General features: G+C 37.6%; 33 protein-coding genes, 1 tRNA gene and 2 pseudogenes (1 of these 36 running past the window's edge). 30 read left to right on the forward strand and 6 right to left on the reverse strand.

Annotation, left to right across the window (positions count from 1 at the left end; genetic code table 11):
* Positions 1-626: 626 nt before the first annotated feature.
* Positions 627-699, reverse strand: a tRNA-Lys gene (locus H7U22_RS02135).
* A 191-nt stretch (positions 700-890) separates the two neighbouring features.
* Here H7U22_RS02135 and H7U22_RS02140 point away from each other — a divergent pair.
* The 3 genes from H7U22_RS02140 (at position 891) to H7U22_RS02150 (ending at position 4,186) form a co-directional block, all read left to right on the forward strand.
* Positions 891-2,009 carry a formylglycine-generating enzyme family protein gene (locus H7U22_RS02140; RefSeq protein ID WP_187069703.1) on the forward strand — a complete coding sequence of 373 codons (1,119 nt, stop codon included), beginning with the start codon at positions 891-893 and terminating at the stop codon, positions 2,007-2,009.
* 118 nt (positions 2,010-2,127) lie between these two features.
* Complete coding sequence (locus tag H7U22_RS02145; RefSeq protein ID WP_187069704.1) at positions 2,128-3,414, forward strand: sugar MFS transporter; 1,287 nt, start codon at positions 2,128-2,130, stop codon at positions 3,412-3,414.
* 277 nt (positions 3,415-3,691) lie between these two features.
* Positions 3,692-4,186, forward strand: coding sequence for a D-glycero-alpha-D-manno-heptose-1,7-bisphosphate 7-phosphatase (locus H7U22_RS02150; RefSeq protein WP_187069705.1), 495 nt, complete (start codon positions 3,692-3,694; stop codon positions 4,184-4,186).
* 50 nt (positions 4,187-4,236) lie between these two features.
* Here the strand turns inward: H7U22_RS02150 and H7U22_RS02155 are convergent, their stop codons facing one another.
* Genes H7U22_RS02155 through H7U22_RS02170 form a run of 4 tightly spaced genes read right to left on the reverse strand, consistent with a single transcriptional unit; the run spans position 4,237 to position 7,049 of the window.
* Positions 4,237-5,058 carry an amidohydrolase family protein gene (locus H7U22_RS02155; protein WP_187069706.1) on the reverse strand — a complete coding sequence of 274 codons (822 nt, stop codon included), beginning with the start codon at positions 5,056-5,058 and terminating at the stop codon, positions 4,237-4,239.
* 5 nt (positions 5,059-5,063) lie between these two features.
* Positions 5,064-5,396, reverse strand: a complete 333-nt coding sequence (locus tag H7U22_RS02160) for an L-rhamnose mutarotase (RefSeq protein ID WP_187069707.1) — start codon at positions 5,394-5,396, stop codon at positions 5,064-5,066.
* Positions 5,396-6,250 carry a fumarylacetoacetate hydrolase family protein gene (locus H7U22_RS02165; protein ID WP_187069708.1) on the reverse strand — a complete coding sequence of 285 codons (855 nt, stop codon included), beginning with the start codon at positions 6,248-6,250 and terminating at the stop codon, positions 5,396-5,398. Before H7U22_RS02165 ends, H7U22_RS02160 begins: the two co-directional genes overlap by 1 nt.
* Positions 6,251-6,284: 34 nt before the next feature.
* The gene (locus tag H7U22_RS02170; RefSeq protein WP_187069709.1) at positions 6,285-7,049 is read right to left on the reverse strand and encodes an SDR family NAD(P)-dependent oxidoreductase; all 765 of its coding nucleotides are present in this window, start codon (positions 7,047-7,049) and stop codon (positions 6,285-6,287) included.
* Between the two features lie 428 nt (positions 7,050-7,477).
* On the opposite strand from H7U22_RS02170, the gene H7U22_RS02175 reads away from it, so the two are divergent.
* From H7U22_RS02175 to H7U22_RS02205, 7 genes are all read left to right on the forward strand, one after another.
* Positions 7,478-10,216 (forward strand): alpha-d-galacturonidase, encoded by a 2,739-nt coding sequence (locus tag H7U22_RS02175; RefSeq protein ID WP_187069710.1) that lies wholly within the window; start codon positions 7,478-7,480, stop codon positions 10,214-10,216.
* Positions 10,216-11,769, forward strand: a complete 1,554-nt coding sequence (locus tag H7U22_RS02180; RefSeq protein ID WP_187069711.1) for an MGH1-like glycoside hydrolase domain-containing protein — start codon at positions 10,216-10,218, stop codon at positions 11,767-11,769. Before H7U22_RS02175 ends, H7U22_RS02180 begins: the two co-directional genes overlap by 1 nt.
* Before the next feature lie 24 nt (positions 11,770-11,793).
* Positions 11,794-13,389, forward strand: a complete 1,596-nt coding sequence (locus H7U22_RS02185; RefSeq protein ID WP_187069712.1) for a glycoside hydrolase family 28 protein — start codon at positions 11,794-11,796, stop codon at positions 13,387-13,389.
* Between the two features lie 23 nt (positions 13,390-13,412).
* Positions 13,413-16,229, forward strand: coding sequence for a glycoside hydrolase family 95 protein (locus H7U22_RS02190; RefSeq protein WP_187069974.1), 2,817 nt, complete (start codon positions 13,413-13,415; stop codon positions 16,227-16,229).
* Positions 16,226-19,738: a malectin domain-containing carbohydrate-binding protein gene (locus H7U22_RS02195; protein WP_187069713.1), complete on the forward strand. Its 3,513-nt coding sequence runs from the start codon at positions 16,226-16,228 to the stop codon at positions 19,736-19,738. Before H7U22_RS02190 ends, H7U22_RS02195 begins: the two co-directional genes overlap by 4 nt.
* Before the next feature lie 98 nt (positions 19,739-19,836).
* Entirely contained in the window at positions 19,837-21,405 is a 1,569-nt protein-coding gene (locus tag H7U22_RS02200) for a sodium:solute symporter (RefSeq protein WP_187069714.1), read from the forward strand.
* Between the two features lie 61 nt (positions 21,406-21,466).
* Positions 21,467-22,399: a dihydrodipicolinate synthase family protein gene (locus H7U22_RS02205; protein ID WP_187069715.1), complete on the forward strand. Its 933-nt coding sequence runs from the start codon at positions 21,467-21,469 to the stop codon at positions 22,397-22,399.
* Positions 22,400-23,776: 1,377 nt separating this feature from the next.
* On the opposite strand, the gene H7U22_RS02210 is transcribed toward H7U22_RS02205, so the two are convergent.
* A complete protein-coding gene (locus H7U22_RS02210; RefSeq protein ID WP_187069716.1) occupies positions 23,777-24,646 on the reverse strand; it encodes an AraC family transcriptional regulator in 870 nt (289 codons plus the stop codon).
* Positions 24,647-24,874: 228 nt separating this feature from the next.
* On the opposite strand from H7U22_RS02210, the gene H7U22_RS02215 reads away from it, so the two are divergent.
* The 20 genes and pseudogenes from H7U22_RS02215 to H7U22_RS02300 form a co-directional block, all read left to right on the forward strand.
* A complete protein-coding gene (locus tag H7U22_RS02215; protein WP_187069717.1) occupies positions 24,875-26,512 on the forward strand; it encodes a fucose isomerase in 1,638 nt (545 codons plus the stop codon).
* Between the two features lie 8 nt (positions 26,513-26,520).
* Positions 26,521-27,192 carry a DUF3826 domain-containing protein gene (locus tag H7U22_RS02220; protein ID WP_248284655.1) on the forward strand — a complete coding sequence of 224 codons (672 nt, stop codon included), beginning with the start codon at positions 26,521-26,523 and terminating at the stop codon, positions 27,190-27,192.
* 34 nt (positions 27,193-27,226) lie between these two features.
* The gene (locus tag H7U22_RS02225) at positions 27,227-30,355 is read left to right on the forward strand and encodes a SusC/RagA family TonB-linked outer membrane protein (protein WP_187069719.1); all 3,129 of its coding nucleotides are present in this window, start codon (positions 27,227-27,229) and stop codon (positions 30,353-30,355) included.
* Between the two features lie 27 nt (positions 30,356-30,382).
* Positions 30,383-32,218 (forward strand): RagB/SusD family nutrient uptake outer membrane protein, encoded by a 1,836-nt coding sequence (locus H7U22_RS02230; RefSeq protein ID WP_187069720.1) that lies wholly within the window; start codon positions 30,383-30,385, stop codon positions 32,216-32,218.
* Positions 32,219-32,247: 29 nt separating this feature from the next.
* Positions 32,248-33,186 (forward strand): hypothetical protein, encoded by a 939-nt coding sequence (locus H7U22_RS02235; RefSeq protein ID WP_187069721.1) that lies wholly within the window; start codon positions 32,248-32,250, stop codon positions 33,184-33,186.
* Positions 33,187-33,734: 548 nt separating this feature from the next.
* Complete coding sequence (locus H7U22_RS02240) at positions 33,735-36,629, forward strand: SusC/RagA family TonB-linked outer membrane protein (RefSeq protein ID WP_187069722.1); 2,895 nt, start codon at positions 33,735-33,737, stop codon at positions 36,627-36,629.
* 150 nt (positions 36,630-36,779) lie between these two features.
* Positions 36,780-37,007: a hypothetical protein gene (locus H7U22_RS02245; RefSeq protein WP_187069723.1), complete on the forward strand. Its 228-nt coding sequence runs from the start codon at positions 36,780-36,782 to the stop codon at positions 37,005-37,007.
* A gap of 11 nt (positions 37,008-37,018) precedes the next feature.
* Positions 37,019-38,872, forward strand: a complete 1,854-nt coding sequence (locus H7U22_RS02250) for a RagB/SusD family nutrient uptake outer membrane protein (RefSeq protein WP_187069724.1) — start codon at positions 37,019-37,021, stop codon at positions 38,870-38,872.
* Between the two features lie 388 nt (positions 38,873-39,260).
* Positions 39,261-40,916, forward strand: a complete 1,656-nt coding sequence (locus tag H7U22_RS02255) for a pectate lyase family protein (protein ID WP_187069725.1) — start codon at positions 39,261-39,263, stop codon at positions 40,914-40,916.
* A gap of 161 nt (positions 40,917-41,077) precedes the next feature.
* On the forward strand, positions 41,078-42,715 hold the full coding sequence (locus H7U22_RS02260; protein WP_187069726.1) for a pectate lyase family protein: 1,638 nt from the start codon (positions 41,078-41,080) through the stop codon (positions 42,713-42,715).
* Positions 42,716-42,925: 210 nt separating this feature from the next.
* Positions 42,926-43,228 carry a GIY-YIG nuclease family protein gene (locus H7U22_RS02265; RefSeq protein ID WP_187069727.1) on the forward strand — a complete coding sequence of 101 codons (303 nt, stop codon included), beginning with the start codon at positions 42,926-42,928 and terminating at the stop codon, positions 43,226-43,228.
* 279 nt (positions 43,229-43,507) lie between these two features.
* Positions 43,508-46,621 (forward strand): DUF6298 domain-containing protein, encoded by a 3,114-nt coding sequence (locus H7U22_RS02270; RefSeq protein ID WP_187069728.1) that lies wholly within the window; start codon positions 43,508-43,510, stop codon positions 46,619-46,621.
* 159 nt (positions 46,622-46,780) lie between these two features.
* Positions 46,781-47,671: pseudogene (locus H7U22_RS02275) on the forward strand (apiosidase-like domain-containing protein); the annotation flags it as partial.
* 39 nt (positions 47,672-47,710) lie between these two features.
* Positions 47,711-48,022 carry a putative collagen-binding domain-containing protein gene (locus tag H7U22_RS22995; protein WP_248284674.1) on the forward strand — a complete coding sequence of 104 codons (312 nt, stop codon included), beginning with the start codon at positions 47,711-47,713 and terminating at the stop codon, positions 48,020-48,022.
* A 424-nt stretch (positions 48,023-48,446) separates the two neighbouring features.
* Positions 48,447-49,379, forward strand: a complete 933-nt coding sequence (locus H7U22_RS02280) for a glycoside hydrolase family 43 protein (protein WP_222621783.1) — start codon at positions 48,447-48,449, stop codon at positions 49,377-49,379.
* A 292-nt stretch (positions 49,380-49,671) separates the two neighbouring features.
* Positions 49,672-50,387, forward strand: a pseudogene (locus H7U22_RS23540) (six-hairpin glycosidase); the annotation flags it as partial.
* A gap of 450 nt (positions 50,388-50,837) precedes the next feature.
* Entirely contained in the window at positions 50,838-51,503 is a 666-nt protein-coding gene (locus tag H7U22_RS23545; protein WP_449581625.1) for a hypothetical protein, read from the forward strand.
* A 103-nt stretch (positions 51,504-51,606) separates the two neighbouring features.
* On the forward strand, positions 51,607-53,361 hold the full coding sequence (locus tag H7U22_RS02290; RefSeq protein WP_248284658.1) for a sialate O-acetylesterase: 1,755 nt from the start codon (positions 51,607-51,609) through the stop codon (positions 53,359-53,361).
* Positions 53,361-56,132, forward strand: coding sequence for a glycoside hydrolase family 2 protein (locus H7U22_RS02295; RefSeq protein ID WP_187069729.1), 2,772 nt, complete (start codon positions 53,361-53,363; stop codon positions 56,130-56,132). The genes H7U22_RS02290 and H7U22_RS02295 overlap by 1 nt, the downstream gene beginning before the upstream one ends.
* Before the next feature lie 450 nt (positions 56,133-56,582).
* Positions 56,583-57,671, forward strand: the 5' end (the start) of a protein-coding gene (locus tag H7U22_RS02300; protein ID WP_187069730.1) for an alpha-L-rhamnosidase. Its footprint extends 1,650 nt past the window's final position; 1,089 of the gene's 2,739 nt are visible here — the first part of the coding sequence; its start codon is at positions 56,583-56,585; its stop codon lies off the right edge, out of view.

Below are 57,671 nucleotides of genomic sequence, written 5' to 3' on the forward strand. Positions count from 1 at the left end.
CCTTATCAAATTAACTCGGCTAAGGGGAACTTTTTAGATTGGCGAAGAGGGGTCAATTTGAAGCGGTTTATCCACTACGCTGTTAAATAAGGCGTTTTTAAAGGATATTGAAAAATATAAGCCAATAGCGGGCATGGAGGACGTTTATGTAAGCTTTATCAACTATTACTATAAAGAAAGAATGTCTGGTAAGAATGACTTAAGAAAGCAGATTTTATCACAAATAGCCGTTCTTAATAAGCGTACAACCAAGTTAAGGGAAATGCTTTTAAATGAAGAACTGGAAGCTGGGGATTACAGGTTAATGAAGTTTGAGAATGAAGAAAAGATAAAAAACCTTGAAAATGACCTCATGGAATTAGCAACCGATCGTACAAACATACCTGAACTCGTAAAAAAAATGGTTGATGTATCGGTGAAAATCGTTTCCAAATACCCAAAACAATCCGTTTCTTTTCAAAGAAAGTTTATAAATGCCATTTATCCGCAAAAATTGGTATTCAATGACGTGACTTATCGAACACCTAAAGCCAATCCTGGATTTGCTCTTATTAGCCTCGTAAACAGTGAGTTGGCTAAAAATAAAAATGGGACAAATCAGATGTTTTCTGACTTGTCCCATAAGGTGATCCCGCTGGGATTCGAACCCAGGACCACTACATTAAAAGTGTAATGCTCTACCAGCTGAGCTACGGAATCGACTTTATTTAAAACGTTATCCGTTTCCTTTAAAGTGGTGCAAATATAGGGTTCTAATGCATTTCTTGCAAATAAAAATTTCTAAAATATGCTACTATATTGATTTATAGGCGAATTAATTATTATTGACTGTTTTTAAGAAGATAATTAATAAATTTAACGCACTAATTTTATCCCAATGATTCCTATTTATGATTAAGAGCCGAAACTTTCTTTACCTTTTTCTTGCTGTATTTATTGTTGCTTGTAGCTCAAATCAAAAAAAAGAAGAAGCTGAGGTAAAGCGAAAGAAAGATTCTTTAGCCTCTTGCGAAATGAATTTACCCAATCGCTATGGTTCAGGTTTAGATACATCGAAAATTACAGCGCATAAAACGAATCATGATGGAATGGTTTATCTAAAAGCTAACGAGTTCCAAATGGGCGCTTCAGATAAAGAAGGTCGTGAGGATGAATACCCACAACATAAAGTAAAGCTATCTTCTTTTTGGATTGATGTAACGGAAGTAACCAACGCAAGTTTTAAAAAATTTGTAAAAGAAACTGGTTATATCACTACTGCAGAACGCAAGCCAGATTGGGAAGAAATGAAAAAACAACTTCCGGCAGGAACAGCAAAGCCAGATGACAGTGTTTTGGTGGCGGCATCTTTGGTTTTTTCTCAATCAAAAAGCATTACTACTTTAAATGATGCATCGCAATGGTGGCGCTGGGTTAAAGGAGCAGATTGGAAACATCCCCACGGGCCAAAAAGCAACATTACAGGGAAAGATAATTATCCGGTAGTGCATGTTTCTTGGGATGATGCAATGGCATATTGTAAGTGGGCTGGAAAAAGATTACCAACCGAAGCAGAATGGGAGTATGCGGCAAGAGGTGGTTTAAACAATGCTTTATATCCTTGGGGCAACGAAGATATAGAAAAAGGGAAGCCAAAATCGAATACCTGGCAGGGGAGTTTTCCCCTTAAAAATACAGATTGGGATGGTTTTAATGGCCTAGCGGCAGTTAAGCAATTTAAACCCAACGGATTTGGCTTGTATGATATGGCCGGAAACGTTTGGGAATGGTGCAACGATTGGTATAGGCCAGATTATTACGCATCCTTAAAAGGCGTTACCGATAATCCACAAGGTCCTGGCGATAGTTATGATCCAATGGAGCCTTCCATTCCTAAAAAGGTGGTTAGAGGCGGTTCTTTTATGTGCAGTGCATCATACTGCAAAGGCTATCGCGTAACTTCCAGAATGAAAACCTCTACCGATACCGGCTTAGAACATACTGGCTTTAGGTGTGTAAGTTCTAACTAAAACCGTGTGTACAAATAAGTTAATTGAAAATTACGCAAACGTTTGAGTTAAAATAATATAAAATATTTGTTTAGTTTGGTGCTATCAATTTAAATCGAACCACCTAAACCAACATTTCATGCCGAACACTTTAACTCAGGGTCAAACCAAAGGGCCTAAACCACTTGTTATTATTTGCGGATTGTTTTTCATTTTTGGCTTTGTAACCTGGGCCAACGGAACACTAATTCCATTCTTTAAATTATCCTTCGGCTTATCAGATATCCAGGCTTTTCTAGTAACCTTTGCATCTTACATTGCCTATTTCTTTTTGTCGCTTCCCGCATCGTGGATTTTAAAGAAAACAGGCTTTAAAAATGGAATTATTTTAGGTTTATTGGTTTTAGGTGCAGGCTCATTATTATTTATTCCAGCGGCGCAAACTAGAACCTTTGGTTTATTCTTAACCGGAATTTTTGTTCAAGGTGCAGCCTTAGCCTTACTTCAAACGGCTTCCAATCCATACTTAACCATTATTGGCCCAATAGAAAGTGCCGCAAAAAGAATTAGTATAGCCGGAATCTGCAATAAATTTGCCGGTATAATTGTTCCTTTCATCATGGGAACACTGTTCTTAAAAAATGCCTCAGTTATAGAAAAGAAAATTGAATTGGCTACAGGTTTGGCAAAAGAGCAATTATTAAATGATGTTTTGGGTCGTGTAAATACACCATATATCGTTCTAGCTATAGTTTTCTGCCTATTTGCACTGGTTATTAAGTTTACCGATTTGCCTGAAGTTAATGTAGAAGAAGATGTTGTAGATGAAACTCTTGGCGCAGTTGTTCCCCACAAAAGCATCTTTCAGTTTCCACATTTGTTTCTCGGCGCATTCTGTATTTTTGTATATGTAGCGGCCGAAGTAATGGCCGGAGATATTATTGGCGTTTATGGCAAGGCCTTAGGCATTAGTCCAGATATTAGCAAGTATTTTACGGCACTCACGCTTTCGAGCATGTTAATCGGCTATATCATCGGTATCATAACCATTCCCAAATTCATTTCACAGCAGTTTGCTCTAAGAATTTGTGCCATTTTAGGGCTCATATTTACCATTGCAGCCTACCTAACTTCAGGCTATACCTCGGTTATTTTCATCGCCTTGCTGGGCTTGGCTAATTCATTAATGTGGCCGGCAATTTTTCCATTGGGCATTAGCCATTTGGGTAAGTTTACTAAAACAGGCTCTGCAATTATGATTATGGGCATTGCAGGAGGCGCAATCTGGCCTTTATTGTACGCTTATGTAAAAGATCATCTTCATTTAGATTTTCAGCTTTCTTATTTCATAACCGTAATGCCGTGTTATTTATACATCTTGTTTTTCGCTATAAAAGGGCATAAAGTTGGCTTGAATTTGAAATAAATTTTGGAAAGCAGTTTCAGTAGTCAATAGGTTAAATTGCTCCCGCTATTCGTTCCAAGCCTTTTACCGAAGAAAAATCGGCATTCAGTCTTTACACTGCTATCGGGTTTATAAAATTCTGAAATACAACTATTTAAGTATGAATATCTATCGCCCTAAAATTGCTAATGATGAAAAAACCACGATTCAAATCATTTTGACATATATTTTTCCTTAATTTGACGAATATCTGGAAACGAACAAAGTTTATCCAACCTCAATTTTTCTTTAATAAAACATGAATAAAGCTATTTTCCTTGATCGTGATGGCGTCCTCAATCACGAAATTTACGATTACATCTGTCGAGTAGAAGATTTTGAAATTTTAGAATATCAAATCCCTGTTTTAAAGAAACTTTATGATGAAGGTTATTTATTAATTGTAATTACAAATCAAGGAGGAATCGCTTTAAAAAGATACACTGAAGAAGAACTCGCAACCATGCATCAAATGCTAAAAGCTTCTTTTGTAGCCAAAGTTGCAGATATTGCAGGCTTTTATTACTGTCCGCATCACCCAACCGTTGGTGGCGAGTGCAAGTGCCGTAAACCAGCTTCAGGAATGCTTTTAGATGCAATTGAAAAGTTTAATATCGATCCTGCACAATCTATTATGATTGGCGATAAACCACGCGATGTAGAAGCCGCCAATGGAGCAGGAGTAAGAGGAATTTTGATAGAACCTGATGAGCAGATTGATTACGATAAAATTAAAGAAGCACTTGCTAAGTAAAATAGGGTTAGTTTAATCAACATAAACCTTTAAATTTTCAGTCTTAACGCTTACAAATTATAACAAGCTTTTGCGTTGCCTCCAAATAATAGGTTTCTTTCTGTTGTAGTAAATCTTTCAGCATATTTGCTTACCAAATTGAACCAAACAGAATAGGGTCTACTTATTAAAACAACTGGCCAATCGCTTCCGTAAAGTATTCGGTTAACGCCGAAGCTTTCGAAAATTATATCGAAGATATTAAACAGTTCTGCTTCTGTCCAATTCTTCCAATCGGCCTCGGCCAACAAACCTGATAATTTGCAATGTACATTCGGATTTTCGGCTAGAATTTTAATGTTGGCTGTCCAATTCTTTATTTCGCCACTTTTAATATTCGGTTTACCACAGTGGTCTAAAATAAATGGTTGATCAGGAACTTGATCAACCATTTTAATTAGATGTGGCAACTGATCGTGATAAACCAGTAAATCGTAAGTATAATTGTGATTTATAAGTTTTTTTAATCCGCCAATAAACTTTTTATCGAGGATGAAATCTTTACTTTCAGCCTGTAAAACATGTCGCCAACCTTTAATTTCTTTAAAGTAGCTCCAATAATTTAAGCGCTCTTCCAAATTGGGATTTCGTAAATCTACCCAACCTACAATACCTTTTATTAAATCGCTTTGTTCGGTTAGTGATAAAAGAAAGTTATTTTCTTCTTCACTTTGATTCGCCTGTACCGCAATGCATCCCGAAATCTGAAGATCATTAAATACCCGCATTAAATTCTTAGGGTTAAAATTCTTTCGGATGGCTTGCATTTCTTCTGTAATCCAATTATCTCTAATTGGGTCGTAATTCCAAAAATGTACGTGCGTATCAATCATAATATTTATTTGAGTTCGAAAATTTGTTCCATGATTTTCCATTTTTCACCTGGCTTACTATTTGGCAATGCCTGTTGAAATTTCCACATCAATTCTTCCCATTCCTGTACTTTTGCATTTGCTAAATCGGCCTTTGATTTGGCCTCAAAGGAGAAGTTTTCATTTACATCCATAATCATAAAGAGCCGATTACCAAGTAAGTAAATTTCCAGTTCTTCCACTCCGGCAGATTTAATGCTTTCTTTAATTTCTGGCCAAACTGCTTGATGATATTGCCTGTAGCTTTCAATCAGTTGATCATCGTTAACCAAATCTAGGGTTAGGCAATATCTTTTCATTAGGCTTCGCTATATGCTTTAACGGTTTGTTTGCTACTTCCTAAGCCATCAATCCCAAGCTCTACAACATCGCCACTTTTTAAATACCAAGGTTCTGGTTTTTGTCCTAAACCAACTCCAGCAGGCGTACCTGTTGTAATTACGTCTCCCGGCAAAAGCGTCATAAACTGACTGATGTAAGAAACCATAAATGGCACATTAAAAATCAGATTCGAAGTATTTCCATCCTGAAGTGTTTTGCCGTTTACCGTAAGCCAAAGGCGAAGATTGTGTACATCGCTAATCTCATCTGGCGTTGCAATAAATGGACCGATAGGAGCGAATGTATCGCAACTTTTGCCCTTTACCCATTGTCCATTTCTTTCCAGCTGGAATTCCCGTTCGCTGTAATCGTTATGCAAAACATAGCCTGCAATGTGTTCCAATGCATTTTCTTCACTCACGTAGTTAGCTTTTTTGCCAATCACAATCGCCAATTCAACTTCCCAATCAGTTTTTTTGCTGTTTTTAGGAATAATTAAATCATCATTAGGGCCAACAATTGCAGATGTTGCTTTAAAAAACAATATGGGTTCTGTCGGGATGGCCGCATTGGTTTCTGCCGCATGATCTTTATAATTTAATCCAACGCAAATTATTTTTGATGGACGGGCGAGTGCTGGACCTAAACGAACACCCTGATCCACTTTTGGTAAGTTTGCGGTTTTAATTTCTTCTGAGAGTTTTTTTAGGGCATCGCCAGCAAAAAAAGCCTCGTCGTAATCGCTCACTAAAGAAGATACATCATAATATTGATCTTCGATTATTACTCCAGGCTTTTCAGATCCTGCTTCACCAAATCGTATTAACTTCATTTTAATGTGTTTTTATCTCTTAATTAATTCTTTATTAGTTGTTTAAAGTGGTAAATCCACCATCAATCGGGTAATCGCATCCTGTAATAAAAGAGGCTTCATCGCTACACAAATATAAGGCTAGAGCGCCAATTTCTTCTGGCTGTGCCATTCGCCCAATAGGTTGTGTTTTAGAAAGCTTCTCAAACATTTCCGGAATGTTATCTGGATAGTTTTTCTGCAGAAATCCATCAACGAATGGCGTATGCACACGGGCTGGAGAAATTGAATTGCACCTGATATTCTCGCCGATGTAATCTTTGGCAACACTCATGGTCATTGCTTTTACGGCTCCTTTAGCTGTGCTGTATGCAAATCGATCTGGCAAACCAATTAACGCCGCAATGGAAGCCATGTTGATAATTACACCACCACCAGACTGACGAATTTTTGGAATAGCAGCATAAAGACAATTGTAAACGCCTTTCACATTTACTCGCATAACTCGATCAAAGTCAGACTCTTCAGTAGTATCAGCCTTGCCAATGTGTGCAATACCAGCATTGTTTACCAAGATATCTATATTTCCAATTTGATCAAAAACTTTTAAAACATCATCGTGATTGGAAACATCACAAGCGTAGCTAAAAGCTACATTTCCATTGCCATTTATTTCTTCTAATGCTGTTGATGCCTGCTCAATTCCCAGTTCAATAATATGAACTTCGGCCCCTTGTTTAGCCAAAATTGTTGCTATAGCTTTTCCAATGCCACTTCCTCCTCCTGTAACTACCGCTTTTTTATTCTTTAATGAAAACATGATATTTGGTTAATGATTTATATTGATTGTGAAATATATCGATTTTATTAGTTCTATACCGATGGAATTTCTAAACAAATGGTAACAATGTAGAGATAACTATTCAATAACATCTTAATACACAAGTCGCAGGTTTACATTTGATTTATGGATTATTCCTTTACAAATAAAAAAGATTTTACCCAATTAAAATTATATGTTCTTAGCTAAATATTATGTGATATTGGCATAGCAGATTATTTGTTCTACCTCACAGAAAGCCATTGTAACGAAATAATTGCACTAATCACCTAAAGATAACATTGTACATTAATTTGGGGAAATGTTACAGAAATGACCAATTTGCATTTGCTATATTTGGAGTTCAATTCTAACTAAATATTGCAATTGGGTCTTTTTTTAAGACTTGATTTTCTTAACCACATTGAATGAGAAGTTTTATAATTTTTGTTTTCTGTTTATTCATACATCCCTCATTTTCTGATGCTTCGGCTAAGTCAGTTAAAAAGGAGCAAAGCATTTATATTTCTTTGGCGCCCAATGTTCGGGTTAAATTCGGTACTGAGAAAATACGAACAGCACTTAATAATATCGGTTTCGATGTTAAGGTTATCCAAGTAGATCGGATTCCAAAAGGAAAGAAAATAGTGGTGGGGTTATTTTCCGATCAGTTTTTCAAAACTGTTTTACCAGATTCTATAAAAAATAGAGCAATTTCTGCGGGAAAAGAGGGTTTTGTAATTTCTTATGGAAGAGATGGAACCTTATATGTTGTTGGTGCTGATGCTTCTGGTGTACTTTATGGTTGCATAGAGTTGGCCGATCGGATTACTGCTGAAGGAAAAGTTCCTACTCATATTTCCTTAACAGATCATCCGGAAATGGTGATGAGGGGAACTTGTATCGGTCTTCAAAAAACAGATTATTTACCTGGTCACGATGTTTATGAATATCCTTACACACCAGAAACCTTCCCGTGGTTATATGATAAGCAGTTGTGGATTAAGTATTTGGATATGATGGTGGAGAACCGTTATAACTCGCTTTACCTTTGGAATGGCCATCCTTTTTCTTCTCTAGTAAAACTGAAAGATTACCCTTATGCAGTTGAAGTAGATGATGCAACCTTTAAAAAGAACGAAGAAATCTTTCGTTTTCTTACTGCTGAGGCAGATAAAAGAGGAATCTGGGTGATTCAGATGTTTTATAATATCATTATTCCAAAGCCTTTTGCTGATAAATTCGGAATGAAAACTCAGGATCGTAACCGTCCGATTGTTCCCATAATTGCTGATTACACCAGAAAATCTATTGCAGCTTTTGTAGAGAAATATCCAAATGTAGGTTTAATGGTTGCGTTGGGCGAAGCCATGGAAGGCGTGGGGCAAGATGACATTGATTGGTTTACAAAAACAATTATTCCTGGCGTTAAGGATGGTTTAAAGGCAGCTGGAATTAAAGAGGAACCACCAATTGTTTTGAGGGCGCATGATACCGATGCACCGGCTGTAATGAAAGCCGCTCTACCTTTTTATAAAAACCTATACACAGAAAATAAATTTAATGGCGAAGCCTTGACCACTTATGAACCTCGTGGTGCTTGGGCAGAATTGAATCGTAAATTAGCTTCAATCGGAACGATGAACATTTCAAACGTTCATATTTTGGCCAATTTGGAGCCTTTCCGTTATGGTTCTGCAGATTTTATTCAAAAATCTGTGCAAGCGATTAATAAAATTTATGGAGCAAAAGGGCTTCATTTATATCCTCAAGCCAGTTATTGGGATTGGCCATATACTGCCGATAAAACTAAAACCCGCGAATTGCAAATAGATCGCGATTGGATTTGGTATAAGGAGTGGGCTCGTTACGCCTGGAATTCTAACCGAGATCGCTCAGCTGAAATTGATTATTGGGGCACAGAACTGGCCAAAAAATACGGAACAGATTTAAACGGTGGCAAGGCAATTTTAAACGCTTATGAAGAATCCGGTGAGATTTCGCCTAAGCTTTTACGACGATACGGAATTACCGATGGCAATAGGCAAACGCTTACGCTTGGAATGTTGATGACGCAATTGATTAACCCTTATCGCTACGGTGTTTTTACTTTAATGTACGAATCTGAAGCGCCTGAGGGTGAAATGATTATAGATTATGCAGAGAAGGAATGGAAGAAACAAGAACATATTGGTGAAACACCTATGCAGATTGCTAAAGAAGTTGTGGAGCATGGAAAAAAGGCCTTAAAATCCATCAATCAAGCCTCAGTTACTAAAGATACCGCAGAGTTTAGAAAACTTAAAAATGATATGTATTGCTACAATGCAATGGCAAATTTCTATGCGGAAAAGGTAAAATCTGCTTTATGGGTTTTGCGATATAAATATTCAAACAATGTGGCCGATTTAGAGCAAGCTTTACCCTTTTTAGAAAGCAGTGTGAAGTACTATACCGATTTGGTAAAACTAACGGAGAACGATTATTTGTACGCAAATAGTATGCAAACCAAACAAAGGAAAATCCCGATGCGTGGCGTAGATAAAACATTCATTCACTGGAAAGAAATGTTGCCTGTTTTTACAAAAGAATTAAGTCACTTTAAACAAAGTATAGATTCGCTTAAAAATGTAAAGGGAGATTTAACCGCCAAAATTATTCCTTATAAAAACGCAGAAGTCAAGGTTTTATCTCCAGACGTTGAAAGTTATGTTTTAGATAAAAATGTTCAGGTATTTTCAGATACATCCGCTCAGATTAAGGAAATAACGGAGCAATTGGTGGGCTTGAAAGGCTTGAAATTATCTAAAGAGAGCCAGATTAAATTGGGTACAGAAATTAAGTTTAGTACAAAAATACCTGTTAAACTTTTGGTTGGTTATTTTAATCAAAAAGATGGCAAAACACTCTTGCCACCTCAATTAGAGATCGATGCAAGCGCTAATAATTACGGTCAATCAGAAATAAAGATTTCTAACGCAGTTGTGGTTAACGGTTTTGCACCTGTAAATGTTCATGCTTACTCTTTCCCTGCAGGAACACATACTTTAAATTTGGGAAAAGGCGCTTGCTTATTGTTGGGTTTTATTGATGATAAACAAGAACTGCGGATTTTTAATGCAGGTTTAGATGGTCGTGGAAAAGATATAGATTGGTTATTTGAATAATGATAAATAAGAAAAAATTTACAGCAATTGCTTTATTCCTGTTTTTGGGAATAAGTGGTTTTGCACAGCAGAAATCGATTTTAGGTACAGAAAAACTACAAAAATATGTAACCTATTTCAACTCTATTGATACGGAAGCCGTAAAGAATTTCGTGCCTAATGCACAAGCTTTCGATTGGTTATCAGACAATGTTCCAATGTTCGAATGCCCGGATACCGTTTTAGAGCAAAACTACTATTATCGTTGGTGGTCGTTTAGAAAGCACTTGGTTAAAACGCCGGAAGGTTTCATTTTTACGGAATTTATTGAGCCTGTAAAACATGCCGGAAAATACAACTCCATAAGTTGTGCATTGGGTCATCATATTTATGAAGGTAGGTGGCTCAAGAATACCAGCTACTTAAAAGATTATATTAAGTTTTGGCTGTATCATGCTGATGTTGGTCAAACCAAGCAACGTTTTCATCAATTTAGCAGCTGGGTAGATGATGCTGTTTATCAGAATTATCTGGTAAAACCTGATCAAGAATTTCTAAAAAGTATCCTTCCTGCGTTAGATGCAGATTATACCAAATGGGAAACCGAAAGGCAGTTAAAAACAGGACTATTCTGGCAGAACGACGTAAAAGATGGAATGGAAGAATCGATAAGTGGTTCAAGAAAAGATCAGAATATGCGCCCAACCATCAACAGCTATATGTATGGAAATGCGAAGGCTTTAACCAATATTGCTACGTTATTAAAAGATGAAAACTTAAAAGCCAAATATCAGGCTAAATCAACCATCCTTAAAAAATTGGTTCAAGATAGTTTATGGAATTCAACTTCATCATTCTTCGAAACTAAGCTTGCTAAAGGTGGCTCTGCAAATGTTAGGGAGGCAATTGGTTTTACGCCCTGGGATTTTAATCTTCCAGATGATCGTGCAAATTACGCCAAAGCTTGGGATCAACTATTGGATACTGCTGGCTTTAAAGCACCTTGGGGATTAACCACTGCAGAAAGAAGAAATCCAACTTTTAGAACCAGGGGAACAGGACACAGTTGTGAATGGGATGGTGCATTATGGCCGTTTGCGAGTTCTCAAACATTAAAGGGATTATCAAATTTGCTGGTTAATTATAAAAATCACGGTAAAATGACTTCAGAAATCTTTTATCGCGAACTGCACCAATATGCATTATCGCATATTAAGAATGGAAAACCGTATCTTGGTGAATATCAGGATGAAAAAACAGGCGAATGGTTAAAAGGCGATAATCCAAGAAGTAGTTTTTATAACCACTCTACTTTCAACGATTTAATTATTAACGATTTAATTGGCGTTAAACCCCGAATTGATAACGTTTTAGAAATTTATCCATTAATTCCCAAAGGAAAATGGGATTGGTTTGCATTAGATAATTTATCTTATCATGATAAAACAATAACTTTGGTTTGGGATAAAACGGGCAAAAAGTATAATAAGGGAAAGGGTTTCCTAATTTATGTTGATGGCAAGCAGATTTATCAAGCGAAAGAACTTAAGCCTGTTCGTATTCCCATGAATTAGTAATTATCAATTTTAAAACCTTCGATGAAATCTCCCAAGTTGCCAAATAGCATTAAAATTTTATTAATCATTTGTATATCAACATTCTTCAGCTCGAAGGTTGATGCGCAATCTTATTTCAATGTGGTTAAATTTGGTGCCAAAAATGACAGTAGTAAATTAGCTACGCAAGCCATAAAAAAAGCGATAGACGCCGCGGTAAAAGAGGGTGGTGGAACGGTTTATTTTCCTGCTGGCAAATACTTAACAGGCCCAATTCATTTAAGAAGCAACATTACCATTTTAATTGATGCAGGAGCAGAACTTCATTTCAGCGATAATTTTGATGATTATTTGCCGATGGTTCAAAGCCGATACGAAGGCGTTGATGTGATGAGTTTTTCGCCACTTTTTTATGCTTACAAGGCCGAAAATATCTCGATTATTGGTCGTGGAATTATTGATGGTCATGGAGAAAAATGGTGGAACTTCGTTGAGGGTTATAAAGAGGATCAACCACGAAGTAAGTGGCAATTAACATTTGATAAACAAAATAAAGACATTCTTTTGCCCGATGATGCAAAGCAGATGCAACGCGGATTTCTTCGTCCTCCGTTTATTCAGCCTATGTTTTGCAAAAATGTGCTGATCCAGGGAATTACTATTCGCAACTCTCCATTTTGGACGGTAAATCCCGAATTTTGTGAAAATGTAACCGTCCATGCCGTCACCATAAATAATCCACCATCACCAAATACGGATGGAATTAATCCAGAATCTTGCAAAAACGTTCACATTTCCGATTGCCACATCAGCGTTGGTGATGATTGCATTACTATAAAATCAGGCAAGGACGAACCCGGAAGAAAGATGGCTGTTCCGGCAGAAAATTATACGATTACAAACTGTACCATGCTTTCCGGGCATGGTGGCGTGGTTATCGGCAGTGAAATGAGTGGCGATGTAAGGAAGATTGTAATTTCTAACTGCGTTTTTGATGGAACGGATAGAGGAATTCGAATTAAAACTGCCCGCGGTAGAGGTGGGGTGGTAGAAGAGATTCGAGTTGATAACATCATCATGAAAAATATTGGCTTGCAGGCCATTGTTCTGGATATGCAATATGCTAAAACCAATGTTGAAAAGGTTTCTGAACGCACTCCAAAGTTCAGAAATATCCACTTTAGCAACATTACTGGTCAGGTTAACCAAGCTGGATATTTAAATGGCCTGGAAGAAATGCCAATTGAGAACATCACCTTTACGGATGTTAATATGGAAGCCAAAACCGGTTTTAATATTTCTTTTTCGAATAAAGTTGAGTTCCATAATGTTCAGGTTAACACCGAAACAGGTCCATCCATTATTGCAACTAGAGTTAATAATTTAACCATTAATGGATTTAAAAGCTACAAGCCACACGCAAATGTGCCCATTGTAGATTTAAAAAACGTGAGCGATTTATTTTTATACAATGCCTTTCCAGTAACAGGAACCTCTATTTATATGAGATTGAGCGGTGCTGGTACAAAAAATATCGCCATCGGCAATAACAATTTCAGAAATGCCCGACTAGGAATCCGCAAGGAAAAAGATGTTTTTGAGAATATCGATGTAATTTCTGGAGATAAAGGTCAATAATTAAACGATTTAAAATGCCCATAATGCTAACCAAAACCACGAAGTATTTTTCTATTTTATTTCTTTTGAGTTTAGGTTGCGCTAATGTTTTCGCACAAAATAATCAGCTTTGGTATAATAAACCTGCCGAAAAATGGACAGATGCACTTCCAGTTGGGAATGGCAGGTTGGGCGCCATGATTTTTGCTGGCCCAAATGTAGATCACATCCAATTTAACGAAGAAACCCTTTGGACTGGAAAACCTAGAGATTACAATAAAAAAGGTGCTTCAGCTTATCTTCCTCAAATTAGAAAATTACTTTTCGAAGGCAAACAGAAAGAAGCCGAGGATTTAGCCCAGCAAGAATTTATGGGGCTTCAAAGTGAAACTGGAGATCGCAGTAAATGGGTTAAGGAAATGCAATCTGGCAAAGGAATGCAAGGTAATCCGGCTTTGGAAGGTTATGATGATAAACTTTGGAAAAACATTCAAGTTCCATCTTACGAAGGTTGGGAAGCTGTTGGTTTGCCCAATTTGGATGGTGCAGTTTGGTTTAGAACTACCTTTGATGTTCCAGAAAACTGGATAGGAAAGGATCTTGTTTTGGATTTAAATAGAATCCGAGATCAGGATTTTACTTATTTAAACGGGCAATTGGTTGGCAACACCGATAACAATGAGCCAAGAAAATATACCATTCCAGCAAAGCTGATTAAGAAAGGGAAAAACGTAATTGCCATTCAGGTACTAAATTATTTCGATAAAGGCGGTTTGGCCGGTTATAAGGATACTAAAAAGAAGATTGGGATTTATCCTGTTGGGTTAGATGTAGAGCAAGGAATTTCTCTGGTTAAGGTTTGGAAGTATAAAATTCAAAACGAAGATCCGCCAGAAGTAGCACAGTATCAGGCAAGTTATCAGCCCTTTGGCGATCTCAATCTTCATTTTAAGCAAGCGAAATTACCCATTACCAATTATAAGCGTTCGTTAGATTTAGGCACTGCGATTTCTAAAACAATGTACAGCTTAGGGGGTGTGGATTATGAGCGGGAATATTTTGCAAGTGAACCCAATCAAGCAATCGTTATTCATTTCTCCGCAAGCAAATTAGGTTCTATTGGTTTTGATGCAGAATTATCCAGCGTTCATCGAAAATCTGAAATTAGAGTTATAAACGATCATACCATTGCGCTAACTGTTCAAGTAAAGGATGGTGCATTAAAAGGTGAAAGTAGATTAACGGCCATTGTTAAAAAGGGAACTATAAAAATCATAAACAATAAGATTAGCATTAATCTTGCTGATGAAGTGACGCTTTATTTAACAGCAGGAACCAATTTTGTAAATGCAAACGATGTTTCGGGTAATCCTACCCTTGCAAATGTTAAGGCTTTGGATGGGTTAAAAGGTAAAAGTTATGCAGATGTTAAGGCAGATCATATAAAGGAATATCAATCTTACTACAATACATTTAGCGTAAATTTTGGATCATCAGAAAATGAAAATTTGCCAACCGATGAGCGTTTAGAGAAATTCGGAACTTCAAATGATCCAGCTTTTGCAGGTTTATATATGCAATATGGAAGATATTTACTGATTTCGAGTTCGAGACCGGGAACACAGCCTGCAAATCTTCAGGGCATTTGGAACGATTTATTGAGTCCGCCTTGGGGGAGCAAGTACACCACCAACATTAATTTAGAAATGAATTATTGGCCGACAGAAATTTTAAACTTATCGGCTTTAAATGATCCACTTTTCAAGAAAATAGAAGGTTTATCCATTTCTGGTAAGGAAACGGCCAAAGAATATTACAATGCAAAAGGTTGGGTTTTACACCATAATACCGATTTATGGAATGGAACTGCGCCTATAAATGCTTCCAATCACGGCATTTGGGTTTCTGGCGCAGGTTGGCTAAGTCAACACCTTTGGGAGCATTATCTATTTACAAAGGACAAGCAATTTTTAGAAACCGAAGCTTATCCATTGATGAAAGAATCGGCTCTGTTTTTTGAAGATTTCTTAGTAAAAGATCCAAAAACAGGTTGGTTGATTAGTACGCCATCAAATTCTCCAGAAAATGGTGGTTTGGTTGCAGGGCCGACGATGGATCATCAAATCATCAGGACGCTTTTTAGAAATTGCATCGAAGCATCGAAAGTGCTTGGAAAAGATGAAGCATTTAGGAAAGACTTAAGCACGAAATTACTACAGATTGCCCCAAACCAAATAGGCAAATACGGGCAATTACAAGAGTGGCTTCAAGATGTAGATGATACCACCAATAAACACAGACACGTTTCGCATTTGTGGGGCGTTTATCCGGGAAATGACATTACTTGGGATGGAGATTCTAAAATGATGAATGCCGCTAAACAATCCTTAATCTACCGCGGAGATGATGCAACAGGATGGAGTTTGGCCTGGAAAATAAACTTTTGGGCACGATTTAAAGACGGTGATCACGCCATGAAATTGGTTAAAATGTTAATTAAACCAGCAGGAAATGGAGCGGGGTGTTATGTTAATTTATTCGATGCACATCCACCGTTTCAGATTGATGGAAACTTTGGCGGTTCGGCAGGAATTGCAGAAATGATTGTTCAAAGTCACCAAGGTTATCTTGATCTTTTGCCAGCTTTACCGAGTGATTTACCTTTTGGAGAAGTTGAAGGTTTATGCGCTAGAGGTGGTTTTGAATTAAATATTAGCTGGGACAAGGGAAAATTAACTGGGCTAGAAATCAAATCCAAAATGGGTGGTATTTGTAAAATTAGATATAAAAACCAAGCGATTAGCATAGATACAAAAGCAGGAAAAGTGTACAGAGTTAGTGGCGAATTAAAAGCATTATGATCAGGTTTTTAAAATTTTATTTGATTCTAATTTTCTTTGCAACATTTAAAAATGTTTCCGCTCAATCGCCATTTAGAAAAGATCTTTCTCTTAATGCAGATTGGGTAACCACTGCTGATGAGAAAAGCATTCGTGCTTTTGATGGTTTCCAAGCCGAAAAGTACAACGCTATTAATTGGAAGAAAGTAAATGTGCCACACAATTGGGATCAATATGAAGGCTATCAACGTAAACTTCATGGCAATAAACATGGTTACGCTTGGTATCGGAAAACTTTTAAAAGCAATGAAATCAAATCAGGAAAGCGCTTTTTTCTTTATTTTGAAGGGGTAGGTTCTTATGCTGCGATTTGGCTCAACGGCAAAAAAGTTGGCTATCATGCAGGCGGAAGAACCACATTTACCTTAGATGTAACCTCGGCGATTAAATTAAACAATCAGCAAAATATTCTAGCAGTACGAGCAGATCACCCAGCAAATATTCAGGATTTACCTTGGGTTGATGGAGGCTGTTCTACCGAAAGGGGTTTTTCTGAAGGTTCTCAACCGATGGGTATTTTTAGACCTGTTCATTTAATTGTTACGAGTGAAACAAGAGTTCAGCCTTTTGGCGTTCACATCTGGAACGATAATAAAATTTCGGCTCAATCAGCTGTGCTGAACATAGAAACTACCTTAAAAAATTATAGTGCTCAAACAAAATTGATCACTGTTTTAACCCAACTTGTAGATCAAAATGGAAAAGCGGTTACTAAATTAAAGCATACAGAAAATGTATCAGCAGGGAAGGAAACTGTTTTTACTCAACAGACAGATAAAATTATCAATCCTAAACTTTGGTCGCTAGAAAACCCTTATCTATATACTTTAAAAACCACGATTTTTGAAAATGGAAGGCAGGTTGATGAAGTAAAAACGCCTTACGGAATCCGTTGGATCAGCTGGCCATCCGATAGCTATCAGATAGGAGATAAAACAAGTCAAAAAGTATTTCTATTAAACGGAAAGCCTGTTTTTATAAATGGCATTGCAGAATACGAGCACTTGATCGGGCAAAGCCATGCTTTTAGCAAGGAGCAAATCCGATCTCGGGTAATGCAGATAAAATCGGCGGGTTTCAATGCCTTTCGCGATGCCCACCAACCTCATAATTTGTTGTACTCTGATTATTGGGATCAGCTTGGAATTCTCTGCTGGACACAAATGGCCGCTCACATTTGGTATGATACACCTGAATTTAGAAAAAACTTTAAATCACTTTTAACGGATTGGGTTAAGGAGCGAAGAAACAGTCCGGCGGTAGTTTTATGGGGATTGGAAAACGAAAGTACCTTGCCAGAAGATTTCGCAAAAGAGTGTACAGAATTGATTAGAAAGCTAGATCCAACGGCTTCATCGCAAAGAAAAGTAACCACCTGTAATGGCGGAAAGGGTACCGATTGGGATGTGCCACAGAATTGGACAGGAACTTATGGTGGTAATCCATTAACCTATGGCGATGATTTAAAGAAGCAAGTTTTAGTTGGCGAATATGGTGCCTGGCGCACACTCGATCTTCATAGTTTAGATTCTGGGGAAAAAGGGTACACGGAAAACAACATGACGGATTTAATGGAAACTAAAGTTCGTTTGGCCGAATCCGTTAAGAATGAAACTGCTGGTCACTTTTTTTGGCTTTACAGCTCTCACGATAATCCTGGAAGAGTTCAAGGTGGCGAAGGTTTAAGAGATTTAGATAGAATTGGGCCGGTAAATTATAAAGGCATGTTTACGCCTTGGGAAGAACCGACCGATGTTTATTATATGTTTAGAGGCAATTATGCACCTAAAGAAACAGAACCAATGGTTTACATCGTTTCGCATACCTGGCCAAACCGTTGGTCAGCTCTCGGAATAAAAGATAGTGTTGTTGTGTATTCAAATTGCGATGAAGTGGAGCTTTTTAATGATGTTGATGGGAAATCGCTCGGTAAAAGAACAAGGAAAGGTGTGGGGAGTCATTTTCAATGGAACAAACCAAATATTGAGTACAATGTGCTATATGCAATAGGTTATGTAAACGGAAAAGCGGTGGCTAAAGATGTTATCGTGTTAAATAGCTTACCTAAAGCGCCCAATTTTGAGCGGTTAGTTAAAAATACTAACGTGATCGAACCGCTGAAAAACTACAACTATTTATACAGATTAAACTGCGGTGGACCAGAATATACAGATCAATATGGAAAAGTTTGGTCTGCAGATCAACAATTAACCTCAAACAAAGAAAATTATGGTTCAAACTCTTGGACGGCAACATTTCCCGGTGTTCCATCTTTTTTTGCAAGTCAGCGGAGAACTTTTTCTCCAATTGATGGAAGTTCAGATTGGAAATTGTTTCAATCTTTTAGGTATGGAAGAGATCAATTAAGCTTTAATTTTCCAGTTCCTGAAGATGGCGAATATTTAGTGGAAATGTATTTTATTGAACCTTGGCTGGGAATTGGTGGAGGTTTAAACGCTGAAAAAATGCGCCTTTTTGATGTCGCGGTGAACAACAAAACTGTAATCAAAGATCTAGACGTTTGGAAGGAAGTTGGCACAAACAAAGTTTTAAAGAAAACGGTAAAGGTTTTCAGCAAAGCTGGTCAACTTGTGGTTTCCTTCCCGCAGATTAAATCGGGGCAAGCCCTTATTTCGGCTATTGCGATTAGCAGTTTAGACAAAAAAATTAAACTTGGCAATCAAAGTAATTCCATCATAAATGCCACACAAAGTGATGAATATAAAGTTACAAGTTGGATGGATCTTGGCGATAAACAATTTCTAAACAGTCAAGAGGAGTTTGCATCCCTACCTCCAAATTTGTATGGCGCAGAATGGATTCAATTGACAGCCAAATATTCAGATATTTCGTTTAAAGTCAATCAAGAAGCAGATGTGTTTGTAGCCTTGAATAAAGATCACATCCAAAATTTAAATGGCTATGAAGACACTAAGACCCATATTTTAAATAGCTTGGGTGAAACATTTCCTGTTTATCGCAAACGATACAAAAAGGGCGAACAAGTCGTTTTGGGCAGTACTATTTTAACAATCGCTGTTATCCCGCCAAGTAATTTAGAACCCGCTTACGATTTAAAAACTATAACCAGTTATAAGGCTACAGATGCCAATTTAAAAGGACAAAATATTGTTAAAGAAGATTTAATGGGTAAGCCGAGAGTCACCTTTAAAGCACCTACAGGAGATGCAATTGAATTTACAATTTCTGTTGGGGTAGCCGATACGTATTCACTCACTGTAAAATATCATAATCCATTGGAACAGAATTTAACTGCAAAATTGGAATTTCTAACGGCAGATGGAACGGTTATGAAAACCGAAAACGCAATCTTTACGCCCACAAAAGAAGGCAAGTGGAACTACCTTAACACCAATACCGGGAGCATGATAAATGCAGGAACTTATAGCGTAAAAATTACAGCAGAAAATTCTAAAGGACTTACAATCGATGCTTTAGATGTTCAATAAGATAAGATGGTATAATATGTAGCCAAAATCTTATATTAATACTGATATTTAGTCATGCATATTTGTTTTAACCAAATTAATACACGAGCCAACAAATAATGAAAGGTCTTCCTATACTCGATCTTGCGATCATCTTCATTTATCTTGTTGGAATGATATTAGTTGGGGTTTATTTTTCTAGAAAGAATAAAAACTCCGAGCAATTTACAAAAGCTTCGGGCCTTATTCCCGGATGGGCGATAGGTTTATCTATTTATGCAACATTTTTAAGCAGCAATACCTTTCTTGGAGTTCCTGGTAAAGCTTTCGGTGGAAATTGGAATGCATTTGTTTTCAGTATTTCTATGCCTTTAGCGGCATGGATTGCTTCGAAATATTTTGTTCCCTTTTATAGAAATACAGGTGAAATTTCTGCCTATACACATTTGGAAAAACGATTTGGTGCATGGGCAAGGGTTTATGCAGTAATTTGTTTTCTGCTCACTCAGCTGGCTAGAATGGGTTCAATCTTTTTTGGAATCGCACTTAGTTTGCAAGCTTTAACAGGATATTCCATGCAGATTATTATGATTGTAATGGGCATTTGTATCATTATTTACACCGTTTTAGGAGGAATTGAAGCGGTAATATGGACAGAGGTTGTGCAAGCTGTGGTAAAAACATTTGGCGCTTTGTTAATCCTTTATCTAATTATTACCAATATGCCTGGAGGAGCATCAAAGGTTATTGAGATTGGAAAATCGGCCCACAAGTTTAGCTTGGGCAGTTTTAAGCCCGATTTCATAAGTTCATCGTTTTGGGTGGTATTGTTATATGGGTTTTTTATCAACCTAAATAACTTTGGGATGGATCAAAACTATATTCAGCGATACCATACTGCTTCATCGAGTAAGGCCGCGTCGAAATCAATTTGGCTCTGTGTTTACCTGTATGTACCTGCTTCCTTGTTGTTTTTTATTATAGGATCTTGTTTATATGCCTACTATGATGTTCACCCAGATTTAGTTCAATCAATCAAACATCAAGTAGCGCTAGAAAGATTGCCAATTCATGCATCTGCAGCAGAAGTTTTTAAGTTGGAAAGTACACTTCAACCAGCAGATTATGGCGATAAGATTATGCCACATTTCATGGTAACGAAAATTCCAATGGGTTTGGTTGGGCTAATTGTTTCCGCAATCTTATCTGCTGCAATGAGTACAATAAGCTCTGGAATGAACGCCTCGGCTACCGTTTTTTCAGTTGATATTTATAAAAGATATATTAAGCCTGATGTTACCGAAAAACAAAATTTGTCGCTTTTGCACATGGCAACAATAGTATTTGGCCTAATGGGGATGATTGCGGGAATTGCAATGATTGGCGTGAAAAGTATTTTGGATGTTTGGTGGGAACTCTCGGGGATTTTTGCAGCAGGCATGCTGGGCTTATTTCTCCTTGGTATAATTAGCAGACAAACAAAAAACCACGAAGCCATAACAGCAACAATAATTGGCATTGCCGTAATAATATGGATGACATTTTCTTCTCTTCTTCCTCCAGAATATGAAGTTTTTAGAAATCCATTACATAAAAATATGATTATCGTGGTAGGCACATTGACCATATTTTTAATAGGAATTTTCCTGACAAAAATTAAAAATAGAAAATTAAAAACAGTGCGTTAAATCCGATCAGGTTTATCTCAGACAGTCATTTAAATAAGAATTTTACCATATCATTTAACAAATGGAAAACTCACAAAAAGGGTTCATCCCGGTTATGCTTACGCCATTTTTAAGCAACGGAAATATAGATTATCCTGCACTTACACAGCTAACAGAGATTTATTTACAAGCTGGATCATCGGGGTTATTTGCAAATTGTCTTTCTAGCGAAATGTTCGAGCTGACAGATAAAGAGCGAATACAGGCAATTAAGCATGTTATAAAAGTTGTAGATGGCGCAGTGCCGGTTGTGGCAACAGGAACCTTTGGCGGTGCGATTTCAAAGCAGGCCGATTTTGTTAAAGAAGTTAGCGATCAAGGCGTTGAGGCAGTGATTGCGATAACCAGTTTGTTGGCCGATGAAAACGAATCTGATGATGTTTTTAACGATCGTGTTTTTGATTTATTGAAGCAGACACACGAAATTCCTATCGGTTTTTACGAATGTCCGGTGCCTTACAAGAGAGTTTTGAAACCACAACAACTCGCTGATTTCGTTTCTACAGGCAGAGTGATATATCATAAGGATACTTCATTAGATTTAGCGCAGATCAAACAAAAATTGAAACTTACAGAGGGTTATGCTTTTGGTTTGTACGATGCTTATATTGTTCACGCTGTGGAATCTTTAAAGGCAGGTTCTTCGGGTTTATCGTGTATTCAAGGTAATTATTTTCCTGAGTTAATCGTTTGGTTATGTGATCATTATAACGATGAAACCTTAAGAGAAGAAGTTCAATCTGTTCAGCAGTTTTTAATTGATAATATGGATGTGATGCATAACGTTTATCCAATTGTTTCTAAATATTTCTTACAAAAAAGAGGATTGAATATTTCTACTTTCACACGGAGAGCAGTTGGTAATTTTACGCCGAATGTGATTAAAGAAGTTGAAAAATTGTTTGAAGATTATTCCGTACTGAGAAGTGATTTAAATATCCAGGTTTTTATCTAGAGCATCATCTTTCAAACCTCGTAGGTTTTTAAAACCTACGAGGTTCCTTGTAGCCGTCCCCTCGACGGAGTGAAGAAATCTTTGAAACTAATGTTCAAAGGTTTCTCCGTTCAGCTGTGCTCCAGTCGAAATGACGGAGAGAAGGAAATCAACTAATATCGTCCTTTCGACCGAAGTGGAGAAATCTTCGCAACTAATGTTAAAAGGTTTTTCCATTCCGCTGTGCTCCAGTCGAAATGACGGATAGAAGGAAATCTTTGCAGCTAATTTTCAAAGGTTTCTCCATTCCGCTATACTCCAGTCGAAATGACGGATAGAAGGAAATCTTTGAAACTAATATCCAAAGGTTTCTCCATTCCGCTGTGCTCCAATCGAAATGACGGATAGAAGGAAATTTTTGAAACTCAAACTTATTCATTGTTCAAAGGTTTCTCCGTTGCGCTGTGCTCCAGTCGAAATGACGGCTAGAAGGAAATCATTGCAACTAATGTTCAAAGGTTTCTCCGTTGCGCTATGCTCCAGTCGAAATGACGGATAGAAGGAAATCTTTGAAATTAACGTTCAAAGGTTTCTCCGTTCCGCTGTGCTCCAGTCGAAATGACGGATAGAAGAAAATCTTTGAAACTAATGTTCAAAGGTTTCTCCGTTTCGCTATGCTCCAGTCGAAAGGACGGATAAAAGGAAATCTTTGAAACTCAAACTTATTCGTTGTTCAAAGGTTTCTCCGTTCCGCTATGCTCCAGTCGAAATGACGGATAGAAGGAAATCTTTGAATTAATGTCCAAAGGTTTCTCCGTTGCGCTATGCTCCAGTCGAAATGACGGAAATGGAGCGGAATAACTAGATCGTCCTTTCGACCGAAGTGGAGAAATCTTTGCAATTAACTTTCAAAGGTTTCTCCGTTGCGCTATGCTCCAGTCGAAATGACGGATAGAAGGAAATCTTTGCAGCTAATTTTCAAAGGTTTCTCCGTTCCGCTGCGCTCCAGTCGAAATGACGGATAGAAGGAAATCTTTGCAACTAATGTCCAAAGGTTTCTCCATTCCGCTGTGCTCCAGTCGAAATGACGGATAGACGGAAATCTTTGAAACTAATGTCAAAGGTTTCTCCGTTCCGCTGTGCTCCAGTCGAAATGACGCATAGAAGGAAATCTTTGAAACTAATGTTCAAAGGTTTCTCCGTTCCGCTGTGCTCCAGTCGAAAGGACGGAGATAGAAGGAAATCTTTGCAATTAACGTTCAAAGGTTTCTCCATTCCGCTGTGCTCCAGTCGAAATGACGGAGAAAAGGAAATCTTTGAAACTAATGTTAAAAGGTTTCTCCATTCCGCTGTGCTCCAGTCGAAATGACGGAAATGGAAAATAATAAGTTTTAATCCTTAATTCAAATACTTCCGCTTGTAATCCAATGGCGTCATTCCGGTAACTTTTTTAAAATGGCGATAAAAGTTAGAAACGTTGTTGAAACCACAATCAAAGCAGATCATCTCCGTTGGAAGTTTATTTTCAATTAAAAACCGACAAGCGTGGCTTACCCTAATTTCGATTAGAAAATCATAAAAAGTCTTCTTCGTCATGAGCTTAAAATACCTACAAAAAGAAGTAACACTCAAATTGCTTAACGAAGCCACTTCATCTAATGTAATGTCTTTTTTATAATTGCTTAAAGTGTAATTACAAATTTTATTAATTCGCAGTGTTTCAGATTCATTAGATTGGTAAAAGGTGTTTTTACTCGTAACAATGGTATTGTATTCATCGGTTTCTGCCAAGGTTTTAAGAATAGATAATAAAATGATAACTCGATCTAAATTGGTCGCATCAACAGCTTTTCGCATTAAATCAACCAGTTTATCTTTAGCCTTTCCTGTAATAACCATTCCACTTTTTGCCTTTTCAAATAACTTGGGAATCAAGTAAGCTTCGGGTAAATTCAATAAATATTTGCCTAAACAATCGGGCAAAAAATGAATCACCATGGCTTCTGTATTAAGATCTGGATTGCCTTGAAAATATTCGTCTTTACAACGCCAAGTATGTGGTAAATTTTCACCGATTAACACCATTTCATCGGGTATAAAATTGCTGATGTTATCGCCTATAAAACGAACCCCTTCACCTTTAATCACATAGTGTAATTCTAACTCTGGGTGGTAGTGCCAAATGTTTCCAAAATCTGGTTTTATATCATGGCGAATGCTAAAGGAGCTTTGAAGCGTAACAGGAACTTTATGGAAATGAGGTTTCATGCTATAGTAGTAAATATTTGGTTATTGCACCTTATTATGTTTGGCAAATCATAATAGATACAACGCTAAAGTTAGGTAGTTTTATGGTAACATCCTATATTAATTTGCTAAAAAGTATCATTAATTAACGTTTTTGATTGTTGAGTTTTGTATAGAGCCTTATAGGCGGTAACCAAAATATAAACTGACAAATTATTTTTCTATAAATTTTTTGTTCATTAATAAATTATGAGACAAGGTAAACAAGGAGAAATTTTAATGGTTTCTAGTGGAGATCTACGGCTATCGGCTAACCAAAATTGCTGGGCTGCTCAACTGGAAATGGAAAAAAAATTGAATACAGCTGTAGAAAAATTCGGCTTCACCGTTAAGCGTGCTCATCCTTACAACTCTACCAAAAAACACGGCTTTATCGATTCGCAAAGAATGGGCATGGATATCTTTAGAAATATTGATCCACAACAACCTATTATTGTTGCAGAAAGCGTTTGGCAATATTCGCACCATGTACTTGCGGGCTTAACTACTCACCGCGGACCAATATTAACCGTAGCCAATTGGAGTGGCCAATGGCCGGGTTTGGTTGGAATGTTAAATCTAAATGGTTGCTTAACAAAAGCTGAAATTGCATACAGTACTCTTTGGAGCGAAAATTTTACGGATGTTTTTTTTACCGATGGTTTGCAAGAATGGTTATCCACTGGAAAAATTAGTTACGATCAAAGTCATGTTAAAAGCTTCTCACTAAACAAAATACCTTCAGCTGATGAAAAGACGGGTAGAACTTTTGCCCGGAACTTAAAAGAGCGTAAAGTGATTATGGGTGTTTTTGATGAAGGTTGCATGGGAATGTACAATGCTATCATTCCTGATGAACTGCTCCATAAAACTGGTTTTTTTAAAGAACGTTTAAGTCAATCTGCGTTATATGCTGGTATGCTTCAAGTTACAGAAGCTGAAGCTCAAAAAGTTTTAGATTGGCTACTAAATAAAGGCATGACTTTTAATTGGGGAGCAGATGAAGAAACTCAGCTTACCAAAAAGCAAACTTTGGAGCAGTGCAAAATGTACATTTCTGCGTTGCGCATTGCTGATGATTTCAGTTGCGATACCATTGGAATCCAATATCAACAAGGTTTAAAAGATTTAACCGTTGCAAGCGATTTAGTAGAAGGCTTATTGAATAATGAAGATCGTCCGCCTGTATTTTCGACGGCAGGTAAAGAGTTATACGCAAAGAAAGCACTTCCACATTTTAACGAAGTTGATGAATGTGCCGGTTTAGATGCATTGGTTACCTATAATTTATGGAATGAATTGGGAATGACCGGAGAAAATACCTTACACGATATCCGTTGGGGCGAAAATTACAAAGGCGAAAATATTGATGGATTTGTATGGCTATTCCTAATTTCTGGCGCTGCACCTCCAGCACATTTTATAAATGATTATGCTGGTGCAAGCAGTGAAAGACAACCACCAATGTATTTCCGCTTGGGCGGTGGCTCTTTAAAGGGAGTAAGCAAACCAGGTTTCATCGTTTGGAGTAGGGTTTATGTAATGGAAAATGAATTACATTGCGATCTTGGCGTAGGTGAGGTTGTTGCTTTACCAATAGCGGAAACGAACAGAAGATGGAATTTAACAACGCCAGAATGGCCTATAATGCATGCCGTTTTAAAAGGAGTAAGTAGAGATCAGATGATGGCAAGACATAAAGCAAACCACATTCAGGTGGTGTACACCAATTACGAGGCAAGCGCACATGAAGCTTGCAGAATTAAAGCTGCTGCTATGGATGAACTTGGCTTAAAAGTACATTTTTGCGGAGATGTTAATCTAATAAAAAAAAGCAATTCAAATTAAATATCAATATGATGAAATTATCAATTTTAGTCCTTCTATTATCATGCTCCTCATTAACTATAACGTTTGCTCAAGATAAAGCCGCAGAAGAAAAGCTGGCATATATTAAGGTAATTACCGAACGTTCTGATAAGATTGTTGCGAAGATTGGATTAACGAATGAGAAGAAAATAGAGAAAGTAAGAAACATCATCAGAGATCAATACAGCAATTTAAACGATATTTATGCTAATCGCGATTTAAAGATTAAAGATCTTAAAGAAAAAAATGCCTCCAATAAAGTAGAAAGAGATTCTGCGCTTGCAAAAGCAAACCGTTTGGTAGAAGCCGATTTGGCTAAACTCCATAAAAAATACATCAGCAAATTAACTGCTCAATTAACTAATGAGCAAGTGGACTTGGTTAAAAACGGCATGACTTACAATATTCTTCCAATTACTTATAAAGCATATCAAGAAGAAATTTTAACCTTAACCGAAGATCAGAAAAAGCAAATTATGGTTTGGCTAATCGAGGCCAGAGAGCATGCTATAGATGCTGAATCATCAGATAAAAAACATGCTTGGTTTGGCAAATACAAAGGAAGAATTAATAATTATTTATCAGCTCAGGGTTACGACTTAAAAAAAGAAGGAATAGAATGGGAAAAGCGAAGAAAAGCCGGGGCACAGGCTAACTAAAAAACACTAATCAGATAAACTAACCAAATAAATTATGAATTTTAAATTTTTACGCTTCTCATGGGCGTTAATGGTCATGCTATTTGCTTTTTTTGCGGTTTCTGCACAACAGAGACAAATAAAAGGTAGAGTAGTAGATAAAAAAGACGGCCAGCCTATCCCTGGTGCCAGTGTTGGCATTCGGGGAAAAACCAACAATGTAGGCACCAATGATAAGGGCGAGTTTGCATTAGTTGCAGATCCATCAACCGATGCGCTTGTATTTACTTATGTGGGTTACGTAAGGCAGGTAATTGTACTGGAAGGTAAAACCACGCTTGAGGTAAACCTTGTAGAAGATTCTAACGGACTCGATGAAGTTATTGTTGTAGGTTATGGAACCAAAAAGAAATCAGAAATTTTAGGTTCGGTTGCCAATATCAAGGCAGAGGAAATCCAAGACTTACCTGTTGCCAATATTGCTGCAGCGCTTAGAAACAGACTTCCGGGCGTGGGCGTAAATACCGTATCAGGTAAACCAGGATCATCCATTACCTTAAACATTCGTAATTCTACCTCTTCGGAGCAATCTCAGTTATACGGAGTTACCTCAGAGCCTTTGTATGTAATTGATGGTATAACGGTTACTAGAGATGAATTTGATAATATCGATATCTCTATGGTAGAAGATATTTCATTTCTAAAAGATGCATCTGCAGCCATATATGGTGCTTCTGGAGCCAAGGGTGTAGTTTTAGTAACTACAAAAAGAGGAAAATTAGGCAAACCTAAAATTAGTTATACAGGTTACGCTGGTTTTCAAGATAATACCAGTGAGGTTAAAATGCTTAGCGCATTTGAGCACGCAACTTTATTAAACGATGCGAACAAAATTAAAAATGCACCTACTTCTTCATTATTTTCAGATGCAGATTTGGAGGTTTTAAAAAATAACCCAAATAAAAGCTGGTTTGAGGAACTTTGGAAAGTTGCTTCAACAAACAGACATAATATTAATATTTCTGGTGGTTCTGATGCCATTACTTTCTTCGCCGGAGGAAATTATTATAACGAAACCGGTAACTATGGAGGTATTACCTATAATAAATATGCTTTTCGTTCTGGTATGAATGCTAAAATTTTGCCAGGTTTAACGGCAGATGTTACTTTAAATACCGATTTTAACAAGAAAAATAGCGATACCTATAAAAATGGTGGCGAGAATGATCAGGCCTTTTTTCAGCAGTTGATTACCACTCCATTATGGGTGCCAATTCAAATTGATGGGAAGCCGGTTAATTATAACGGAAACACAAATCCGCTGGCTGTTATAAATTCGGGAAATAATATTTTCACTAAATCTCAAGGTTTAAATATTAATGCAGCCTTAAACTATACTCCAAGTTTTATTAAAGGCTTAACTGCGAGTGTTCGCTTTGGTAAAAACAACCGCAGCGGTAGTAGTGGCCAATATATTCCACCTTACACTACCTACAACTTTAAAATGACAGGCCAAAACGGGCTTTTGTACACCAATGAATCTACTGCAACAATAACCGCAGTTGGGTTAGCAAATACCCTTTTATTAAAAGGAAACGACTCTGGTTCTAGCTACCAAGCCATTGGTTCATTAAATTATAGTCGCCAATTTGGCAAACACTCTGTAAGTGCTTTGGCGGCTTTCGATCAGTCTGAAAATAACAGCGAATCACTTTCTGTTTATTGGAGAAATCAGGTTTTACCTAATGTTAAGGAATATTGGGGGTTCGATCAATCTACTTTTACAATGCAGGAGAATACCTTTGGTGAGGCTGTTCAAAGATCTTATATTACGCGTTTTAATTATGATTACGACAAAAAATATTTGCTAGAAGCAATCGGTAGGTTTGATGCTTCATCAAATTTTGCGCCTGGTAACCGATGGGGTCTATTCCCAAGTTTGGGTTTAGGCTGGGTAATTAGTCAAGAAACTTTTTTTAAGGAAAATGTAAAATTCGTAAACAACTTAAAGGTTCGTGCCAATTATGGTTTGGTAGGGGAAAGCCGTGTTGATGCAAGGTTATGGCAATCTCGCTATAAAGTTGATCCTAACGGTTATTCATACAATGAAGTGCTTTATGGCGGTATAAATCCATCAATATTGCCAAATCCAGATATCACCTGGGAAAAATCGAGAACAATGAACTTAGGGTTAGATGCAACCTTATTTAACAACAAACTTAACATCACCTACGAGTTTTATCACAGGTATTCTTACGATATGTTTGATAAGGGAAACAATGAAAACTTCCCTATGTATGCTGGTTTCGAAGCTCCAATTGTTAATTATCAAGAAAGAACTGCTTGGGGGCATGAAATTTCGATGGGTTACCGTACTAAATTTGGCAAAGATTGGGGCTTATCTACAGATGTTATGTTTGGGTTTAGCAACAGCCGAATCGACAGAATGTTCTACAATGAATTTCAGCTGTGGGATACAACGTATCCAGATTTAAAATATCAAGTAGGTACAAACCCAAACATTTATAATTCTTCCAACTACGGGCTTATTTCTAAAGGAATGTTAAGAACGCAAGGAGAGGTTGATGCCTTGCTAAATAAATATCCAACCTATACAATCAATGGTTCTGTGCCACAGGTGGGTTGGCTATATTATGAGGATATCAATGGAGATGGTAAAATCACCGAAAAAGATCAAACGATTATGTATAAATCTCTAAATTCTTTTGGGATGGGCTTTAACGTTGGGGTTACTTACAAATCATTTAGTTTAAATACCAATTTTGTTACTCGTTTTGGTGGCAAAGCATTCTTCGATACTAAATCTAAAGCACCGGCAAGTACAACAGTTAACGTACCTGCCTATTGGAAAGATCACTGGACACCAGACAACACAAGCGCAGAGTTTCCGCGTTTTGATGATCCATCTATCGCCGCAGGCTGGAATTCTACATTTTGGGCAAGAAGCGGTACAATGATTAGAATAAACAATATGACGCTTACTTATAAAATGCCTAAGAGTTTTATGAATAAGTTAGGTATAGCAGATTCGAGATTTGTATTAACGGGAAACAATTTGTGGACAATTGTTAATCCATTAGATTATAAAGATCCGTATTCATCAACAATATATGATTATCCAACGCTGAGAACAATTTCAGTAGGTATCAATGTAAGCCTGTAATGGTATTTAACTTAAATCAAGCTAAAAATGAATTTTAAAACTAAATCAGTATTGGTAATCGGAATGATGTCAATGCTCCTTATATTTTTTTCGTCCTGCAAAAAAGACTTCTTCGATTTAGAAGATCGAAACGGAATGGACTCACGCATTTGGGATAACGAAGGTTCTATCCAGTTTCTTTTAAACGATACCTACGATGTTACGATGCCAGATTACCCTTATGAAATAACTGCCGATAATGTAATTTATGCCAGCGATGAAGATAAATTTTCATCTTCGGAAGCTATTATGCGTAAGGCCATTGGTGTAAACGGCATATTAACCTCAAATGACGTAAAGTTTATTGCTACAAAGTATCAAGGCAATAAAGGTGATAATAGATATTTCGATATATCTCGCTGCAACACAGCCTTAAAGGAAATCCCTAATGGAACACTTTCGCAACTTTCAAAAGATAAACTAAGAGGCCAATTCTTTGCGCTAAGAGCTTTTAGCTATTTTCAGTTAACAAGGCTTTATGGTGGTGTACCATTGGTTTTAGAACCTCAAGACCCTGATAATATAAAACTTTCTGGACGTGCAAAAGCTTCAGAATGTTTTCAGGCTATTGTTAACGATTTGGATTCTGCAATGAAGTTACTTAACGGCGTAACTTGGGTAGATGCTACTGAAAGAGGTAAGTTTACTCGCCAAGCAGCAGCGGCACTTAAAGCAAGAGCACTGTTGTATTGGGCAAGTCCACAGTTTAATCCATTAAATAATCCAGCTCACCCATTTGATCAAACCAGATGGCAAAAAGCCTACGATGCAAATAAACAAGCTTATGATATTTGTAAAGCAGCAGGCGCATCACTATTGCCAAACTATTCTGATATCTTCCTTAAAGAAGGAACAGCAAATCCTGAAGCTATTATTGTACGTTCTTATTCAAGTAAATTATCAAAAAGAGGCCAAAATGTAGAGCAGAAAAGTAGACCAACCGAAGAAGGGGGAAATGCATCGGCCTTTACACCAACACTGCAACTTGTAAACGCTTATACAATGAAGGATGGAGTACCTGTTGGTCAGCCGAGTTCACTTACCTACGATCCTGTTATTTTTTGGGTAAATCGCGATCCACGTTTAGATGCTACAATTGCTTACAATGGCAGTACCTGGAAATTAAGTGGATCAGCATCTAGAAAACAATGGAGCTATAATGGAGGAATTACCGAAGCATCTCCACAAGGTTTCTACCTAAAAAAATTCTGCGACCCTGATTTAGCCAAAGGATCTGTTATTAATGCGAATGATTTCGGTGGAAATGGTTTAGACTGGGTAGAATTACGTTTTGCTGAAGTAATTATGAATTATGCAGAATGCGCAAACGAAATTGGAAACCTGCAAGAAGCGAAAGATTTAATTAAATTAATTAGAGTGAGAGCAGGCATACTGCCGGGTACTAAAAACTACGGTTTGGATTTAGCCACTTCTAAAGAGCTTATGCGTGATTTAATTTTGAACGAACGTATGGTAGAATTCTCTTTCGAAGGCAAAAGATCATTCGATTTAAGAAGAACACGTCGTTATCATTTGTTAAGTGGCCAAATGCAAACCGTTCAATGGACCATCAAGTCTACAGCTTTAAAAACAGAGCTGGAAGCGGTTGGTACAAATGGCATTCGTTTTAGAGAAGGCATAAATGTTAATGATCGCACTACTTTTGATAAATACTTTACATTATCTAATGTAAATCTGGGTGCTACTGGTTTTGGTGTATTGGATACTTATTATTTCTATGCTTTACCATCAACCTTTATGAATTCCAGTCCTTTATTAGATCAAACCATCGGATGGGATGGTGGCACCTTTGATCCATTGTAACCACATATTCACTATTAAATAAATTCAAAATGAAAAGAAATTTAAAATATGTAGGCCTATTGTGCATGATGGTATGCCTTTTTATCGCTTGCAAAAAAGAAACAACTAATATATTTAATATGTTTTCTGATTTGACCGTTACCTATTCAGCCAAGAGTCCTTATGCAGTAACCGATTATAAAGATGTAAATGTGGGCGATAGTGTGTATTTGGAGTATACAATAGAATCATCAAAAACAGATATGTATGTTGCCTGTATTTTTGAAACTTCCTCTGCCATACCTACAAAAATTGCATTGGATGATACGCAGAGAAAGAAATATACCGGTGTAGTAAAATTAAAAATGGATACACGCGTTGGTAAAATTTCGTATAGAATATGGGCTTTAGATAAGGGCGGTATTTATTTAGGGGATGGTTATAAAACAATTACTTTGAACGTACTTCCTGACTACAAGTATTGGGCTCAAAGAGAAATCTTTATTCCTGATTCTATCGGCAAAGCTTCAAATTCTTACATTTCCTTAACTGATGGACAGCTTTTTAGTTACGCAAATGGTAAAAGTAATACCGATAAAATTGATTTAGGCATTTATCGAGTACCAGCAACCGGTGCAACCAGTGCCAATGGTTACTTTTATAATGTTTACGCTCTAGATGCTAATCCACTTCCATTTACTGCTTATGATATTAGTACATGGACAAATAAAAGAGCAACTTTAATGGCTGCTCCGAAAACAGGGCAGGCATCAGCATTTTTAAATTTAAGAACCGGAGCTCAGATTTTAACAGCAGGAAAAAGTGCTAAGCCCACAGTGAAAGCCATAACAACTGGATTAATTGCCGGAAGCTTATTTTACTTCTTAACTCCAGAAGGTAAGTATGGTGCATTTTACGTAAACTCTATTTCCAGCAATAATTCATCAAGAGGTGTTTTTATGAATGTTGATGTGAAAATTCAAAATTAAAAATCTTAGCTTGAGTAAAAGAGAATAAGTTAGATTTTAAATTCATAATTACTTAAACGAGGCATTGAAAAATGCCTCGTTTTTTGTTTTAAAAATTCACCTATTTTTTTATTTAAGAATGTTCTATTTATATATGAATTTATTTGTACCTTGTTTCATTGTTTTCAAATTATCAGTTGATTTGCTGTAAAACTATATTGGTTTAGATAATATCGTACAATAGCTAGCCAAAATTATAGAATAAAGCACCGTGATTTGATTGCAATTTTGAATTGTAATATACTTTCTAACCAAAAAAAATTACTGAAATCAAAACTATAGATGAGCCGAAATTTTCGATTCCATATAATGGAGTTTTTCTAAAATGAATTTTTGATTAACAATCTCGCCATTTCAAAAGAAATCAAATAAAAAAACTTAATACTTTTTAGCAGTCAGAATTAGAGGGAAATAATTGCGATTTTAAATATCGAGCAGATTAAAATCTGATTTACTTAATATTTGATTCAACTATTAGAGAGGATTAAAAAACTAACCAAATAATAAATATGAACTTAAAATTTTTACGCAAAATTTCATTGTCTTTGCTGGTCATGTTACTGGTAAGTACAGTACTCTTTGCTCAAGACCGGAAGGTTACGGGTAAGGTTGTAGATCAATCAGACGGAACGGGAATTCCCGGCGTTAACGTAAGCTTAAAAGGAATTCCGAGCAACGTAAGTACCAATGCCGATGGGGTTTTTACCATTCAGGTAAAATCCAATACCGATGTTTTGGTGTTTTCATACATCGGCTATGTTAGGCAGCAGGTTACCGTTGGAACACAATCCAACATCAACGTAAAATTGGTTTCAGACAACAAAAACCTCGATGATGTAGTTATTGTGGGTTATGGTACACAAAAGAAGGGCTCATTAACGGGATCAATCTCTACTATAGAATTGAAAAAAGTTGAAGACATTCCAGCACTGAACTTAACTTCGGCACTAAGAGGAACTGCACCAGGACTAAGTGTTTCTGGCGGTTCGCAACGCCCGGGACAAGGCACAACAATTACCATTAGAAACCCAGTTGCATTTGCTAAAGACGGTGGCCAGGGAACAAATCCTTTATTCGTAATCGATGATATTATTAGAACTCAAGCAGATTTCGACGCGTTGGATATTAACGAGGTTGAAAGTGCTACAGTTTTAAAAGATGCTGAAGCAGCCATTTATGGTGTTCAAGGTGCAAATGGCGTAATTATCGTTCGTACAAAAAGAGGGAAACAAGGTGCTCCGAAAATAAATTTCAGCACATCTTTGGGTACTTCAAACGCTACTATTTTGCCCAAAATGATGAATTCTTCTCAGTTGGGTAATTTTTTAAATGATTATACTCAAGCTTCGGCTTACATACAAACTATTCCGGGTACGCCTGTTAACAATTACTATAATGCGGATGGTTTCTTAGTTACAGGTGCAACAGGAGCTATTGCCTCTACAAGAAACCCAGTTTGGTACACGCCAGATGAATTGGCTTACTTTGCCGATCATAGCCATAATTATTTAGAAGAAGCATTTAATACGGCTTACGTTTTTCGCTCTGCATTAAATGTTAGCGGTGGAAATGATAAAGTAATCTATTTCTTAGGTGGCGATTATGTAAATCAAAACAGTAATTTCAAGGGTATTAATTCTTATAAATATGGTTTAAGAGCAAGTGTAGAAGCTAAGCCCGCTAAAGGATTAACAACATCATTAGCCTTAAATACAAACATTAATTACAGCAGAAGTTATTGGTACAAATTAACCAGCACATCAGAAAGTTTAGATAACGATGCTGCATCCTTACAGAATATTCAGCCTTGGCAGGAATATTTTATTGATGGGAATCCTGTTGTAATAGGTGGGAGTAATACTGGAGGTAACGATAACATCAACTTCTTCCAAATTCAGAATTCTAATAATTATACTGGTGGCTCAAGTACATCAACCAATATTTTGGGTAAAATTACTTACGAAATTCCTGGCATAAAAGGCTTAACCGCTACAGGAACAATGAATAAAAACTTAAATAGCGCTAACAATAAACAATTCGGAACAACCTTTACTTATTATAAATATGCAGGAACAGGTGCAAATGCTCATATTCCTGGAGGAACGCTTTTAGCAACCTATAAAGTAATTAATGGCGACAAAGTACGTTTAACCCCTACATTTGCAAATAGTTATCAGTTAGATGCAGGTTTAAACTACGACCGTTCATTCGGTAAACACAACATCAGCGCCGTAGCACTTTTTGAACAAAGAGAAACGAATAGCGAAGGTGTTGCTGCAGAATCTACAGGTGTAGTTACTGGTGGTTTAGATTATCAAACCTTTACAACTGGTGCGCAAAGTTCTTCACAATCTTCTATGGTTAGCCAATTTGGTTTTCAATCTTTTATCTCGCGTTTAAATTATGATTACGATAACAAATATCTAGTTCAATTAATTTATCGTGCGGATGGAAGCTCGAGATTTGCACCTGGGCGTAACTGGGGTAGTTTTCCAGCAGTATCTGCTGGTTGGGTTGCTTCGAAAGAATCCTTCATAGCAGATAATTTCAAATGGGTTGATCTTTTAAAATTTAGAGTTTCTGTCGGATTAACTGGTACAGATAATACAAGACCTTATCAATATCAAGCAAATTATAACTTAGGTACTGGAACAAGCGGTGGTGCAGTATTTAATGAAGGGGATAGAGGAATCGCCATCAGACCAAACGTGGCCATCCCTAATGAGTTTGTAACATGGGATCATGTTTTAAAAACCAATTACGGCGTGGATATGGCTTTCTTAAAAAATCGCTTATCGTTCTCTGGCGAATACTACTGGAACAAAGGTTACGATTTATTAACCACGCTAAGTTCTTCAGTACCAGCAACAATTGGCGGTACTGTGCCAACAGAAAATTACAGTAGAGTAAATATGTTCGGTTACGAATTTTCACTAGGATGGAGAGATCATATCGGTAAGGATTTTACATACAGCTTTAGTCCTTTTTATACTTGGATGGATAATAAGAACATTAAAATCGATGTATCATCAGGTATCGCCGGAACCGTTCAAGATTTATCTGGTCAATCTAGCGATGCAGGCGTATTGGGCTATAGATCTTTAGGCATCATCAGAACTCAGGCAGATGCCGATGCACTAATTGCGCAACGTGCTGCTGCTGCTGGTGGAGCACAAAATGTTAAAATATTTGGTCAGGCGTTACAACCAGGTATGATTAATTATGAAGATGTAAACGGTGATGGTATCATCTCTACTGATACAAAAGATCAATCTTACATCACTAAAAGACAGAGCAATCACAATAGTTTAGGATTAAATTTTAGTGTTGGCTATAAAGGTTTCAACATGAATGTAATCATGGGCATGTCTTGGGGAGGTTGGACAGCAATTGATGGTTTATAACCTGCAAATCAATCTAGTGCGGCAACTGGCGCATCAATTTACGATAACCGAGCAGTATATTGGGTAGATCATTGGACACCAACCAACACTGGTGCTACTTATCCTAATCCTTTCTTCAGAAGTAATTTTGAAGTTACCTCAGATTTTTGGTTGGTTCGTGCAACGAGTTTTAACGTAACAAGTCTTAACTTAAGCTATACCATCCCAACTACTTGGGTGAATAAAGTTGGTATTGCCAGTGCGAGAGTTTACGCGGTTGCTACAAATCCTATTCAATTTATTAATCCTTTTCCAGATGGTTATAGAGATTTGGCAACTTCTTTATACACGTACCCAACACTTAAAACTTGGTCTTTTGGTTTAAATATTGGATTTTAACATTTATCGACATGAAAAAAATACTTATCATATCAACAGCATGCTTAGCCATATTTTCATTAAGCAACTGTAAAAAAGTTTTAGATAAACAAGATCTCGGAAACTTCACTGCAGATCAGGTTTACAATGATTCTACAACTACAAAATTGAGTATGGATTACCTTTATACTCAAAATCAGCCAAGCTGGTTTGGTAATTCTGGTGGTGCTATTGGTGCTGCTGGTACCTATAATTTAACTGAAGAAACTCAAGGAAGTAATGCTTATGTGCAAGGAACCCTAACTATGGAAAGTGTTGGAGATATTGCAACATCGAATTCATCAGGAAACAATTATGGTAAAATTCGCACCATAAATATGTTTATTAGAGATGTAAATGCAGGTACAATGGCATTGGCTACAAAACGTCGTTTTACCGCTCAGGCATATTTTTGGAGAGCTTATCGCTATTTCGAATTGGTAAAATTATATGGTGGTGTTCCATTAATTACTACACCACTAGATGCAGTAGGTGATGAGGCTAAAGCGGCTGCTTTAAAACCGCGTAATAGCACCACAGAAACTTTTGCTCTAATAAGAAGTGATTTAGATTCTTGCATTAAATATCTCCCGGTTAGATGGCCACAACAATTAGATTATGGAAGAATAACCTCGGGCGCAGCCACTGCTTTTCTTGGTCGTGTTTTGTTAACCTATGCGAGTCCACAGTTTAATCCAAACAACGATATGTCTCGCTGGCAGGATGCTTACAATGCAAATAAAAGTGCCGTAACAATACTTTCAGCAAATAGTTTCGGTTTATATGCTAAATGGGATTATACCATGTGGACAACTGAAGGCGGTAAATCTGATGGTTCGCCACAAAACCCTGAAGCTGTTTTGGTTACAGAATATAACACTCAAACTACAGATAATGGTGCAGCACCAAATTCTTATGATAACTCTGCCCGTCCAAAATATTTAGGCACAACAGGAGGTTCATTCGCTCCAACTTATGATGTTAGTTTGGCTTTCCCAATGCTTGATGGAAAACCAGCTACAGGAACTGGCGCATCAACAAAATACCCATACAGCTTAGCAACATTTTATAAAAATAGAGATCCAAGATTTGGAGAAACAATTGCCTATAATGGTCAGGTTTGGGGCTTATTAAATAATCCAAACTATCGTTTATGGACCTATTTTTATTATACAAATGCAGGAGGCACAGTTAATAAATCTACCGAATCTGCAGCAAGTTCATCCGGTTTCTATTTAAGAAAAGGCGTTAATCCAGCACTTACCTTATCTAATGTAGCAAATGCAGGAACAGACTGGATTGAAATCCGTTATGCAGAGGTATTGTTAAATTTAGCCGAATCTGCAGCCGAATTAAGCAAATTGGGTACTGCGGATGAATCTTATGCAGGATTAATTGCCTTAAGAAAAAGAGCCGGAATAGAAGCTGGAGCAGATGGCCTTTATGGATTAACTGCTGGCATGGGACATGATGCAATGATTACTGCAATTATGAAAGAAAGACAAATTGAATTGGCTTTTGAAGGTAAAAGGTATTGGGATTTGAGAAGACGTAAATTACTCGAAAGCACATTAAATGGAACGAGAAGAAGTGCAATTACGATCCTATTGAAAAATACGGCAACATCTACAGATTACATTTTAACGAATAGAGATGCATCAGCAGCTGCTTCATTAGATGCACTTTACGCAAGTAGCTTCACGGTAACGACTAAAGTTTTGGATACATACAATATTGCTTATCAACCTGCTGGGTATTTCTTCGGAATCCCGACAGCTGCAATTCAAAACAATGTTAACCTACAACAAAATAATACATGGGGTGGGCCATTTGATCCCTTGAAATAGAATCTAATGTTTTCAGAGCGCCCGCTCAGCGCTTTGTATTTTTTTATATTTGGTTTAGAGGAAGCGAGAAATTGCTTCCTCTTTTTTATTTAAGAATGTTACATTTATATATGAATTTTATTTCTATCTTGTAACATGGCTGTGATAATGAGTTTATAATGTTACAGCTATTTTTTTGAATTGATAACATTGTACAATAGCTAGAGAAAATTATACAGTAATTAGCCTTTTTTACCGTTTAAATTTGAAAGATAATATACTTTCTAACCAAAATTAATAACTCGGAATATCAATAGAAATGAGCCACAATTTTATATTTTTATATAGATTTATATCTGTTTAAAATATTCGCTTAAATTCATTGCCTTTCCCAACGAGCAAAACACAAATGAAAAGAACCACTTTAAATCTGTTGTTATCAGCAGCATTAATACTCTCGGCAAATTATACTTTTGCACAATACCCAAACATTCCTGCAGACGTTAAAAAATCATCCGATTCGATGATGAAAGAAGCTTACCGTCAATCTGATGTGGCTTGGGAAAAAGCAAAGCCAATTATTTTAAAAGAAGAGAAAGAGGGAAAACCTTATATTCCGTGGGCAGCCAGACCAAATGATTTGCCACAATCTGAATTGTTAGCATTTCCGGGTGCAGAAGGTGGTGGTGCTTACAGCTTTGGTGGTCGCGGTGGGCGAGTTATCGTTGTAAAAAACTTAAACGATAGTGGCCCCGGTTCTTTGCGTGATGCATGTGAGCAAGGCGGAGCGAGAATTGTCGTTTTCAACGTTTCCGGAATTATCCGCATTAAAACACCATTAATGATTCGTGCACCATACATTACCATCGAAGGGCAAACTGCTCCGGGTGATGGTGTTTGTGTTGCCGGCGAATCGGTTTGGTTAAATACGCATGATGTAATTGTTCGTTTCATGCGTTTCCGTAGAGGTGAAACTTTTGTTGGTCGCCGTGATGATGCAATTGGGGGTAATCCGGTAGGAAATATTATGATCGACCACGTTTCGGCAAGCTGGGGCTTAGATGAAAATATGTCGATGTATCGCCATATGTTTAATGACAGTACTGGCAAAACCGAAGAGAAGTTGGGAACGGTTAACATTACCATTCAAAATTCAATTTTTTCTGAAGCATTGGATTATTGGAATCATGCTTTTGGTTCTACATTAGGCGGAGAAAACTGCGCATTCGTTCGTAATCTTTGGGCAGATAATGGGGCTCGTAACCCATCAATCGGGTGGAATGGAATTTTTAATTTCGCAAATAATGTGGTTTTCAACTGGAACAATCGTTCTACAGATGGAGGCGATTATACCGCACTTTATAATATCGTTAACAATTATTACAAACCTGGTCCGGTTACCGATTTAAAGGATCCAATTTCATATCGTATTTTAAAGCCAGAATCTGGTCGTAGTAAATTGCCTTATGTGGTTTTCGGTAGGGCTTATGTTGCCGGAAACATTATCGACGGGAATGAAAAAGTAACTAAAAACAACTGGGATGGTGGTGTACAATTGGAAGACAAAAAAGGAAGCTTAATGAATTTTCAACAGGCTTCTCCATATTTTGCAGCGATGAGATCTAACAAAGCTTTTCCGATGCCTAAGATTTCTATAATCCCAACTCTACAGGCAAAAGATTATGTATTGGCAAATGCAGGTGCAACTTTACCGAAAAGAGATCCTGTTGATACTCGTATTGTTAAACAAGTTACAACAGGAAAAATCGAAGTTCATCCCGATGCTAAGCCATCTGCATTTCAATTTGAACACCGCAGATTACCGGCAGATTCTTATAAACAAGGTATCATTACCGAAATTTCTCAAGTTGGTGGCTACCCAGTCTACAAAGGAACGCCATACAAAGATTCTGATGATGACGGTATGCCTGATGCTTACGAATTGAAAAATGGTTTAAACCCTAATGATGCTTCTGATGCTTCAAAAATAACTAAAAGTGGTTATTCAAACATTGAAGTTTATTTAAATAGTGTTGTTCCAGTTTCAATTGTAAAACCCAATTAAGGTTCATTTAGTCATTTCAACTGAAGCAAAATATAATGGAGAAATCTTTAAGCTACAGAATGAAAGTTCAAAGGTTTCTCCACTGCGGTCGAAATGACGACTTGAAAAAATCAATGAATAGGTTCGTGAGTTTCACAACAAATACAAAACAAATTTTTTCCATGAAAAAATATCTTTATGTCTTAGTTTTAGCAACTATTGCTTTTTTAGGTTTTGGAAATTCTGCTTTTGCGCAATATCCAATTATTCCAGAGGCGATGGAAAAGAAAGCTGATTCTCTTTTAAAAAGTATTGAAGACAAGTCTGAACTTCAATTTTTGAAAGTTAAATCTTTTGTTGATGAAGAGGCAAAACATGGCAAACCCTACATTCCTTGGGCAGCCAAACCGAGCGATTTACCTCAATCCAAAATGGTTGCTTTTCCAGGCGCTGAAGGTGGTGGTGCTTATTCTTTTGGTGGTCGCGGTGGTAAAATATATGTAGTAACCAGTCTGGAAGATGCTGGAAAAGGAACCTTACGTGAAGCTTGTGAACAAGGTGGAGCGAGAATTATTGTTTTCAATGTTTCAGGAATTATCAAACTAAAAACACCGCTAATTATTCGTGCACCTTACATTACTATTGCTGGTCAAAGTGCGCCAGGCGATGGGGTTTGTGTAGCGGGCGAATCGGTGTGGATTAATACACATGATGTGGTCATCCGTTATATGCGTTTTCGTCGTGGAGCAACTGATGTGACGCGAAGAGATGATGCGATTGGAGGTAATCCAGTGGGAAACATCATCATCGACCACGTTTCGGCGAGCTGGGGTTTGGACGAAAATATGTCGATTTATCGCCACGTGTATGACCCGAAAGATGGCTCAAAGCCTGTTAAGTTGCCAACTGTAAATGTGACCATTCAAAACTCTATTTTTTCTGAGGCTTTGGATACTTACAATCATGCTTTTGGGAGTACGATTGGTGGGTTAAATTCTACTTTCATGCGAAACCTTTGGGCATCGAATATTAGTCGTAACCCATCTGTAGGCATGTACGGCGATTTTGGCTTTGCCAATAATGTAATTTTCAACTGGTGGAACAGAAGTGCTGATGGTGGTGACAATGCATCGTTTTACAGTTTCGTAAACAATTATTACAAACCCGGACCAATTACTCCTGCAGGCGAACCGATTTCTTATCGTATTTTAAAACCGGAATCGGGTAGAGATAAAAAATTTACCAATGATTTTGGAAGAGCTTACGTTACCGGAAATATTATTGAGGGTAACGATAAAGTAACCAAAAATAATTGGGATGGTGGTGTTCAGCCTGAAAGTAAACGCGATAAACAAAAATTATTAGATTCGATTCGTACGGACAAACCTTTGCCAATGTCGAAGATTTCGATTATTGATACCAAAAAAGCTTACGATTATGTGTTGGCAAATGCAGGTGCAAGTTTACCCATTCGCGATGCAGTTGATAAACGGATTGTTGAGCAAGTGGCAACAGGTAAAATTCAGCATGTTGAAGATGGGAAATTGCCGGCTTTTCAAAGTTATGTGAAGCGCCGTTTGCCAGCCGATTCGTATAAAAAAGGGATTATTTCTGATATTGCACAAGTTGGTGGTTATCCTGAATATAAAGGAAAACCTTATGTAGATTCGGATAGTGATGGTATTCCTGATGCTTGGGAAACCAAAAATGGTTTGAACCCGAAAGATGCAAAGGATGCAGGAAAGATTTCGAAATCAGGTTATTCTAATATCGAAGTTTATTTAAATAGCTTAGTGGATGTGAGTAAGGTGAGGCCTTAGTTTCCTACTGTCATTCTGAGGCACGAAGAATCTGCAAACGATGAAAAACGAAACTTAAATAACCCACAGCCAAATACGGAAGTGAGCAGGCAAAGGGCAGTAAATAATAGGTCAGGGATTCTTCGTTCCTCAGAATGACAGTGAGGGTTTTGTCATTCTGAGGCACGAAGAATCTTCAAACGATGAAAACGAAACTTATATTATATAGCAATGAACCATAATTATTTTGTCTACATCTTAACAAACAAAAACAAAACTGTTTTATATACTGGTGTAACAAATGATTTAGAAATTAGGCTCAGCCAACATATTGAGAATAAAGAAAATAAATTTGCTTTCACTTACAAATACAATTGCCACTATTTGGTTTTTCATGAAAGACATCAGTTTATTGAACATGCAATTGAACGAGAAAAAGAAATTAAAGGCTGGACAAGGAAAAAGAAAGATGAACTCATTGAAATTGAAAATCCTAATTGGAGATTTTTGAATGAAGAAGTAGTTGAAAGATAAAATTACAAAATCAACTTTGTCATTCTGAATGTAATGAAGAATCTGCAAGCTATTAAAATGAAATGCTAACGAACTACTGCCATAAAGGAAGAGGGTAAGCAAAGACAGTAATTAATAAGTTGCAGATGCTTCGTGCCTCAGCATGACAGCCAGGGTTTCGCAATGACGGAGCGTATAAAACAAACAAAGACATTAATGTTAAATACTAACCAAAAATATCACTTACAAAAAAGCTTTGACAACTTTCTAAGCATACCGCTATTAAAGTTGTCAAAGCTGATGTTTTTAATATGCTTTCTATCAGCTGGGCTAACTACTTTTGCCCAAAAAACAAAACCCATCGAACCTCCAAAACCTATTTTCAAAGGTAAAGATGGCAAAATGGCTTACACGCCCGATGAACTGGGAAACCGTATTCCTGATTTTTCTTATGCAGGTTACATGGCAGGTGAAAGAGCCATTCCAAATGCTACAATTAAAGTAATTGTTCCGGTTTCAAAAGGCGATGCCACTTTAAGAATTCAATCCGCCATCAACTTTGTATCCAAATTACCCATTGGAAAAGATGGTTTACGTGGCGCAGTTTTATTAGAAAAAGGATTATATGAAGTTGCTGGAACTTTAAAGCTGTCAGCCTCTGGCGTTGTGCTTCGTGGTAGCGGAATGGGCGAAAACGGAACTAAAATTTTCGCCACAGGTTTAGATAGAATCGGCGTTATCCGGATTTTGGGAAAAAAGAATAAGGTAGAAGAAGTTCCAATTGCTATAAACGATACTTATGTTCCAGTTAACTCGAATAAATTAACCCTATCAAACATCGCTGGCTTTAAGGTCGGTGATAAAATCATCATCAATCGCCCATCAACAAAAGAATGGATTGAAACCCTTAAAACTGTAGAATTTGGTGGTGGAGAAAGTGCTTTAGGTTGGAAACCTGGAACAAGAGATCTCCATTGGGATAGAAAAATCACAGCAATAAATGGTTCGACCATCACTTTTGATGCTCCGATTACCACAGCTTTAGATTCAAAATATGGTGGAGCAACGGTTTCAAAATATGCATGGGATGGAAGAATCGCACAATCAGGTGTAGAAAATTTAAAAATCGAATCTGATTATCACAAAGAAAATATTAAAGATGAATACCACCGTTGGACGGCCATTTGTTTGGAAAACGTGGAAGATGGATGGGTTCGTCAGGTGGTTTTTGAGCATTTTGCAGGCTCTGCAGTAAATGTGTTGGAAACTGCAAAAAGAATTACAGTGGAAGATTGTAAATCACTGGCTCCAATTTCCGAAATCGGTGGCGAAAGGCGCTATACTTTTTTAACTACGGGTCAGCAAACGCTTTTTCAAAGATTGTATTCAGAATATGGCTACCACGATTTTGCAGTCGGTTTTTGTGCTCCCGGACCGAACGTTTTCGTTCAATGCCAAGCTTATTTGCCATTCAGTTTTAGTGGCGCAATCGATAGCTGGGCATCGGGCGTTTTGTTCGATATCGTAAATATTGATGGACAAGCATTAAGTTATTTAAACCGCGGACAAGATGGACAAGGTGCAGGCTGGACAACTGCAAATAGCGTTTTTTGGCAGTGTAGCTCAGCAAGAGTAGATAATTTTCAGCCACCAACTGCTCAAAATTGGGCTTTCGGAACTTGGGCACAATTTTCTGGAAACGGATATTGGGATATGTCGAACGAGCAAATTCAGCCCCGCAGTTTATATTATGCACAATTAAAAGATAGATTAGGTAGCGAAATTGATTCCAGAGCTTTTGTGCTACCAATGGAAACAGAAGCATCAAGCTCACCACCTGTTGATGTGGCCCAAAAACTGACCAAATTAGCTTACAAACCTGCCTTAACGGTTTCAGAATATATTGATTCGGCAACGGAAAGAAATAGAATTTCGCTTGATGCTAATCAGGCTAAAAGTATCGATAAAATTGGTTTGGATAAAATTGTTCAACCTGAAATGGCAGGTGCAATGACCATTAAAAATGGTTGGTTGGTTCGTGGTAACGAAATCGTTGTCGGCAACCGCCAGGAAGTGCCTTGGTGGAACGGAAGTGCTCGTCCGTATGGATTAAAAAACACCAAATTTCATGTTACGCGTTTTGTTCCCGGCCGTGCAGGAAATGGTTTAACCGATGATTTGGATGAAATAACAGATTCTATGAAAAATGGTTCTGTAAAAGTGTTAGACCACAATTATGGCCTTTGGTACGATAGAAGAAGAGATGACCACGAGCGGATTCGCCGAATGGATGGCGAAGTTTGGGCACCTTTTTACGAGTTGCCTTATGCCCGTAGCGGACAAGATAAAGCTTGGGATGGTTTGAGTAAATACGACATCACGAAGTACAATCTTTGGTATTGGGATAGGTTAAAGCAATTCGCTAATCTGGCCGACCAAAAAGGTTTGGTTTTAATCCACGAAAATTATTTTCAACACAATATTATCGAAGCCGGAGCGCATTATGCCGATTTCCCCTGGCGTACAGCGAACAATATAAACAATACCGGTTTCCCTGAACCTGTGCCTTATGCTGGCGATAAACGTATTTTCATGGCAGAACAATATTATGATGTAACTAACGAACATCGCATGGCGATACATAAAGCTTACATCAGAAAATGTTTAGAAAATTTTGATGGAAATTCTGGCGTAATCCAGTTAATTGGTGCTGAATTTACTGGTCCGTTGCATTTTGTTCAATTCTGGATTGACACCATTAAAGAATGGGAAAAGGAAACAGGTAAACATCCGATTATTGGTTTAAGTGTTACCAAAGATGTTCAGGATGCTATTCTTGCTGACCCAAATCGGGCAACTGTTGTCGATTTAATCGATATCAGGTATTGGCATTATCAGGCTGATGGAAAAGTTTATGCACCGCAAGGAGGTTTAAGTCTGGCTCCTCGCCAACACGCCCGTTTGCTAAAACCAAAGAAAACATCTTTCGAAGAAGTTTATCATGCCGTATCAGAATACAAAAATAAATTTCCTGAAAAAGCTGTGATGTATTCTGGCGATAATTTTGATAGTTTCGGTTGGGCAATTTTAATGGCGGGTGGTTCTTTATCAAATGTAGATGGAATTGATGGCAAGATTTTGAGTTCTGCATCTTCAATGAAACCTTTTCTTCCGGCAGGAAAACCGGCAAAACAATACGGCTTAGAAAATGCTGGTAAGGCTTACATTTTGTATAATTCATCAGCAGAAGCAATGAACCTCGATTTAAGTAAATCAACAGGAAAATTCAATTTAAAAGTGTTAAATGCAAAAACGGGAAAAGTTATCAAAGAAGAAAAAATAAATGGTGGAACTGTTGCCAAAATAAGTAAAACTGCATCAGGAGACGAGGTAATCATCATCAATAAAATTTAACATGAACTTTAAATATAAAATATTTCTACTTGCAGTAGTTTGTTTTCTCGCCTTTGGATGCAGGAAAAAGCCTCATTTTGGGGATAAAAGTCTCTTGATTCTGAAAACTCTAGATATTTAACCACTGGTGATGGGAAGCCATTCTTCTGGTTAGGCGACACAGCCTGGCTTTTGTTTGGAAGATTAACCAGAGAAGAAGCCAATACCTATTTGGAAGACCGTAAACAAAAGGGTTTCAATGTTATACAGGTGATGTTGTTGCATGATGTTCCATCGAGAAATGTCTATTTGGATTCTTCTGTTGTTCATGCAGATGTTTCGAAACCAATGATTACTCCGGGTAATAATCCGAAAGATTCGCTCGCTTACGATTATTGGGACCATGTAGATTATATTATTGATAAAGCTGCAGAAAAAGGGCTTTATATGGCTTTGGTTCCTGTTTGGGGAACAAACGTAAAAGCAAAAAAAGTTAATAAAACGCAGGCAAAAGCTTATGCTGAATTTTTGGCGAAACGGTTTAAAGACAGGTGGAACATCATTTGGTTAAATGGTGGCGATATTAAAGGAAGCGAGGGCATGGATGTTTGGAAAACCATTGGCGAAACTTTACGAGTAAGCGACCCTAATCATCTAATTACTTTTCACCCAAGAGGGAGAACTGCCTCTTCGCAATGGTTCCAGAATGCGAGTTGGTGCGATTTTGATATGGTTCAATCCGGCCACCGCCGTTACGACCAGGATACTTCTAAAAATGAAAAACTGCATTATGGCGAGGATAACTGGAAATATATTGAATCAGATTATAAGTTGAAACCTACGAAACCAACGATTGATGGAGAACCATCTTACGAGGATATTCCGCAAGGTTTACACGATACTACTCAGCCTCGTTGGAATGACGCAGATGTGAGAAGATATGGTTATTGGTCGGTTTTTGCTGGTGCTTTCGGCTACACTTACGGCCATAATTCGGTAATGCAGATGTACAAAAAAACGGATTTAAAACCGGCTTATGGTCCGAAAGACCAATGGATAACTGCGATAAACGCACCTGGAGCTCAACAAATGCAATTCCTAAAAGATTTAATGTTATCGCATTCTTATTTGGACCGTGTGCCAGACCAAAGTTTGGTTGCAGGCAAGAACGGTGAAAAATACGAGCGTGTTATTGCAACCAGAGGAGAAGAATTCGCCATGCTTTATACTTACACAGGAAAAAATTTCAGCGTACAATTAGGTAAAACCGATGGCGATGATGTAAAAGCATCATGGTTCGACCCAAGAACAGGAAAAGTTACGCCAATTGGTGAATTTGAAAATAAAGGTGTGAGGGAATTTAATCCGCCTGGAGAACCTTCAAATGGTAACGATTGGGTTTTGGTGTTGGAGAAGATATAATTCGGTCGTCATTGCGAGGAGGTACGACGAAGCAATCTCATTTATGGAGTCAGATTGCTTCAGCTCGCACAGGCCCGGCTTCGCAATGACGACCGTATTAAACGTCATTGCGAGGCACGAAGCAATCTGATATGCCAGCAACCTTTAAAATTGCTGTCATTCTGAGGTACGAAGAATCCGCAACCAATTAGCACTACTGAAACCTAACCCACCATTTTGGTTCGGTGGTAGTTTTCTGTGACACGTGATTCTTCACTGTGTTCAGAATGACAAAGTTGGTGATTTAGGTGGGTGTTTATAAGAACGGTCGTCATTCCCAATTTGATTGGGAATCTTAATACTTTGGCTTTTCTTAGCATTAAGATTCCCGCCTGCGCGGGAAGGACGACAATTTAAAAGTGAAGGGTTTAAAAGAAATAAAAAAATGTTAAAAGCAAAGTTCATATCACCATTTCGTTTCGCCATCATTGGCCTGGCTTTGTGCGGATTAACTTCTTGCTCAAAACAAGCTTATTTATTTACCTCTTTCCACGAGCCTGCAACGGAGGGTTTACGTTTTTTATACAGTTACGATGCCTACCATTGGACAGATTTGAACAAAACATTTTTAAAACCCGAAGTTGGAACGCAAAAAGTTCTACGTGACCCATCAATAGTTCAAGGACCAGATGGTACTTTCCATTTAGTGTGGACTTGCAGTTGGAAAGGCGATAAAGGTTTCGGTTATGCAAGCTCAAAGGATTTAATCACGTGGAGCGAGCAAAAATTTCTTCCAGTGATGGAAAGCGAGCCTAAAACCGTAAATGTTTGGGCTCCTGAAATTTTTTATGATGAGGAAAAAAAGGAATTTGTAATTATCTGGGCATCTACTATACCTTTTCGTTTTGCAAAAGGAATTGAAGATGAGGATAATAATCACCGGATGTACAGCATCACAACCAAGGATTTTGTGAGTTTTTCAAAACCCAGTTTGTTTTTAGATCCAGGTTTTAGCGTTATCGACGCAGTAATTGTAAAAAGAGCTTCTAAAGATTATGTGCTAGTTTTAAAAGATAATACCCGCCCGAACAGAAATTTGAAAGTGGCTTTTGCCAAAGATGCCTTAGGTCCGTATGAAAGTGTTTCGGAAACTTTTAGTCCGAAGTTAACCGAGGGACCGACAGCTGTAAAAGTTGGAAAAGATTGGCTGATTTACTTCGATGCTTACGGGCAGAAGATTTATTCAGCTTATAAAACATCAGATTTTAAGACTTTTAAGGATGTGACATCGGAAGTTTCAATACCAGAGGGGCATAAACACGGAACGATAATTAAAGTGAAAAGAAAAGTGATTGAAGGGTTGAAAAATAATAGATAACTCGTCATAGCATACAAGGTCGTCCTTTCGAGCGAAGAGCAACGTAGCCGAGAAATCTTTTTAGCTCGTTTAAAAGGTCTCTCCACTACGGTCGAGATGACGACATATTTAAAGAAAAATGAGGTTTTAATACCAGAGGGGCATAAACACGGAACGATAATTAAAGTGAAAAGGAAAGTGATTGAGGGGTTGAAAAACTCCATGTAGAAATGACCACCAAGACACAAAGAACACCAAGGCTAGTTAATTTCCTTTGTGTCTTTTGTGCCTTTGTGGTTCAAAATAATAGCGAATGAAAATATTTAAAATACTTTGTTTAACCCTGCCATTTGCACTTGCGATACAAACCTTGCAGGCACAAGATACGGTGCGTTACACGGGAAAAACTTTGGTGAATGCTGATTACCATCATGGGCAACTTTCGCCGGTAATGGGTGTGCATAACATCCAAACTTTTAGAGCGAACAGAGAACATCCTAAATTGGCAGAAAACTTTGGCTGGACCTACAACATGCCCCAATGTTGGCCTATTGGAACAACAAATTTTATATTGAATATTTAAGTGATAAAGTTGGAGAAAGCATTCCACCTGGTCAAACTTTAGTTCAATCATCAAAAGATGGTTACACTTGGACGAAGCCAGAAGTTGTTTTTCCGATTTACCGTATTCCCGATGGAACAACAAAAGAGGGTAGAACCGACGTAGCAAAAGATTTAGATGCCGTAATGCACCAACGGATGGGTTTTTATGTTTCCACAAAAAATGTATTTCTGATTTTGGGTTTTTATGCCATCAGTTTCGATGCAAAAGACGACCCGAATGATGGTCATGGAATTGGTAGAGCTGTTCGTGAAATTCAAGCGGATGGGAAGTACGGTCCAATTTATTTCATTCACTACAATCCTGGTTATTCGGAGATGAACACAAAATATCCTTACTTCACAAAAAGTAAAAATAAAGCTTTCGTTGAGGCATGTAATGAATTGTTGGCGAATAAGTTAATGACGCAACAATGGAATGAAGAGGCCGATAGAAAAGACCCTTTAATCACCTTGCAGAAGCAATATAAAGCTTTCAGTTACTATCATTTACCCGATGGAAGAGTGGTTGGTTTATGGAAAAATGCCTTAACAGCAATCAGTACCGATAATGGGAAAAGCTGGCCGGAAAGTGCTTTTCGTGCACCAGGTTTTGTAAATAGCAATGCTAAAATCTGGGGACAAAAAACTTCAGATGGAAATTACGCTACAGTTTATAATCCATCAGAATACCGTTGGCCATTAGCGATTTCAACCAGTAAAAATGGTTTAGATTACACGAATCTGCTTCTGATAAATGGCGAAATTACACCCATGCGTTATGGTGGAAATTATAAATCTTACGGTCCGCAATATGTTCGTGGCATAGAAGAGGGAAATGGCAAGCCTGCCGATGGAAAGCTATGGGTAACCTACAGCATGAACAAAGAAGATATTTGGGTTTCATCAGTTCCATTGCCGGTTAGCGATAAGGCCTTACAGCATGTTGATGATGATTTCTCGAAACTTCCAAAAGGAAAAGAACTGGAACAGTGGAATATTTACAGTCCGCTTTGGGCACCTGTTAAAGTAGAAAATGGCGCTTTGGTTTTAAAGGATAAAGACCCTTTCGATTATGCAAAAGCTGAAAGATTATTTCCTGCATCGAAAAAGATAATTGCCTCATTTTCAGTTACGCCAAAACAAAATGATTTCGGATTGTTGGAAATCGAACTGCAAGATGCAAAAGGAATGGCAAGTGTTCGCTTGACATTTGATACTGCCGGAAATTTGAGCGCAAAAGCCGGTGCCCGCTACAAAAACTTCATGAAATACGAAGCTGGGAAAAGCTACGATATTAAATTGAAATTAGATGCGCATACTCGGTTTTATTCGCTCACGGTCAATGGAAAAGAGACTTCAATGAGTTTAGCTTTCCAGCCTGTAGCTTATGTTTCCAGGATTGTTTTCCGTACCGGAGATGTTCGACATTTTCCTGATGTGGATACACCTGCTGACCAGGATTACGATTTGAAAAATGCAGGTGAGTCAGAGAAAAAGGAAGCTGTTTATTCGATTAAATATTTAAAAACGGAGGGATTTTAGAATGAAGAATAAGTCAAGCATCATAGCACTTATACGTATCGTCATTCCCAACTTGATTGGGAATCGTAATGCAATAGGCTTTAAGATTCCCGCCTGCGCGGGAATGACGACCACCGAAACCATCACTGCATGCCCTAAACTCGTCATTGCGAGGAGGAACGACGAAGCAATCCCATTCAAAAAGTCAGATTGCTTCAGCTCACACAAGCCCGGTTTCGCATTCGATAGCTATCGGATGACGACCACCTTACCTGATTTGCACCTAACCTTATCGGCATTGCGAAGAGGAAAGACAATCTTTCCCGAAACTTTGGGAAAGCAATCTCTCTCAACCGTCATTTCGAGCGAAGCCGAGAAATCTTTGAACCTATTGGAAAAGATTTCTCGACTTCGTTTCACTTCGCTCGAAATGACGGATGAATTCAAGTCGAAAGGATGGATTAGTGGATTTTTATTATTGCTTCTTTTTTTCTTCTCGTCCTCTGCCAATGCTAAAATCCTTTTGCCTCAAATTTTATCGAGCAACATGGTTTTACAGCGAGAAAAGCCCATCAATATCTGGGGATTTGCTTCACCAAGCGAAAAAATAGAAGTCACTTTTGCCGGGCAATCTAAAACTACAATTACCGATAAAACTGGAAATTGGTCGGTTATTTTATCGCCACTTAAAACCTCATCAAAGCCACAAACCATGACGATTTCTGGCTCCAATAAAATCGAATTAACCAACATTTTGGTTGGTGAAGTTTGGGTATGTTCCGGTCAATCTAACATGGAATATGCCATGCGTAAACTCGCAAAAATCCCTAAACCTAAAAATGAAAAATTAGGTTTTCCATCGGATGAAGTGGCAAAAGCCAAGAATAATCAAATCAGAATTTTCCTCGTTAATCGTAAACAATTGAATAAACCCGATTCTATTCATAAAAGTTGGGCGGTTGCACAAGATTCCGCTTTGCGTTCTTTTTCTGCAGTAGGCTATTTCTTCGCTAAAGAAGTTCAGGAGAAATTGGGTATTCCGGTTGGCATGATTTCTTCGGCGATTCCCGGAAGCGCTATCGAGCCATGGATTTCGGAAGATGCTTTCGCTCAGGAAGACTATTTCAAAAATCAAAAAGTAAGTAATGACCCCGGCAAGTTTTATCCAACGATGATTGAGCCACTTACTAAATTCAAAATCAAAGGTATTTTATGGTATCAAGGCGAAACAAATTGCTTTTTAAACGAGACTATCAGTTATTCATACAAACTAAAAACATTGGTCAATCTTTGGCGTAAAGCATGGGGAGAACAGTTGCCATTTTATTATGTGCAGATTGCGCCATTTGATTACAGCAAACAAAAAAGCGACAAAGTTGTGCTTACTCCCGACACAGAACCTAACTTTTGGGAAGCGCAACAACAAGTTTTACGTTTGCATAATACCGGAATCATTTCTACTTCAGATTTGAATGATAACGGAGGGGATTTGCACCCAACGTACAAGTGGGAAGTTGGACGAAGATTAGCACTTTTAGCTTTGGCTAAAACCTATAATCAACAAATAAGCTTTTCAGGTCCGATTTATAAAACGGTGAACTTTAAGGATGGAAAAGCGGTGTTGGATTTTGATTATTTGAAAACACCTAATTCTTCACTTACAGGATTTACAATTGCCGGTAGTGATGGGAAATTTGTAAATGCGGATGCGATATTTAAAGATGGTAAGGTAATAGTTTCGGCAAAAGATGTAAAAGAACCAAAAGCTATACGCTACAACTGGACAGAAAATCCATCCGGTAATTTTTATAGTAACGGTTTGCCGGCTTTGCCTTTCCGAACCGATAATCCTTTAATCAATCAATTTAAAACGAATTAATGAGAATCAGACTTATACTTTCCTTTTGTTTAATAATGATGTTTAGCTTCGTAAAAGCGCAACAAACGGAGAAATTATATCTTTCGGGAACAGGAAACGATGATACCGTTAATTGGGATTTTTTCTGCACAGCCGGTGCGAATTCGGGCAAATGGACAACCATTCCGGTTCCATCAAACTGGGAATTGCAAGGTTTTGGAAAATACAATTACGGTTTTAATAAGGAAGAAAATAAGGGTAAAGAGCAAGGATTGTACAAATTCAATTTTAAAGTTCCTGCTGATTGGAAAAACCGAAAAATCAATATCGTTTTCGAGGGTTCGATGACCGATACCGAAGTTAAAATCAATGGTAAATTGGCTGGAGAAATTCATCAGGGTTCATTTTATGTTTTTAAATACGATATTTCAAAATTATTGAAATCAGGTGAAAATTTGCTTGAAGTAAAAGTATCCAAGCATTCTGCCAATCAATCAGTTAATGAGGCAGAACGAAAAGCCGATTTCTGGATTTTTGGTGGCATTTTCAGACCTGTTTATCTGGAATCTTTACCGCAAACGTACATCGATAGAATTCAAATTGATGCCAAAGCCGATGGGAATTTAAATGCTCAACTCGCTTTCACCGGCGAAGCCGATAAAGTGGAAGTCGAACTTTCCGGTAAGGATGGGAAAAGGTTTGGCGACAGATTTACAATTCCGATTAAGAAAGGAACGCAAACATTAATGTTGAATCATCAGTTTGCTAAGCCTGAATTATGGTCTTCGGAATTTCCAAATCTTTATACAGCAACTTTTACCTTAATCAAAAATGGAAAGGAAATTCATCAGGTTTCTAAGAAAATTGGTTTCAGAACTGTTGAAGTAAAAGAGCGTGATGGCGTTTATGTAAACGGCGTAAAAATGAAATTTAAAGGGGTTAATCGCCATTCTTTTTATCCATCATCGGGCAGAACCACGAGCAAAAAAATCAGCATAGCTGATGTGCTGTTGATGAAAGAAATGAACATGAATGCCGTTCGCATGTCGCATTACCCGCCTGATGGACATTTTTTGGATGTTTGCGATTCTCTTGGATTATTTGTGATGGATGAACTCGCCGGCTGGCACGGAACTTATGATACGCCAACCGGAACAAAGTTGATGAAAGAAATGATGCTGAATGATGAGAATCATCCATCGATTATATTTTGGGCAAATGGAAATGAGGGTGGACATAATCGCGAACTCGACCATCTTTTTCCTGAAGAAGATATTCAGAAACGTGCTGTAATTCATCCGTGGGAAGTTTTTGGCGGATTTGAAACCACACATTACCGTGAGTTTAATTATGGAATTGGCAATTACGACCATGGCCATAACATTTTAATGCCAACGGAATTTTTGCATGGCATGTGGGATGGAGGTCATGGAGCGGGCATTGAAGATTACTGGAATGCGATGTGGAATAACCCGCAATCTGCTGGTGGTTTCCTCTGGGATTTTGCCGACCAGGCTGTTGTTCGTACTGATAAAAACGGCGAATTAGATACCGATGGAAACCATGGTCCTGACGGAATTGTTGGTCCTTACCACGAAAAAGAGGGCAGTTTCTTTACCATCAAGGAAGTTTGGAGTCCTGTTTTTGTAGAGAAAAGAGAAATGTCGGCTGGCTTCAATGGCTCGTTTGTATTGGAAAATCGTTACGCTTTCACTAATCTTAATCAATGCACTTTCGAGTGGAAACTAAAAAAACTAAAAGCCGGAGCTGATGCTGAATTCAAAGCAGGAAAAGCAGATGCGCCAAATATCAAACCTTTTGAAAAAGGAAAATTACAAATCAATCTTCCGGCAGATTGGAGGAATTTTGATGCTTTGTATTTAACTGCAAATGCGCCAGATGGCAAGGAATTATTTACCTGGAGTTTTCCAATTGCTCTGCCTAAGGATGATGCAGAGAAAATTGTGGTAAAAACAGCTTCATCAAAAGTGATTTTAAAGGAAGATGCAAAGGTGTATCAGGTAACAGCTAACGGCATCGATTTAACGTTCGATAAAACAACAGGATTACTGCAACAAGCTAAAAACGCTAAAGGTGTGATTCCGTTTTCAAACGGTCCGGTTTTGCAAGAAGGCGTGAATAATTTTAAAAATTTCACGACTAAAACGGATGGCGAAAATTTGATTATCTCATCCAAATTTGATAAGAAAGAAAGCTTTAATACCTTGCAATGGACAATTTATCCATCGGGTTGGTTAAAAATGGAAGTGAAATATTTTCCATCGGCTTACTTTACCACTTTCGTAGGATTGAACTTCTCTTATCCCGAAACTGAAATTAAAGCAGTAGAATATAAAGGAAATGGTCCGTACCGAGTTTGGAAAAACAGAATGAAAGGACAACAGTTTGGCATCTGGAAAAAGGATTACAACGACTCTGCAACGGGTGAACCAGGTTGGCAATACCCCGAATTTAAAGGCTATTACTCCAATATGTATTGGTGCGAATTTATTGGAAAACAGCAATCCTTTAAAGTGGTAACAGACAGAGAGGATGTTTTTTTGAGATTATTTACGCCAAAGAAATCTAAAGATACAGAATACGATAACATAAGTCCGACGTTCCCGACTGGAGATATTTCGTTTATGAACGGAATTTCAGCAATAGGAACGAAAACTCAAAAACCAGAAACAACAGGGCCGATGGGCATGAAGAATATTTATTATGATTTTGATAAAGACCCAAGCAGGGCGTTGAACATGACTTTGTACTTTGATTTTTCAGTGCAGTAGTCCGTCATTGCGAGGAGGCACGACGAAGCAATCTCATTCGAGAAATTAGATTGCTTCAGCTCGCTCAGACCCAGCTTCGCAATGACGACCGACTTAACTGGCATATTGAAGAGATAGGTAGAAATAAATTATTGAATGAAATTAATATTCCCGCAGATAACACGTATTTACGCAGATTAGAAATAATTGTCTGCGAAATCTCCGAAATCTGCGAGAGAAAATTATTAAATAAAGTAGAAAGAGTTTTATCGTTCAGAGGGGTTTGTCATTCTAAACAATGGAAAACCAAGTGTAAATAAATCACTGCCAAAACTAGTAAGTGGGCAGGCAAGGAAAGTAAATAAAAACTAACAGATGCTTCGTACCTCAGCATGACAGCAAATGAAAAAAATAAATAATAAACAGAATCAGTGTAATCACTTAATCGGTGTAATCAACCGCGAAGCGTAAATGAACATTAAAATCTACATAGCGATAATCAGTATCTGGCTACTTCCGTTTTCAAAAGTGGTGGCACAAGTTTCGTTGCAACATACCACCTGCGAGATGCTTGTAAATCCTTTAGGAATTGATGTTCAAAAACCTCGTTTGGCCTGGCACATTATTTCAAAAGAAAGAAATGTAATGCAAACCGCTTATCAGGTTTTGGTTGCTTCTACTTTAGAAAAATTAAATGCCAACGAGGGCGATTTCTGGGATTCAGGAAAAGTAAATTCTGCTGAATCTATTCATGTAACTTACGATGGAAAAGCATTGACAAGTCGTGTGAAAGTTTATTGGAAAGTTAAAGTGTGGACAACTGCTGGTCAAAGTGAATGGTCGGCTAATAACTATTTTTCGATGGGTTTGCTTTACTATAAAGACTGGCCAAAAGGTTGGATAGGTTTCGATAGGGCATTTCCATGGGATAATATTAAAACCGATTCACGCTTATCAGCAAGGTATTTTAGAAAAGAATTTCAAAGTGCAAAAACCGTAAAATCTGCAACGGCATCTATCATTGGTTTGGGTTTGTACGAACTTTTTATCAACGGAAAAAAAGTGGGCGAAGATGTTTTGTCGCCATCGCCGACAGATTACACTAAAAACGTAAAATATAACACATACGATGTAACCAATTATATCCAAAATGGAAAAAATGCGGTAGGTGCGATTTTGGGTAACGGTCGGTTCTTCGCCATGCGCCAGAATGAGAAACCTTATAAAATTAAAACTTTTGGTTTCCCGAAAATGCTGATTAACATCAACATCGTTTATACAGACGGAACAACTGCAAATATTGATACAGATAATAGTTGGAAAGGCACCGCTGATGGACCCATCAGAACCAATAACGAGTATGATGGTGAAGAATATGATGCGACAAAAGAGGCTATCGGATGGAATAAAGTAGGTTTTGATGATAGTAAATGGGCAAAGGCCGAATTTGTTCAGGAACCTACTGGCGTTATTGAAGCGCAAATGAATGAGAATATGCGGGTGATGAATATGCTAAAGCCAACATCAATCACCAAACTTTCAGGCGGAAGATACATCCTC

Origin of the sequence: Pedobacter fastidiosus, from assembly GCF_014306625.1 — a bacterium.
In the GTDB taxonomy this organism is placed as follows: domain Bacteria; phylum Bacteroidota; class Bacteroidia; order Sphingobacteriales; family Sphingobacteriaceae; genus Pedobacter; species Pedobacter fastidiosus.

What these genes read in the sequence shown, in the direction of transcription:
- H7U22_RS02205 (WP_187069715.1), top strand. Translation starts at nt 21,467, where the DNA reads ATGGAAAACTCACAAAAAGGGTTCATCCCGGTTATGCTTACGCCATTT.
- H7U22_RS02160 (WP_187069707.1), bottom strand. Translation starts at nt 5,396, where the DNA reads ATGAAAAGATATTGCCTAACCCTAGATTTGGTTAACGATGATCAACTG.
- H7U22_RS02260 (WP_187069726.1), top strand. Translation starts at nt 41,078, where the DNA reads ATGAAAAAATATCTTTATGTCTTAGTTTTAGCAACTATTGCTTTTTTA.
- H7U22_RS02180 (WP_187069711.1), top strand. Translation starts at nt 10,216, where the DNA reads ATGATAAATAAGAAAAAATTTACAGCAATTGCTTTATTCCTGTTTTTG.
- H7U22_RS02265 (WP_187069727.1), top strand. Translation starts at nt 42,926, where the DNA reads ATGAACCATAATTATTTTGTCTACATCTTAACAAACAAAAACAAAACT.
- H7U22_RS02140 (WP_187069703.1), top strand. Translation starts at nt 891, where the DNA reads ATGATTAAGAGCCGAAACTTTCTTTACCTTTTTCTTGCTGTATTTATT.
- H7U22_RS23545 (WP_449581625.1), top strand. Translation starts at nt 50,838, where the DNA reads ATGAACAAAGAAGATATTTGGGTTTCATCAGTTCCATTGCCGGTTAGC.
- H7U22_RS02290 (WP_248284658.1), top strand. Translation starts at nt 51,607, where the DNA reads ATGACGACCACCGAAACCATCACTGCATGCCCTAAACTCGTCATTGCG.
- H7U22_RS02235 (WP_187069721.1), top strand. Translation starts at nt 32,248, where the DNA reads ATGAAAAGAAATTTAAAATATGTAGGCCTATTGTGCATGATGGTATGC.
- H7U22_RS02155 (WP_187069706.1), bottom strand. Translation starts at nt 5,058, where the DNA reads ATGATTGATACGCACGTACATTTTTGGAATTACGACCCAATTAGAGAT.
- H7U22_RS02190 (WP_187069974.1), top strand. Translation starts at nt 13,413, where the DNA reads ATGCTAACCAAAACCACGAAGTATTTTTCTATTTTATTTCTTTTGAGT.
- H7U22_RS02175 (WP_187069710.1), top strand. Translation starts at nt 7,478, where the DNA reads ATGAGAAGTTTTATAATTTTTGTTTTCTGTTTATTCATACATCCCTCA.
- H7U22_RS02270 (WP_187069728.1), top strand. Translation starts at nt 43,508, where the DNA reads ATGTTTTTAATATGCTTTCTATCAGCTGGGCTAACTACTTTTGCCCAA.
- H7U22_RS02220 (WP_248284655.1), top strand. Translation starts at nt 26,521, where the DNA reads ATGATGAAATTATCAATTTTAGTCCTTCTATTATCATGCTCCTCATTA.
- H7U22_RS02145 (WP_187069704.1), top strand. Translation starts at nt 2,128, where the DNA reads ATGCCGAACACTTTAACTCAGGGTCAAACCAAAGGGCCTAAACCACTT.
- H7U22_RS02185 (WP_187069712.1), top strand. Translation starts at nt 11,794, where the DNA reads ATGAAATCTCCCAAGTTGCCAAATAGCATTAAAATTTTATTAATCATT.
- H7U22_RS02225 (WP_187069719.1), top strand. Translation starts at nt 27,227, where the DNA reads ATGAATTTTAAATTTTTACGCTTCTCATGGGCGTTAATGGTCATGCTA.
- H7U22_RS02170 (WP_187069709.1), bottom strand. Translation starts at nt 7,049, where the DNA reads ATGTTTTCATTAAAGAATAAAAAAGCGGTAGTTACAGGAGGAGGAAGT.
- H7U22_RS02280 (WP_222621783.1), top strand. Translation starts at nt 48,447, where the DNA reads ATGTTAAAAGCAAAGTTCATATCACCATTTCGTTTCGCCATCATTGGC.
- H7U22_RS02215 (WP_187069717.1), top strand. Translation starts at nt 24,875, where the DNA reads ATGAGACAAGGTAAACAAGGAGAAATTTTAATGGTTTCTAGTGGAGAT.
- H7U22_RS02230 (WP_187069720.1), top strand. Translation starts at nt 30,383, where the DNA reads ATGAATTTTAAAACTAAATCAGTATTGGTAATCGGAATGATGTCAATG.
- H7U22_RS02250 (WP_187069724.1), top strand. Translation starts at nt 37,019, where the DNA reads ATGAAAAAAATACTTATCATATCAACAGCATGCTTAGCCATATTTTCA.
- H7U22_RS22995 (WP_248284674.1), top strand. Translation starts at nt 47,711, where the DNA reads ATGTTATCGCATTCTTATTTGGACCGTGTGCCAGACCAAAGTTTGGTT.
- H7U22_RS02195 (WP_187069713.1), top strand. Translation starts at nt 16,226, where the DNA reads ATGATCAGGTTTTTAAAATTTTATTTGATTCTAATTTTCTTTGCAACA.
- H7U22_RS02295 (WP_187069729.1), top strand. Translation starts at nt 53,361, where the DNA reads ATGAGAATCAGACTTATACTTTCCTTTTGTTTAATAATGATGTTTAGC.
- H7U22_RS02255 (WP_187069725.1), top strand. Translation starts at nt 39,261, where the DNA reads ATGAAAAGAACCACTTTAAATCTGTTGTTATCAGCAGCATTAATACTC.
- H7U22_RS02240 (WP_187069722.1), top strand. Translation starts at nt 33,735, where the DNA reads ATGAACTTAAAATTTTTACGCAAAATTTCATTGTCTTTGCTGGTCATG.
- H7U22_RS02200 (WP_187069714.1), top strand. Translation starts at nt 19,837, where the DNA reads ATGAAAGGTCTTCCTATACTCGATCTTGCGATCATCTTCATTTATCTT.
- H7U22_RS02165 (WP_187069708.1), bottom strand. Translation starts at nt 6,250, where the DNA reads ATGAAGTTAATACGATTTGGTGAAGCAGGATCTGAAAAGCCTGGAGTA.
- H7U22_RS02150 (WP_187069705.1), top strand. Translation starts at nt 3,692, where the DNA reads ATGAATAAAGCTATTTTCCTTGATCGTGATGGCGTCCTCAATCACGAA.
- H7U22_RS02210 (WP_187069716.1), bottom strand. Translation starts at nt 24,646, where the DNA reads ATGAAACCTCATTTCCATAAAGTTCCTGTTACGCTTCAAAGCTCCTTT.